52 protein-coding genes, 2 pseudogenes and 1 riboswitch (1 of these 55 running past the window's edge) are annotated in these 57,671 nt (G+C 42.8%); of the genes and pseudogenes, 44 read left to right on the top strand and 10 right to left on the bottom strand.

The window, feature by feature from the left end:
• From AC3WLU_RS03635 to tagH, 4 genes and pseudogenes are all read left to right on the top strand, one after another.
• A protein-coding gene (locus AC3WLU_RS03635; protein WP_492596831.1) for a glycosyltransferase family 2 protein crosses the window boundary here: on the top strand, positions 1-734 show its end. The gene continues 805 nt to the left of window position 1, outside the view; the window shows 734 of its 1,539 coding nt (coding positions 806-1,539); the start codon falls outside the window, past its left edge; the stop codon is at positions 732-734.
• Positions 735-857: 123 nt separating this feature from the next.
• Positions 858-2,063, top strand: a pseudogene (locus AC3WLU_RS03630) (CDP-glycerol glycerophosphotransferase family protein); the annotation flags it as partial.
• 3 nt (positions 2,064-2,066) lie between these two features.
• Complete coding sequence (locus AC3WLU_RS03625) at positions 2,067-2,864, top strand: ABC transporter permease (protein ID WP_034315708.1); 798 nt, start codon at positions 2,067-2,069, stop codon at positions 2,862-2,864.
• 17 nt (positions 2,865-2,881) lie between these two features.
• On the top strand, positions 2,882-3,679 hold the full coding sequence (gene tagH / locus AC3WLU_RS03620) for a teichoic acids export ABC transporter ATP-binding subunit TagH (protein WP_492596830.1): 798 nt from the start codon (positions 2,882-2,884) through the stop codon (positions 3,677-3,679).
• Between the two features lie 37 nt (positions 3,680-3,716).
• Here the strand turns inward: tagH and AC3WLU_RS03615 are convergent, their stop codons facing one another.
• From AC3WLU_RS03615 to AC3WLU_RS03605, 3 genes are read right to left on the bottom strand one after another with little or no spacing between them, the layout of a single operon-like run.
• A complete protein-coding gene (locus AC3WLU_RS03615) occupies positions 3,717-4,883 on the bottom strand; it encodes a glycosyltransferase family 4 protein (protein ID WP_492596829.1) in 1,167 nt (388 codons plus the stop codon).
• Positions 4,884-4,907: 24 nt separating this feature from the next.
• Positions 4,908-6,434, bottom strand: coding sequence for a murein biosynthesis integral membrane protein MurJ (gene murJ / locus AC3WLU_RS03610; protein WP_492596828.1), 1,527 nt, complete (start codon positions 6,432-6,434; stop codon positions 4,908-4,910).
• 4 nt (positions 6,435-6,438) lie between these two features.
• On the bottom strand, positions 6,439-7,869 hold the full coding sequence (locus AC3WLU_RS03605) for an O-antigen ligase family protein (protein WP_492596827.1): 1,431 nt from the start codon (positions 7,867-7,869) through the stop codon (positions 6,439-6,441).
• A gap of 111 nt (positions 7,870-7,980) precedes the next feature.
• Here AC3WLU_RS03605 and AC3WLU_RS03600 point away from each other — a divergent pair, with 111 nt between their 5' ends.
• The 3 genes from AC3WLU_RS03600 to AC3WLU_RS03590 all read left to right on the top strand — a co-directional run bounded on the left by AC3WLU_RS03600 (position 7,981) and on the right by AC3WLU_RS03590 (position 10,984).
• Positions 7,981-8,724, top strand: a complete 744-nt coding sequence (locus AC3WLU_RS03600) for a WecB/TagA/CpsF family glycosyltransferase (protein WP_187050268.1) — start codon at positions 7,981-7,983, stop codon at positions 8,722-8,724.
• A gap of 18 nt (positions 8,725-8,742) precedes the next feature.
• The gene (locus tag AC3WLU_RS03595) at positions 8,743-9,846 is read left to right on the top strand and encodes a glycosyltransferase family 4 protein (RefSeq protein WP_492596826.1); all 1,104 of its coding nucleotides are present in this window, start codon (positions 8,743-8,745) and stop codon (positions 9,844-9,846) included.
• Between the two features lie 88 nt (positions 9,847-9,934).
• Positions 9,935-10,984: a glycosyltransferase family 4 protein gene (locus AC3WLU_RS03590; RefSeq protein WP_413000837.1), complete on the top strand. Its 1,050-nt coding sequence runs from the start codon at positions 9,935-9,937 to the stop codon at positions 10,982-10,984.
• A 196-nt stretch (positions 10,985-11,180) separates the two neighbouring features.
• On the opposite strand, the gene AC3WLU_RS03585 is transcribed toward AC3WLU_RS03590, so the two are convergent.
• Positions 11,181-12,203, bottom strand: a complete 1,023-nt coding sequence (locus AC3WLU_RS03585; protein ID WP_063574687.1) for an LCP family protein — start codon at positions 12,201-12,203, stop codon at positions 11,181-11,183.
• A gap of 178 nt (positions 12,204-12,381) precedes the next feature.
• Entirely contained in the window at positions 12,382-13,017 is a 636-nt protein-coding gene (locus tag AC3WLU_RS03580) for a YigZ family protein (RefSeq protein WP_057278137.1), read from the bottom strand.
• Positions 13,018-13,627: 610 nt separating this feature from the next.
• Between AC3WLU_RS03580 and AC3WLU_RS03575 the strand changes: the two genes are divergently transcribed.
• The 14 genes from AC3WLU_RS03575 to AC3WLU_RS03510 all read left to right on the top strand — a co-directional run bounded on the left by AC3WLU_RS03575 (position 13,628) and on the right by AC3WLU_RS03510 (position 25,059).
• Entirely contained in the window at positions 13,628-14,782 is a 1,155-nt protein-coding gene (locus AC3WLU_RS03575; protein ID WP_034315684.1) for a sensor histidine kinase, read from the top strand.
• Positions 14,783-14,815: 33 nt separating this feature from the next.
• Entirely contained in the window at positions 14,816-15,499 is a 684-nt protein-coding gene (locus AC3WLU_RS03570; RefSeq protein ID WP_492596825.1) for a response regulator transcription factor, read from the top strand.
• 186 nt (positions 15,500-15,685) lie between these two features.
• Positions 15,686-16,528: a DegV family protein gene (locus tag AC3WLU_RS03565; protein ID WP_057278136.1), complete on the top strand. Its 843-nt coding sequence runs from the start codon at positions 15,686-15,688 to the stop codon at positions 16,526-16,528.
• A gap of 113 nt (positions 16,529-16,641) precedes the next feature.
• Positions 16,642-18,042 carry an ATP-dependent helicase ComFA gene (locus AC3WLU_RS03560; protein WP_492596824.1) on the top strand — a complete coding sequence of 467 codons (1,401 nt, stop codon included), beginning with the start codon at positions 16,642-16,644 and terminating at the stop codon, positions 18,040-18,042.
• Positions 18,035-18,727 carry a ComFC family protein gene (locus AC3WLU_RS03555; RefSeq protein ID WP_057278135.1) on the top strand — a complete coding sequence of 231 codons (693 nt, stop codon included), beginning with the start codon at positions 18,035-18,037 and terminating at the stop codon, positions 18,725-18,727. The genes AC3WLU_RS03560 and AC3WLU_RS03555 overlap by 8 nt, the downstream gene beginning before the upstream one ends.
• A gap of 99 nt (positions 18,728-18,826) precedes the next feature.
• Entirely contained in the window at positions 18,827-19,246 is a 420-nt protein-coding gene (locus tag AC3WLU_RS03550; protein WP_106026996.1) for a TIGR03826 family flagellar region protein, read from the top strand.
• A 224-nt stretch (positions 19,247-19,470) separates the two neighbouring features.
• Positions 19,471-19,734, top strand: coding sequence for a flagellar biosynthesis anti-sigma factor FlgM (gene flgM, locus AC3WLU_RS03545; protein ID WP_492596823.1), 264 nt, complete (start codon positions 19,471-19,473; stop codon positions 19,732-19,734).
• A gap of 80 nt (positions 19,735-19,814) precedes the next feature.
• Positions 19,815-20,303, top strand: coding sequence for a flagellar protein FlgN (locus AC3WLU_RS03540; RefSeq protein ID WP_400450050.1), 489 nt, complete (start codon positions 19,815-19,817; stop codon positions 20,301-20,303).
• Between the two features lie 31 nt (positions 20,304-20,334).
• Complete coding sequence (gene flgK / locus AC3WLU_RS03535; protein WP_492596822.1) at positions 20,335-21,894, top strand: flagellar hook-associated protein FlgK; 1,560 nt, start codon at positions 20,335-20,337, stop codon at positions 21,892-21,894.
• 15 nt (positions 21,895-21,909) lie between these two features.
• Positions 21,910-22,788: a flagellar hook-associated protein FlgL gene (gene flgL, locus AC3WLU_RS03530; protein WP_413000645.1), complete on the top strand. Its 879-nt coding sequence runs from the start codon at positions 21,910-21,912 to the stop codon at positions 22,786-22,788.
• 44 nt (positions 22,789-22,832) lie between these two features.
• Positions 22,833-23,411 (top strand): DUF6470 family protein, encoded by a 579-nt coding sequence (locus tag AC3WLU_RS03525; protein WP_413000647.1) that lies wholly within the window; start codon positions 22,833-22,835, stop codon positions 23,409-23,411.
• Positions 23,412-23,419: 8 nt separating this feature from the next.
• Positions 23,420-23,863 (top strand): flagellar assembly protein FliW, encoded by a 444-nt coding sequence (gene fliW / locus AC3WLU_RS03520; protein ID WP_411739251.1) that lies wholly within the window; start codon positions 23,420-23,422, stop codon positions 23,861-23,863.
• Positions 23,863-24,096 (top strand): carbon storage regulator CsrA, encoded by a 234-nt coding sequence (gene csrA, locus AC3WLU_RS03515; protein WP_034315661.1) that lies wholly within the window; start codon positions 23,863-23,865, stop codon positions 24,094-24,096. The genes fliW and csrA overlap by 1 nt, the downstream gene beginning before the upstream one ends.
• Before the next feature lie 138 nt (positions 24,097-24,234).
• Positions 24,235-25,059 carry a flagellin N-terminal helical domain-containing protein gene (locus tag AC3WLU_RS03510; protein WP_412996111.1) on the top strand — a complete coding sequence of 275 codons (825 nt, stop codon included), beginning with the start codon at positions 24,235-24,237 and terminating at the stop codon, positions 25,057-25,059.
• Positions 25,060-25,550: 491 nt separating this feature from the next.
• Here the strand turns inward: AC3WLU_RS03510 and AC3WLU_RS03505 are convergent, their stop codons facing one another.
• Entirely contained in the window at positions 25,551-26,393 is an 843-nt protein-coding gene (locus AC3WLU_RS03505; protein WP_106027004.1) for a DNA endonuclease, read from the bottom strand.
• Positions 26,394-26,568: 175 nt separating this feature from the next.
• Here AC3WLU_RS03505 and flaG point away from each other — a divergent pair, with 175 nt between their 5' ends.
• From flaG to sinI, 7 genes are all read left to right on the top strand, one after another.
• Positions 26,569-26,931, top strand: coding sequence for a flagellar protein FlaG (flaG, locus tag AC3WLU_RS03500; RefSeq protein ID WP_492596821.1), 363 nt, complete (start codon positions 26,569-26,571; stop codon positions 26,929-26,931).
• 14 nt (positions 26,932-26,945) lie between these two features.
• Entirely contained in the window at positions 26,946-28,457 is a 1,512-nt protein-coding gene (locus tag AC3WLU_RS03495) for a flagellar hook-associated protein 2 (RefSeq protein ID WP_413000650.1), read from the top strand.
• 24 nt (positions 28,458-28,481) lie between these two features.
• Entirely contained in the window at positions 28,482-28,883 is a 402-nt protein-coding gene (gene fliS / locus AC3WLU_RS03490) for a flagellar export chaperone FliS (protein WP_098864861.1), read from the top strand.
• Positions 28,883-29,227 (top strand): flagellar protein FliT, encoded by a 345-nt coding sequence (gene fliT, locus AC3WLU_RS03485; protein WP_411739248.1) that lies wholly within the window; start codon positions 28,883-28,885, stop codon positions 29,225-29,227. Before fliS ends, fliT begins: the two co-directional genes overlap by 1 nt.
• Before the next feature lie 252 nt (positions 29,228-29,479).
• Positions 29,480-30,037, top strand: a complete 558-nt coding sequence (hpf, locus tag AC3WLU_RS03480) for a ribosome hibernation-promoting factor, HPF/YfiA family (RefSeq protein ID WP_048684017.1) — start codon at positions 29,480-29,482, stop codon at positions 30,035-30,037.
• Between the two features lie 286 nt (positions 30,038-30,323).
• Positions 30,324-30,506, top strand: a complete 183-nt coding sequence (locus AC3WLU_RS03475; RefSeq protein WP_440439315.1) for a hypothetical protein — start codon at positions 30,324-30,326, stop codon at positions 30,504-30,506.
• Between the two features lie 158 nt (positions 30,507-30,664).
• Positions 30,665-30,750: riboswitch (cyclic di-GMP riboswitch) on the top strand.
• A gap of 30 nt (positions 30,751-30,780) precedes the next feature.
• Complete coding sequence (gene sinI, locus AC3WLU_RS03470; RefSeq protein ID WP_082854487.1) at positions 30,781-30,921, top strand: DNA-binding anti-repressor SinI; 141 nt, start codon at positions 30,781-30,783, stop codon at positions 30,919-30,921.
• A 148-nt stretch (positions 30,922-31,069) separates the two neighbouring features.
• Here the strand turns inward: sinI and AC3WLU_RS03465 are convergent, their stop codons facing one another.
• Positions 31,070-31,393, bottom strand: coding sequence for a helix-turn-helix domain-containing protein (locus AC3WLU_RS03465; RefSeq protein ID WP_048684020.1), 324 nt, complete (start codon positions 31,391-31,393; stop codon positions 31,070-31,072).
• A gap of 419 nt (positions 31,394-31,812) precedes the next feature.
• Between AC3WLU_RS03465 and secA the strand changes: the two genes are divergently transcribed.
• From secA to AC3WLU_RS03420, 9 genes and pseudogenes are all read left to right on the top strand, one after another.
• Positions 31,813-34,326, top strand: coding sequence for a preprotein translocase subunit SecA (gene secA, locus AC3WLU_RS03460; protein WP_034309885.1), 2,514 nt, complete (start codon positions 31,813-31,815; stop codon positions 34,324-34,326).
• A gap of 149 nt (positions 34,327-34,475) precedes the next feature.
• A protein-coding gene (gene prfB / locus AC3WLU_RS03455) for a peptide chain release factor 2 (protein ID WP_223255851.1) occupies positions 34,476-35,574 on the top strand; the annotation gives its coding sequence in 2 pieces (ribosomal slippage) (positions 34,476-34,538 and positions 34,540-35,574; 1,098 coding nt in all).
• A gap of 156 nt (positions 35,575-35,730) precedes the next feature.
• A pseudogene (locus AC3WLU_RS03450) lies at positions 35,731-36,590 on the top strand (YitT family protein).
• A gap of 49 nt (positions 36,591-36,639) precedes the next feature.
• A complete protein-coding gene (cccB, locus tag AC3WLU_RS03445; protein ID WP_057278129.1) occupies positions 36,640-36,984 on the top strand; it encodes a cytochrome c551 in 345 nt (114 codons plus the stop codon).
• 292 nt (positions 36,985-37,276) lie between these two features.
• The gene (gene ftsE / locus AC3WLU_RS03440; protein WP_034309898.1) at positions 37,277-37,963 is read left to right on the top strand and encodes a cell division ATP-binding protein FtsE; all 687 of its coding nucleotides are present in this window, start codon (positions 37,277-37,279) and stop codon (positions 37,961-37,963) included.
• A complete protein-coding gene (gene ftsX, locus AC3WLU_RS03435; RefSeq protein ID WP_492596820.1) occupies positions 37,953-38,846 on the top strand; it encodes a permease-like cell division protein FtsX in 894 nt (297 codons plus the stop codon). Before ftsE ends, ftsX begins: the two co-directional genes overlap by 11 nt.
• Positions 38,847-38,939: 93 nt before the next feature.
• Positions 38,940-40,331 (top strand): murein hydrolase activator EnvC family protein, encoded by a 1,392-nt coding sequence (locus AC3WLU_RS03430; protein ID WP_057278128.1) that lies wholly within the window; start codon positions 38,940-38,942, stop codon positions 40,329-40,331.
• Positions 40,332-40,472: 141 nt separating this feature from the next.
• Entirely contained in the window at positions 40,473-41,897 is a 1,425-nt protein-coding gene (locus AC3WLU_RS03425) for a S41 family peptidase (protein ID WP_063574695.1), read from the top strand.
• Between the two features lie 192 nt (positions 41,898-42,089).
• Positions 42,090-43,283, top strand: coding sequence for a PDZ domain-containing protein (locus AC3WLU_RS03420; protein ID WP_492596819.1), 1,194 nt, complete (start codon positions 42,090-42,092; stop codon positions 43,281-43,283).
• 66 nt (positions 43,284-43,349) lie between these two features.
• Here the strand turns inward: AC3WLU_RS03420 and AC3WLU_RS03415 are convergent, their stop codons facing one another.
• The gene (locus AC3WLU_RS03415) at positions 43,350-44,339 is read right to left on the bottom strand and encodes an ABC transporter substrate-binding protein (RefSeq protein WP_057278125.1); all 990 of its coding nucleotides are present in this window, start codon (positions 44,337-44,339) and stop codon (positions 43,350-43,352) included.
• Between the two features lie 190 nt (positions 44,340-44,529).
• Between AC3WLU_RS03415 and AC3WLU_RS03410 the strand changes: the two genes are divergently transcribed.
• Together AC3WLU_RS03410 and AC3WLU_RS03405 are read left to right on the top strand one after the other, a co-directional pair.
• Positions 44,530-45,534 (top strand): FecCD family ABC transporter permease, encoded by a 1,005-nt coding sequence (locus tag AC3WLU_RS03410; protein WP_057278124.1) that lies wholly within the window; start codon positions 44,530-44,532, stop codon positions 45,532-45,534.
• Positions 45,531-46,586: a FecCD family ABC transporter permease gene (locus tag AC3WLU_RS03405; RefSeq protein WP_492596818.1), complete on the top strand. Its 1,056-nt coding sequence runs from the start codon at positions 45,531-45,533 to the stop codon at positions 46,584-46,586. Before AC3WLU_RS03410 ends, AC3WLU_RS03405 begins: the two co-directional genes overlap by 4 nt.
• A gap of 56 nt (positions 46,587-46,642) precedes the next feature.
• On the opposite strand, the gene AC3WLU_RS03400 is transcribed toward AC3WLU_RS03405, so the two are convergent.
• Both AC3WLU_RS03400 and AC3WLU_RS03395 read right to left on the bottom strand, forming a co-directional pair.
• A complete protein-coding gene (locus AC3WLU_RS03400; protein WP_053536834.1) occupies positions 46,643-47,176 on the bottom strand; it encodes a YceI family protein in 534 nt (177 codons plus the stop codon).
• Between the two features lie 406 nt (positions 47,177-47,582).
• Positions 47,583-49,769 carry an MMPL family transporter gene (locus AC3WLU_RS03395; RefSeq protein ID WP_492596889.1) on the bottom strand — a complete coding sequence of 729 codons (2,187 nt, stop codon included), beginning with the start codon at positions 49,767-49,769 and terminating at the stop codon, positions 47,583-47,585.
• A 291-nt stretch (positions 49,770-50,060) separates the two neighbouring features.
• On the opposite strand from AC3WLU_RS03395, the gene AC3WLU_RS03390 reads away from it, so the two are divergent.
• The 5 genes from AC3WLU_RS03390 to AC3WLU_RS03370 all read left to right on the top strand — a co-directional run.
• Positions 50,061-51,644: a catalase gene (locus AC3WLU_RS03390; protein WP_095679256.1), complete on the top strand. Its 1,584-nt coding sequence runs from the start codon at positions 50,061-50,063 to the stop codon at positions 51,642-51,644.
• A 190-nt stretch (positions 51,645-51,834) separates the two neighbouring features.
• A complete protein-coding gene (locus AC3WLU_RS03385) occupies positions 51,835-52,065 on the top strand; it encodes a CsbA family protein (protein ID WP_034309928.1) in 231 nt (76 codons plus the stop codon).
• Positions 52,066-52,284: 219 nt separating this feature from the next.
• Entirely contained in the window at positions 52,285-54,270 is a 1,986-nt protein-coding gene (gene uvrB / locus AC3WLU_RS03380; RefSeq protein WP_063577569.1) for an excinuclease ABC subunit UvrB, read from the top strand.
• A 6-nt stretch (positions 54,271-54,276) separates the two neighbouring features.
• Entirely contained in the window at positions 54,277-57,156 is a 2,880-nt protein-coding gene (gene uvrA, locus AC3WLU_RS03375) for an excinuclease ABC subunit UvrA (RefSeq protein ID WP_492596817.1), read from the top strand.
• A gap of 330 nt (positions 57,157-57,486) precedes the next feature.
• Positions 57,487-57,671: helix-turn-helix domain-containing protein (locus tag AC3WLU_RS03370; RefSeq protein WP_202315714.1), on the top strand; the 185-nt coding region annotated here is incomplete at its 3' end.

Below are 57,671 nucleotides of genomic sequence, written 5' to 3'. Positions count from 1 at the left end.
TAAAGTATATTCAATCCAAAGACATTGCCATTGAATTGAAAAAGGTGGCCCTTAACCGGATTTATGAGTACGATATTGTAAAAACGTTCGACAGCCAAACTTTTGTAAAATCCAAGAATAAAGAAGATTTTATAGAAATATTAAGGGAAGCTGTCGAAACTGCGAAAAACTTGTCATATGATTTTAAGAATGAATTTAAGGTGCCTATTTATAAAGTGGCTCTTGAATTATTCATGGGGGATCGCATTGAGGATTTCGTAAAGTTATTTGAATGGTTAAAGCGAGATTCCAATAAAAAGTATCACATTAAAGACGGTTTACCATATTATGAACTGCCATTTCTGGAGGACGAATATCGCTTTGTCAGGATACCGATGCTTGCCCGTGCAATGGATTCCTTTATCATGGATAATGTCTACCACCAAAGTTTTGAGATTTATGGTGATGATATAGACAACATAGATTCAGTATTGATACGTGATCGAAAAAGAATGGACAATGAAATCAATTGCGGAGTTCAAATAGAAGGTAATAGAGGTCAGTTTACTGTTTCTTTAGAAGAAATTGATAAAATGGAAATGTCATTATTTACAGTGTTCATTCGCTACAATGATTATCAATTGGTGAATATTAAAAGGATCTTGAAAAATAAGATGACGTATAATAAGAAAAATGTGGAGTTTTATACAACAGTGGCAAATAATTTGGGACTGGCAATTAAGTCTTTGGAGTAGCTGTTAGAAGTACGCCAAAAATAAGCTCTCCCTTTTATTGGGTGAGCTTATTTTTAGTTTGAAATGATCATTAATCAATAAAAAGGGAGATCGGATATGTCAAATGAAAATGTACAAACCTCAAAGAGACCTTCCTTTCTATCGCTAGTTAAAAATAAGGCTAAAGCAATTATTTTAAGAGGATATAAAATGGCTTTTGCATTGGCGGGCACAGTGTTGCCAGTGGACCAGAAGCTTGTCATTTTTGAGAGCTTTTTGGGCAAGCAGTATAGCTGTAATCCCCGGGCGATTTATGAATACTTGCAGAGTAACCATCCTGAATATAAAATGTATTGGAGCGTGGATAAAAGATATGCAGCTCTTTTCGAAGAGGCAGGCATTCCATATCTCGATCGTTTTTCATTCAGTTGGCTGCTCAAAATGACAAGGTCCCGTTATTGGGTGACGAACAGCAGGCTTCCGCTTTGGATTCCGAAGCCGAAGCACACGATCTATTTGCAAACGTGGCATGGTACTCCACTAAAGAAGCTTGCGGCGGATATGAATGAAGTTCATATGCCTGGAACGACGACGGATAAATATAAAGAAAATTTCCATGCCGAATCAAGTAAATGGGATTATTTAATCTCACCGAATGCTTATTCAAGTGAAATCTTTGCCCGGGCCTTCAATGTCGATGCCTCCAAAATTCTGGAAACCGGTTATCCACGTAATGATATCCTTTACAACGGGAATAATCGTGATACAATCGACTCATTGAAACAGAAGTTGGGTATACCAATAGAGAAAAAGATCGTTTTATATGCCCCGACTTGGAGGGATGATGAGTTTTATAGCAAGGGAAAATATAAGTTCGAAATAAAACTGGATCTGGATCGAATGAAACGGGAATTGGGGGAGGAGTATGTCATTTTGCTCCGTCTTCATTATTTGGTTTCTGAGAACTTGGATTTATCGGCGTATGAAGGATTCGCCTATGATTTATCCAGTTACGAAGATATTAGTCATTTGTATCTTATTTCGGATTTATTAATAACCGATTATTCATCCGTATTCTTTGATTACGCAAATTTACAGCGTCCGATGCTTTTCTATGTATATGATATTGAAAATTACAGGGATAAGCTTCGCGGATTTTACTTTGATTTCGAAAAGAATGCACCAGGTTTGTTAGTCAAAACATCTGATGCGGTCATTGATAGTATCAAGACGATGAAATATGAAAATACCAATGATATCAATCATTTTCACGAGCGGTTTTGTGCACTCGAGGATGGCCAGGCTTCACGCCGTGTCGTAGAAAAAGTGTTTTTAGGAAGGTCTGTGTAATTTATGAGTTCAGCTTTGACCGTTTTAAAAGAACAAATCAAACATTTTTATTTGGTAAGGCGTTTATCTGTTTATGAGGTGAAAAGTGCCAACAGCAGCAACTACCTGGGAGTCCTATGGGAAATCATCAATCCGATGATACAGATTGCGATTTATTGGTTTGTATTTGGATTTATCATCTTGAATCGCGGGGATGATTTCCTTCCATGGCTGATGGCAGGGATCGTTGTCTGGTTCTTTGTGAACCCGGCCATAACCCAAACGTCCAAATCCGTCTATTCCCGAATGAATATGGTATCCAAGATGAGCTTTCCGATGAGTGTAATTCCATCGTATGTCATCTTTGCTAAGTTGTATCAGCATCTCATGCTGCTGGGAGTCATCATCATCCTATTAGGGTTTACAGGTTACCTCCCTACACTCTACATCTTGCAACTGCCGTATTATGTTGCAGCGACGGTCTTGCTGTTATTTTCATTGGGTTTAATCACTTCAACATTATCAACCATCATTCGTGACGTTCATAATATCATCGTGTCCTTAATGAAAGTCATGTTTTATTTAACACCAATCCTTTGGGTAATGGATGCTAAGGAACATCCTACCATAGTCAACATCATGAAGCTGAATCCACTATATTATATTGTGGAAGGGTATCGAGCTTCGTTGTTGGGGGAATCATGGTATCTGATAGCGCATTGGGAGTATACGCTTTATTTCTGGGCAGTCGTTATCATCTTGTTTATGATAGGTTCCTCGCTGCATGTCAGGTTCAGAGATCGCTTTGTTGACTTTAAGTAAACTGGAAGTGAGAAAATTTGGAAAAATCGGTGGTAGTCAAAGATATAACGAAAAAGTATAAATTATATAATAAAAACTCGGAAAAATTATTGGATCTCCTTTTGCCTAAAAGCTATGGGGAAGAGTACTTCGCTCTGAGGAATGTTAGTTTTGAAGCAGAAAAGGGCGATGTAATAGGATTTGTCGGGGTCAACGGATCAGGTAAATCCACATTGTCCAATATTATTGCAGGCATTGTCCCGCCTACGGACGGAAATGTCCATACTAATGGGAAAACGGCCTTGATTGCCGTTTCATCGGGCCTGAATAATCAGTTGACGGGCAGGGAAAACATCGAACTGAAAATGCTGATGCTCGGATTCGATAAAAATCGCATCAAAGAACTTGAGCCTGAGATCATTGAGTTTTCGGAGCTTGGTAAGTTCATTGACCAACCGGTGAAATCCTACTCAAGCGGCATGAAGTCCAGGCTTGGTTTTTCCATTTCCGTGCATATCGATCCAGATATCCTGATTATTGATGAGGCCTTATCTGTCGGGGATAAAAACTTTGCTGAAAAGTGTTTAGAGAAAATGAACGAATTTAAGGCAAAGGGCAAAACGATGTTCTTTGTCAGCCATTCAATCGGTCAGATGAAGAAATTTTGCCAAAAGGCATTATGGCTTGAATATGGAGAGTTAAAGGCATACGGTGACATGAAGGAAGTAATGCCGCAATATGAGGCATTCTTAAAAGAATATAACGCCATGTCTAAACAAGAACAGAAAAAATACCGTGAAGAGCAAATGAAAAGGCGTAGTTCCGCACTGGTATGAATGTGAAAAGCAGACCCGGGCTTCGGGTCTGCTTTTTTTAGTTAAGCACTTTAACATAAGCTTTCTCAAACCGCTCAGCTGCTGAAAGGTGGGAGTATTCGATTTCCATTTTATACCTTGCTTTCGAAGCTAACTTTGCTGCATATTCAGGGTCTTTAAGCAGAAGGGAGATGGCTTGTGCAAGTGCTTCTTTATTTTTTTCCTCTACTAAAAGGCCATCTTCGCCATCAATGAGAATCTCCTTTAAACCCCCGATTGCGCTTGCAATGACGGGTGAGCGGCAACTCATCGCTTCTAAAGCGGAAATGGAAGTCGCTTCTTCCACCCCATGGGAATGAACGCTAGGGATGAGTACGATGTCCGATGCTTCATAGAGGTTATGCATTTTCTCGAACGGCACAGAACCCAGGAAAAGTACGGAAGCGGATATATTGAGACTGGCTGCGGTTTCCTCTAGCCTGCTCCGCTGTTCCCCTGTACCTGCATAGACCAAAACCGTTTCAGGATGGTTTTCCAGCACCTCCGGCAGAGCAAGGAGCGGGTAGATGACACCGTTCTTTTCCGTCATTCTTCTCGGAACGAAAAGCATCTTTTTATGTAGCGGTATTTGAAAGTCCCGGCGAGTTTGCTCCCGCTTTGCCATCTCCGGTTTAAAAGCAGATACGTCAATGAAGTTCTTGATCGTATCCGCCTCTATATGTGCCAAATGATTTATATAGTCTTTGATCCTTTGATCGACCGTCACAACTTTTGCAGCGGACTGATAAGCTTTTCTTTCTAGCTCGCGAATGATCAAATCTTCTTCACTGTCCGGAAGAAGGGCGCCCCTGCTGACGGCCTCGAATGAATAATACCCATGCACGGTTTGCACCGTTGGTATCCCGGATTCGATGGAGGCAAGCGTTGCGAAAATGTCTTGCGCATTAATGACATCATAGTCCTTTTTCAAGGCGTTAATAGATGAAGCCAATAATTTTTGGCGTTGCCGATCATTGAAAAGCTGGCCGCTCCCCTGTTTTACTTTATTTAATAAAAATCCTGGAGCCTGGGCGAGCATCTTCCTCTTGAAAGCTGGTAATTGAGAGAAAGATAATATGTCCACATTATGGCCCCGTGACATTAACCCCTTTTTTAACGTTGTGATATGGCTCGATAGCCCTCCTTCATGAGGGTAGTTGAAAATCGTTGTGACTAAAATGTTCATATTGGCACTCCTTCTTCTAATGGATTACTTTGATGATCTGATCCTTTTCAGCCCTTGCAGGCTGCCTACTTTAAAAAGCATGGATAGTGCGAGATATAATCCGAATACCAGCAGCGTGATGATCACCAATTCCATGATGATGGGCAACGATAGGGCAAGCGGATGGATCCAGAGAGCGATTCCGTAAAGGATGGCTCCGATGATGGTAAGCTTGCCGATTTCCTGAAAAACATCCCTGAAAGCGGCCTTGTCCGTTCTCCCTGTCTTCAGCCACAGGTAGCCGAAAAGGTAGAGAGATTGCAGGAGCATGGAAATCCCCGATGCTAAAGCAATGCCACCGACTCCGAGGTAACGTGATAGAACCCAGCTGAGCAGCACATTAAGCAAAACGGCAATCAGGCAGGAATACATGGCCACTTTCGTTTTCTTCAAGGCGTAGAAGGCGTTCATCAAATAATCCCTCAGTGCAAAGAATGGGAGGCAAGCTGAATAAAAGAGGAATGCCCTATAAGTCATATCAGTTGCTGAAGCATCGAAAGCCCCGCGTTGGAAAGCCAGAGTGATTAGGCTGTTTCCGCTAATTAACATGACGACCATGAACGGAATCGCTAGAAATAACAGCGATTTCAACCCTTTTAAGGTCAAATTAAGGAAAGATTGATAGCTTATAAGCGCGCGCTCGACGATTGAAGGGTACAATACGGTAATCAGCGGCGTAAGGACAATGCTCAATGGCAGCCACAGCAGGCGATTCGCATAATTAAGGGCCGATACGCTCCCAGTTTCGAGCGAAGTCGCAATGATCCGATCGACGACACTATTCAACTGGATCGCCAAGGCGGCGATAATGATTGGGTAAAAGGTGAACAGTGTTTGTGCGATCTGCCTTTTATGAGGCAGGAAAGAGACGATGGGCCGGATTCCGTATTTCTTCAATGATGGGTATTGAATAAGGAACTGGCTTGCTGCACCGAACACAAACCCCCAAGCAAGTCCTTCAATCCCAAAGGGAGCAGCGAATAATACGGTGGCTGCTATAATGACCGTGTTTTGTGCAGTTGAAGTAAGTGCCGGCAGAATAAAGCGCTTATTCGCATTCAGGACCCCCGTCGCCATGTATGAAAGCGTGAAAAATAGTAAACTTGGCAGCATGATCCGGGTCAGTGATTCCGTCAGGGCAAGCTCTGAATCGGAGAAACCCGGGGCTGTCATCATGACGAGCGGCTTTATGAAAATCATGCAGGCAATGGTCAGGACTCCGGCAACCAGCATGAAGAAAGAACCTAAAACACTGATGAATTCGTCCGCCTTTTTTGGGTTATCCGCTTTCTTTTCCAAATAAATAGGAATAACGCCGGCCTGAAGACCGCTGCCGAGAGCCGTAAAAAGAATGGTTGGTATGAGGCTTGCCACGAAAAAAACATCCGCCATGGATGATGCCCCGAAATAGGCGGCTATGATCGATTCCCGCCCGAATCCGAGGACTTTTCCAATGGCTGCAATAATGGTGACGAGCCCGACCGATTTAATGACATTTGAAAGAGTAGGCATATTTTCAATCCTTTAAAATGATGTCCTTCTGTAAACAGAATCCCAAACAACTATAAAATATCAGCGTAAACGTTTTATCTTCGAGAATATTGTAGAAAAGTCCTGCTAGTAATGCGGCCAACATCAGGCAGATGTTGAACGCCGCGAATGTGCCTTTTCCCGATTTCAGGATTTGCCGGCAGGTGAAAAAGATGAATGCAAGAACTGCAAGGATGCCCAGCACACCAGTTTGGACCAGAATCTGGATATATTGATTATCGGTATACATCCTTTCACCAATTTGGTACTCCTGATAGATTGGTGAGGAGAAGGAAAGTGTGGCAGAATCTCCGAAGGTTGCTAGCCCGGTGCCGATTATCGGGTGATCTTTGAAAATTTCAATTCCCTTGATTAGGACATATAACCGGCCCCATTCCGTACTTTGGTGCAGGGTCTTATCAGAGAGCATTTCTGAAAATCGATTGGAGAGGGCATGTTCGTGTTCGGAAGAGGGGGTGCTGCCAATCTCCACGTTTTCCATGGGAATTGATGCGGATACCTCCACTTTGCTTGATGCAAATAAAACTGGGTAATAAATAAGAAGCAGGCCGAGACAAAATGCTCCTACAGCATATTTGAGAAATGGTTTATTTCTAGTCCAAATTATAAAGACAAGCGCAGCGAACCCGAATGCGATCATCGTGCCCCGCGAATAGGTAAGCAGTAACGTTCCGGAAATCAGGATGGCTGCCAGGAAGACGATCCATTTATATTTTTTCAGCGACTGAAATAGAAAGAAACCAAGGAATAACTGGATGCTTAAGAATAAGGCAAATACATTAGGATTGGCTGGTGCTCCATAAATCCTCATCCGGTTTACTGGGGAAAGATTCCACAATTCCCATGCGCGGGGAAGCAGGATGGTACGTGAAAAGATTTTCTCCACTATGCCATGCAGGCAAAGTAAGATAGTAAATATTAGGATTACCTTCAAAAAGCGAAAGATATCCTTTCTTTCTAGATTTAATTCACCGATAATGTAAAGAAGCAAGAATGTAATAAGCAATGCACGGAGTTCAAACAAGATGGGGAGGATTCCCACCCCGTTTATGAGTGCAGCACCGGCACCAATTAAACAAAACAACCAAAATGGCGCAGTGAAATGATATTTCGAAAATGGCCATTCGTTCTTTTTGAATTTTTCAATAAGCAAAGAAATGAATAAGGTGAGGATGATCAGGTCACCTGTATAAGTTAAGCCGCTATTCAGTTCCATCAATAGGGGACGGGCAGGGAAATAAATGAATAGAATTAATAACAGGTTTTTTTTATTTATACCGATAAAAACGAGCATCAACGCCGTTGCCATGTAACCGGCGATAGGGTGAGGCACTGCCGATGGGATGAGCAGGCATAGAAATAGAATGGGTAACGATTGTTTTTCTATAAACTTCAATTGATTAACCACCTTTGAATCAAAAATCATGTTCTATGATGTGTATGAAAAAATTTCTTGAATAATACCCCACCCTTTAGATGTATAGTACATATGAAAGGCTGAAGTGAAATGACAGAGAAGTTTGTTGAGATACTAACCATACCATTCATTGATAGCAATATGGATGAGTTCATGAATAGAATGATTTATCCGAGATTGATGAATCAGGAAAAAACGTTTGTCGTTACGGCAAATCCCGAAATAGTCGAGTATGCAAATGAACATAAGGACTATAAAGACATCATTATATCGGCTGATTACATCACTCCGGATGGCGTTGGTATTATTATGGCCTCTAAATGGCTAAATCAACCTTTACAAGAGCGGATTACAGGATTCGACTTGATGAATGAATTATTTCGGGTCGCTGATGAAAAAGCGTTGAAGGTATATCTGCTTGGAGCGGAGGAAAACGTGATTGATGCAGCGGCCCTGAAAGTAAAAGAATTATACCCGGGTCTCGAGTTGGTGGGATACAACCATGGTTACATTGATATCAAGGATGATGCCCTGCCGAAGTCGATAGCGGAACTTGAACCTGACATCATCTTGACTGCATTAGGGTTCCCTAGGCAGGAGAAATGGGTATCCAGACACTATGCGTTATTCAATAAAGGGTTATTCATGGGAGTAGGGGGAAGCTTTGATGTACTTGCGGGAAAGGTGAACCGCGCCCCGGTTTTCTGGCAAAAAATGCGTCTTGAATGGTTGTACCGACTGATCCAGCAACCTTCACGGTGGAAACGGATGCTTGCGCTGCCAAGATTCGTATTAAAGGTTAGGCGGTTAAGGAAAACGGTGCAGCGTTCCTGAACATAAGGAGTGGACTGGATGAGAATCTTGCACTTAAACGCTGGGAATGAAACCGGCGGCGGTATGTTTCATATTATGTCCTTACTGAACCAATTGAATAAAGAGGAGTGTTTGCTTGGTGTGTTTGAAAAGGGTGAACTATACCGGCGGGCCATGTCCTCTGGGATACAAACTGAACTTTTCAAGCAACATTCCAAATATGACCTTTCAATTTTGAAACCTTTAAGGGACTTTATCCGTCTAAATAATATAGACATCATCCATACACATGGTCCGCGGGCCAATATATATGGTGCTTTTATAAAGCGCCTCATTAAATGCCCATGGCTCCTTACTGTTCACAGTTCGCCTCATCATGATTTTTTAGGGCAGGGTGTAAAAGGGAAATTGTTTACGGGCCTTCATGTAAGGTCATTTCAATATGCTGATCATATACTCGCGGTTTCCGACCGCTTTAAGCAGGACTTGATTGACCAAGGAATCCATTCGACCAAAATAACAAAGATCCTGAACGGAATTGACTTTGAAAAGGAACTGCCTTTCCCGTTGCAAAGAGAAGATTTCGGGTTCGGGAAAGATGACTTCATCATCATCATGCCTGCAAGGCTTGAACCGGTGAAAGGTCATGAATTTGCTTTAGCGGCATTAAGTGAAGTGGTATCGGAATTCCCCCATGTGAAGCTGATACTTGCAGGGGACGGAAGCAGGAGATCCGCTCTGGAAGGGATGGTCTCGGAAAAGGGGTTATCCGATCATGTGTACTTTTTAGGGTATCGTGAAGATTTAGATCGAATCTACCCGTTGGGGGACATCACATTATTGACTTCCTTAAGCGAAAGTTTTCCACTCGTTTTACTTGAAGGAGCAAGATCCGGTCTTCCGGCAATCACTAGTGATGTCGGCGGTGTACAGGAATTGATTCCCGATCGGAGCAAGGGCTGGATAACGGATATCGGCAATGTCGAACAGCTGAAACTGGCCATTTGCAATGCTTTGGAATTAAAAAAATCCGGGGACTTGACAAAGATAGGGCTCGATTTACAAAAATTTGCAAAAAACAACTTTTCTATAGAGATTTTAGCCAATAACGTATATAATGTTTATTTGAGGATGAAAAATTAAAATAAGCATTTATATATAGGTTTTCTTATAGATCGTTACGGGTATTAGATTTTTAGTTGAATTGAGGTGGTTTTTGATGTCGTTCCTGATGTTAATAGGGGCCTTGTTGGTATCCTTTTTATTATCCATTTTTTTGACTCCTTTTGTCGGAAAGCTGGCCTTTAAATTAGGAGCTACCGATAAACCGAATGAGCGAAAAGTGCATAGTAAAGTTATGCCGCGCATGGGCGGTTTAGCTATATTTTTGAGTTTTTTCATTACTTTCTTGCTTTTCATGAATGATTTTTGGGAGCAGTTGCCCCTTCTGGTGGGAGCCCTTGTCATCATTTTGATTGGGATGGCAGATGATATTTTTGAATTAAGAGCTGCACCCAAATTCCTGGGCCAGGTTTTGGCTGCCCTCATTATCGTATTATGGGGCGGTCTTGAAGTGGAATTCATCAACTTGCCGTTCTTTACCGATACACTTGAGTTTGGTGTTTTCAGTATACCGATCACCATTTTGTGGATTGTCAGCATCATTAATGCAATCAACCTAATAGATGGACTTGATGGTCTTGCAGGCGGTGTCTCGACGATCGCATTAGTGACAATCGCAACTATGGCCCTTATTAAAGGGGATCTATTTGTTGCCATGGTAGCATTGATCGTGATTGGAAGCACCCTTGGTTTCTTGAAATATAACTTCCATCCGGCAAAGATTTTCATGGGGGATACAGGTGCCTTATTCTTAGGTTACATCATTGCCGTTCTTTCCCTTCTAGGGTTTAAAAACGTAACGATGATTTCCTTGATCGTACCGATCATCATTTTGGGTGTTCCCATTTCGGATACATTTTTCGCGATTATCCGCAGGGTCGTCAATAAACAGCCGATCTCGGCTGCTGATAAATCACATTTACATCACTGTTTGATAAACTTGGGATTCACCCATAAGCAAACTGTCTTGCTCATTTATGCTTTAGCTGCTTGCTTTGGTTTAGCGGCCATAATCTTTTCATTTGCCACGATGTGGGGGGCTTTGATCCTTGTAACGGGACTTCTGCTGATCATAGAGATTTTTGTGGAGAAAATTGGCTTGGTCAATTCAAACTACCAGCCGTTGCTCAAGATGCTCAACTTTAAAAACAAGCCATGATCTTTTAGGAATAGATTACTAGATTCGCTAGTTTTATTGGAAAGCCACCAACCTTTTGAAGTAACGGTTGGTGGCTTTTTTTGTAATGCGTGCTTGATCTTATTAGGGCCATTCTTGCGGCAGTATGTGGTTGCAAATAAGACATGGTACGGAATGCATTAAAAACCCCCCACTCATGACGAGTGGGGGGTTCGCTTTATTCTTGTATTTCTGATTGAACTGCTTCAGTTTGATTGCCTTCAGCTGGTCCCAGGTTCAAGTGGGATTGAAGCAACAGCTTAGTGTTTGCTAATGATGTATCGTTCAGCTGATAATAATAGGTTCCGTTAATAGTAGAATCCTGACCTTCAAGTTTGATGGTTTCAAGATTGATGCCTTTATCGGTAGTCACATAATTTATGAAACCTCTCATTTGAGAGAATTTAAGGTTCGTTGTCATATTGTCGCCGACAGCTTCCATTACGTCTGTATATTTCGTCAGTGATCCAGCAGAGGTTGCTTTGGCAATGATGGCTTTCAGCACTTCCTGCTGACGCTCGCCGCGTTGGATATCACTGTCTTTTTTACGTGTCCGTGCAAATGCTAATGCTTCTTCCCCATCAACGGTCTGTAATCCTTCTTCGAGGTGGATGGCATTCTTTTTGTCATGTGAATCGATTTCATTCATTTCATAAGGGACGTCGACTTCGATGCCATCCAATGAATCTACGACATCGATGAAAGCATTGAAGTTCATGCGAACATAATAATCGACAGGGACATCGAGTAACTCCTCTACGGTGTCCATGGTCGCTTTCGGACCGCCGGCTGCATGGGCCGCGTTGATTTTCGTGGTTACGCCTTTAGCTGGCACGTAAACATATGAATCACGCGGAATGCTTAATAGCTTTATAGATTTTTGATCTTTATTGAATGTGGCCAGCATTAAAGCATCCGACCGGGAGTTTCCTTTTAAGTCACGGTCCTTGCTATCATCGATTCCTATGAAAAGGATCGAGAAATTATCTTCGAGCGGGTCGATCGCTGCATCCCGCTTTGCTGAAGCTTCCACAGGGTCATAGGAATCATTGAATACATTCTGGGCTTTCATATACAGGGTTGCAGCATACGTAGAAGCCCCCAGACCAAGTACCAGAAGGGGAACAAGCAATAACCAAAGCCTCTTTCGCCTTTTTTTCTTTGTTTTTTTAATTTTATAAACACGCCTAGTAGTAGACATCTTTTTCTTCTCCTTTTAAATAACGAACATCAGACATATATCGCTATTTTTCGAATCCTGCAGTTTATATTTCGTCATATATTACACCTAATTTTACAATGATTTAATAATTTCGTAAAATAAATATTTCTTTTCAATTATATTACAGCAAAAAAAAGGGAAAATATGCAGGAGTATATCAGGAGAATTCCTCTTCCAAATAAAGCATTTCTTCCTCGGTGATATGACCCTGACCATTTGTCAGCTCTGTAATCCAAGCGATATATGTCTCTTTTTGTGTTTCCTCAACATATACAAGGATATTAACCTGATCAAGGTATTGAATTTCCTTTATTTGATAAATGGAAGAGCGCAATTCGTTTTCCAATTTTCCAAGCCAGGTATAGTCGACGGTTGTCGAAATGACCCTCATCAGTTTCCTAATGACGACACCAGTGGCATTTATCCCTTCTGAAGTCGCTTTGCTGTAAGCGCGAATGAGGCCGCCAGCACCAAGTTTGATGCCGCCAAAATACCGAGTGACCACAACAGCTGTGTCTTTCAGTTCTTTCTTCTTAAGCACTTCTAGGATAGGGACGCCTGCCGTTCCGCTCGGTTCCCCATCGTCGAGGGCTTTTTGGATTTGATTTTGTTCCCCGATCATATAAGCTGAACAATTATGTGTAGCATCTTTGTGCTTTTTCTTGATTTCCTGGATAAAAGCCTGTGCGGCATCTTCGGTTTCGACCCGGGCGATGTGGGAAATGAAACGGGATTTTTCAATGACGATTTCATGTTCGCCGCGACCAGCCACCGTTAAATATTGAGTGAGCATATTATTCCACCTTCGTGCTTCCTATTAGTTGATTTATTATAAGGCTTTGCGGAAAAAGTGGCAATCACGATTCATTTACATACTGCATGTGTAAAGAAACTTTAATATAAGATAAAGCTGTACGTGTTATAATTAATTTCATTGCCTGTTATTGTTATTAGCTGGTCATATATGCTTAAAAGAATAACATTATAGGAAAAACATGAGTTCTGTGCCATTATCCTGGCTTTACCTTAACGTGTCCTCTCATTTCAAGGATTTTGCCATTTAATAAATGCATCTGTTTCATATGATAATCAATGGAGCGGAATATCCCATTTGATTGAAAAGGATATTTTGTATTAGGATAATTGATATGGCTTTCTGCCTTTAATAGGCAGACTTAATGGCCGGATTATGAGATGTATAGTAAGTACATTTTATGGAAATCAAAAAGGGAATTAACGTATTTTTAAACTTTTTTTGGTACAATATGTTCATGAAGGTTACTTCATACAAATGTTTCCTGAAATTTAACCATTCATGAAAAAGGGAAAGAACTTTTTTCCATATACATAGTCTTTAAGACAATAAATTGTTTAAGTCTTTTGATTTAAGTGGAGGGATCTTAATGTCCATAAAAAAGGTTGATGCTAAAGCATTGGACAAGATCTTAGAAACAATGGTAAGCACTGTTAGTGAAAGTAAGGATGAAGTCTTTGATATCGGCGAACAATGCCGAAAGGACTTCGAGACATTATCAAAAGAGCTTGATGATGTGAAAATCAGGGTTGCCATTGTGATAACCGACAGCGATGCACTGGATTCAAAAGCCAGGTTTGCTCGAAAAAGGCTTTCAGAAGTCAGTATGCACTTCAACCATTTTTCTGAAGAACAAGTGCGCGATGCTTATGAAAGGGCACATAAGCTGCAAGTCGATTTACAAATTAACCGGCAATTGGAGAAAGAGCTCCGTAATCGCCGGGATGAACTTGAGTTAAGGTTAAGGGGTTTGCAGCAGACGATCGATAAAGCGGTGCATCTCGTCTCGCAAATATCGGTGGTGCAGAATTATTTGACACAAGATCTTAAATTTGTGGGGGAAGCCCTTCAAGAAGCGAAACGCAAGCAGGACTTCGGACTGAAAATAATCGAAGCCCAGGAGCAGGAACGTAAAAAGCTCTCACGTGAAATCCATGACGGTCCGGCGCAAATGCTGGCAAACGTCATGATGCGCTCAGACCTGATAGAACGAGTGCAGCGGGAGAGAGGTCCTGATGAAGCGTTAGTGGAAATCCGCAGTTTAAAGGTCATGGTAAGGAATGCTTTATATGAAGTGCGAAGAATCATCTATGACCTTCGGCCTATGGCGCTTGATGATTTAGGACTTGTTCCTACCCTCAGAAAGTACCTGCAAACGACCGAAGACTATAATAATGGCGTGAATCTGAATTTCGTGAACCTTGGGCAGGTCAAAAGGCTCCCTTCCGATATGGAGGTCGCATTATTCAGGCTGGTTCAAGAGGCTGTACAAAATTCATTGAAGCACGCGGACCCAAAACAGATTCAAGTTAAACTGTCCATTTCCAAGGAGATGGTGACCGTCGTCGTCAAAGATGATGGAAAGGGGTTTGACTCTTCGATTCAAAAAGAAGGCTCATTTGGCTTGGTTGGAATGAGAGAAAGAGTCGAGCTGCTGGAAGGTGAAATGACGATCGATTCACAACCGGGAGCAGGCACTTTGGTATTTATCCAAATTCCCTACCATTTAAATAATAGAGAATAGACATATTAAATAGAAACTAGGAGGAAGAAGCCGTTGAAGACTAGTATCGTCATAATCGATGACCATCAGCTTTTCCGTGAAGGCGTAAAGCGCATATTAGATTTTGAATCATCCTTTGATGTTGTTGCCGAGGGTGATGACGGAAGCGAAGCTATGGATCTTGTTGAAACACATAAACCTGATGTTGTTATCATGGATATCAACATGCCGAACATGAATGGGGTCGAAGCTACAAAAATGCTCGTGAGCCGTTACCCTGAAACAAAAGTCATCATCCTTTCCATTCATGATGATGAAAACTACGTGCAGCACGCATTGAAAACAGGAGCACAAGGTTATCTGTTGAAAGAGATGGACGCAGACGCGTTGATCGATGCTGTGCGTGTAGTCGCTGAAGGCGGCTCATACCTTCATCCGAAGGTCACCCATAACTTAGTTAAAGAATATCGCCGTTTAGCAGCTGAAGAGGGTGCTGATCGTGATTCCGTACATACGATAGAAATCAGGAGGCCGCTTCACCTATTGACTCGACGTGAATGTGAAGTGCTTCAGCTTTTAGCTGACGGGAAAAGCAACCGGGCCATCGGCGAAACTCTATATATCAGTGAAAAAACAGTCAAGAATCATGTGAGTAACATTCTTCAGAAGATGAATGTGAATGACCATACACAAGCGGTTGTCCTAGCTATTAAAAACGGCTGGGTAGAAGTGAAGTAATCAAAGCGTTCGATAAGTCCGGCCCTTCAGATTCCGCAATGCGTGCTGAAGGGCTGGATTTTTTTGTTTGATGTGATCATATTCAAATTTTTGGTAATTAAAAAGGCTATTTAATGCAAATAAAGGCATTTTCAGATAGAATGTTGAATATGATACGAAGTAAATTTTTATAAGGATGGTACTAATATGAAAACCGCAGTCGTAACAGATAGCACTGCATATATACCAAAGGAAATGCGTGATCGTTTACATATACATATGATGCCGCTTAATGTCATTTTTTCCAATGAAGCTTACCGGGAGGAAATTGATATTACTGCGGATGAGTTTTATGAGGAAGTAAAGAGGCAGGAGAAATTGCCGACCACTTCACAGCCTCCAATCGGAAAGTTTGTCGAGAAGTTCGAGGAACTGCAAAAAGAATATGATGATGTTATTTCCATTCATTTATCGAGCGGCATCAGCGGCACGTATCAAGGAGCGGCATCTGCAGGTGAAATGGTCGAGGGAATCAGGGTTCATGCGTTTGATTCGGAAATCAGCTGCATGGTACAGGGGTTTTACGTGATCGAGGCGGCAAAGATGGCACTTGATGGCAAAGGTGCAGAAGAAATCATGGCCAGGCTTGAAGAAATGAAACCATCGGTCAAGGCATACTTCATGGCAGATGACCTATCCCATCTCCAGCGCGGCGGCCGCTTAAGCAGTGCCCAAGCTTTGATCGGCAGTCTGCTTCAAGTGAAGCCGGTGCTCCATTTTGTTGATAAAGTCATCGTCCCATTTGAAAAAATCCGTACAAGGAAAAAAGCGATGAAACGGATTGCCGATTTACTTGGAGAAGAGGCGGCGAGCGGCGAGAAATATAAGGCCGTCATCATTCATGCAAAACGGGAAAGCGAAGCCAAAGACTGGAAAGCGGAACTTGAAGCACGGTTCCCGAATGTCGAATTCGATATCAGCTACTTCGGCCCAGTAATCGGAACGCATCTGGGCGAAGGCTCGATGGGGATGGGCTGGTATAAAATTTAAGCTTTGACGCCTTTACTAAGTGAAAGGCGTTTTTTTATGAACAAAAAGGAATCCGGGAGTTAAAAGCGAATGATAAGGGGGAGTGTAATTTATCAAGAAATGGAGGTTGCAGTTTGAAAAAAACGAGCATTTCCCCGCCTTATTCCCCTGAACTTCAGAACCATCTCACCGGAAAACATCTTTTGGCCTTCGAAATCCCCTTCTCCCAAGAAATCCTCACAGAGCACCTCAAGAATGGGTATGTCTCGGAAACTTGCGGCGTGCAATCCGGGAACGGCAGTTATCACTGTGTACGCTGCGGTAACAAAGATCAAACCTTGTTTTATACTTTCCCTTGCAAGATGTGCAATCAAGATTGCACTTACTGCCGCTCATGCATCATGATGGGACGGGTCAGTGAATGTGCAAAGCTTTATAGGTGGACCGGTCCCGGCATTCAATATACGATTCCTGACAATGTGATGAGGTGGATGGGCACTTTATCGGCAGGTCAACAGAATGCGTCCGACTGTGTCGTTGAAGCCGTAAACGGAAAAGATGAATTCCTAGTATGGGCTGTATGCGGGGCAGGGAAGACGGAGGTGTTATTTCCAGCGATTGAGGCAGCCTTGCTTGCCGGGAAACGGATTTGTTTGGCAACACCGCGTACCGATGTCGTTCTCGAACTCTCCCCAAGGTTAAAAAAAGCTTTTCCTGCCATTGAAGTCACTACTCTCCATGCCGGCAGTGAAGATCGACATGGTTTTTCGCCACTGACCGTTTCCACGACCCATCAGCTTTTCCGTTTTATTGAAGCTTTCGATGTCATCATAGTTGATGAAGTCGATGCGTTTCCCTACTCAATGGATGATTCGCTGCATTATGCGGTTAATAAGTCGAAAAAGGTATCCGCGGCAACCATCTACTTGACCGCCACACCTTCGAAGAGCATGCGGCGGCTATACCGAAGCGGCAAATTGAAAGCCTTCATAATCCCGGCCCGTTATCATCGCCAGCCAATCCCCGTTCCTGAAATGAAGTGGAGCGGCAATTGGCAAAAACTATTCCTTCAACAAAAGATTCCATCGAAAATCAACGCATGGGTAAGTGAGCGCCTTAACCAGAATATCCCCTTCCTATTGTTTTTTCCAAGCATCAGAGTGATGGAGCAAGTTCTTCCGCTGTTTCAAAGGCTGTCCCCTGAATTATCGATTGTCCACTCCCGGCACCCTGATCGAAAGGAAAAAGTAATGGCCTTAAGGAATGGACTCGTTCCGGGATTACTGACCACGACCATCCTGGAACGGGGCGTGACAATCGAGCGGTTGGAAGTAGCCGTGATCGGTGCTGAACATGAAGTGTTTTCTGAAAGTGCTCTAGTTCAGATTGCCGGAAGGGTAGGGAGAAGCTTTGCGAATCCTTCCGGGACGGTCACCTTTTTTCATTACGGTAAAAGTGAAGCGATGGCCGAGGCGGTCCGCCATATACAGATGATGAATAAAAATGCCATGAAAAGGGGGCTGCTGGATGAATAGATGTCTAGTTTGTGATGAAGGAATGCAGCAAGCTTTGACATGGGGGAGCCTGCTTAAGCAGGCCGAGGCAAGGGCAATCTGCGAAGGATGTGAGGGGAAACTTAATAGGATAACCGGAGATACATGTACAATGTGCTCAAGGGAGCTGGGAGGGGACAATATGACCGGTGACCTCTGTCCCGATTGTTCAAGATGGGAAAGGAATAGGGAATGGGGAGGCTATTTGTCGAAGAACATAGCGCTATTTCATTATAATGAATACTTAAAAGATCTGATTGCTAAATATAAGTACCGGGGTGATTATGCGTTGGCTGAGATTTTCGTCCCTTTTTTGAAAGAAAGGTTAAAGGAGGTGGAGTTTGACCTGGTAACCGCCATCCCGCTTAGCGATGAACGGCTTAAGGAGCGGGGGTTCAACCAGGGAAAGGCTTTGGCAGATCTAGTTGGACTTCATACGGTTGAGACCTTGACAAGAATCCATACCGAAAAACAATCAAAAAAATCTCGTAAAGAGAGAATGTCATTACCGCAGGTTTTTCAGGTCATGCAATCTGATATGCTGGAGCATAAATCCATTTTGATCATCGATGACATTTACACAACTGGCACAACTCTCAGGCATGCAGCAAAGGCATTGATAACGGCTGGGGCCAAAGAAGTATCATCGATCACACTGGCTAGGTGAAAAAGCTTATTTTAATAAAACTTCCTAAAGTATCGCCGGGATTATTCGATATATACAGTACTGAAGAATAATCGCCGTGATGGTGAAGGCGGGGCCTCGATGGATGTATTCAACTGTCCAAACTGTAATTCGTTATTCGTTATGACGAAATTCCGTGATGTGTGCGATGCCTGTTATAAAGAAGAAGAAGCCCAATATGATAAAGTGTATGCATATATTCGCAAGAAAACAAATAGAACGGCGTCCATGATGCAGGTGGTTATGGAAACCGGCGTTGAAGAAAGGTTAATTATTAAATTTGTGAGAACCGGAAAGCTGAGAATTTCACAGTTTCCCAATCTCGGAATTCCTTGTGAAAAGTGCGGCGCCAACATCAAGAGCGGAAGGTTATGCGGCAAATGCACCAATTCGCTCGTTACGGATTTGCAGGCATTTGAAAATGAAGAAAAGCGCCTGACTGAAATTCAAGGAAATGATAAAAAAAATACGTACTACATGAAGGATGAGCAAAAAGGGTAATTCATTCATGGAAACATAATGCCGTTTTTGTTAGAATATTCGATATTGAGAACAATATTCGACAATGGGTGTCGAAGGAAAGATTACAGCAAACAATTAAAGAAATCGGTTCCATGTCGATAAAAAAGATAGGGAGAATAACACAGTCCAGAGCCATTTTCATGTGTTAAGGAATCGAAACATAATGGGATTTATAAAATCGACCGAAGGAGAGGATCTGGAATATGAAAATCAATAACGTCGGTATGACAGGTGTTAACCCTTATAATCTTCAAGCCAATAAAACGGGGAATATCAAGGAATCCAAGGTCAAATCCTCGGATAAAGTTGAAATTTCTTCAGCGGCAAAAGAAATGCAGCAAGAATCGAAGATGATTGCTGCAAGACAAGCAAAAGTGGATGAACTGAAAATCCAGATTGGAAAAGGAAATTATAAATTGAATGCACAAGCCACGGCTAAGGGTCTCATCGATTTTTACCGGAAATGAATTTTCCATGAAAAAGAAGCTTGAATGAAGTGGACGGAGCTAGTTTCCGTCCTTCATTTATGAGCGGAGGAGGCAGCGAAATGACTGCACGGAACATCATCGGATCGCTTGAAAAATTGATCAAGCTTCATAAAAGCTTGAATCAATTGGCGATAAGAAAAACGGCCATTTTGAAAGCGAATGATACCGAGGCGATTACTGCCCTGCTGATTTCGGAACAAAAGCATATTAAAGCGATCAGCCAGACGGATAAGGAAAGAGAAAGGGCAGTCGAGGAATTTCTTGCAGCCAATGGAACGGCGGGACAGCCTGCCTCCATCCATACCGTGACGGAACTGACAGGACCAGAAGAAACGGAAGTCCTTAAAATGCTAAAAGCGGCATTGATCGATGAAGTGGCAAAGCTGAAGGAGCGGAACGGTTTAAATCAGCAATTGATCTATCAGTCCCTTCAATTCATTAATGTCTCTTTGGATATGCTGAGACCTCAGCACCAGAACCTGAATTATGGGGGTTCGGTTGGGAAAACGGCGAAAATAGGCATGGGAATGTTTGATTCCAAAGCATAAGAAGCAGAAAAAAAGATGGAGGTGCGAGCAAATGATTTCAACCTTTATGGGTCTTGAGACCGCCAAACGCGGATTATCCACCTCTCAAGGGGCCTTGTATACAACAGGAAATAACGTGGCCAATGCCAATACATTAGGATATTCAAGGCAGCGGGTCAACCTGGTCCAGACGTCGGGCTTTCCTACTGTCGGTTTGAACAGCCCGCGCGTTGCCGGCCAAATCGGGACAGGGGTGGCAGCTGAAACGGTTCAGCGGATCCGCGACAGTTTCCTGGATGCACAATACAGGACACAAAGTAATAAAATCGGTTATTACGGGGCCATGAGCGAATCCCTGACGAAAATGGAAGGCGTCATGAACGAACCGACCGACAGCGGGTTGGCCGCCACGATTGAGAAGTTCTGGAATTCGCTGCAGGGGCTGACGGCGAATACGGAAAACTCCGGGGCGCGTGAAGTCGTTGCCTCGACGGGCGTCATGGTCGCGGATACCCTAAACTACTACTATAACTCGCTAACGAACGTTCAAACGGATATCGGCAATCAGATAAACGTCAAAGCGAACGAAATCAATACGCTCATCAGCAGTATTGATCAGCTTAACCAACAGATCAGCAAAGTGGAACCGCATGGTTATATCCCCAATGACCTTTATGATAAACGTGATGTGCTCGTGGACAATCTCTCACAGCTTGTCAGCATTAAAGTGAATAACGTCATTCCGACGAATTACGGCAGAGCCAGCGATGTGGCCACAGGGCTATACAACATCGAATTGATGCAAGAAGACGGTTCGTCTTTTGTGCCGCCCATCAATCTGGTCAGTGTTAACCAAACCGGGATGGTGGGAACTTCGAAAGTTGAAGTTAGCCATGATAAAACGACAGGTATGGTGGACGGATTGAAGTTTGGTTCGAAAACATTGACCGATTACAATTTCTCGGGGGAACTGTCCGGTTTGATCAAAAGCTTCGGCTATAAGAAGGCTGATGGCACGACCGGCGGCGCTTATCCTGATATGCTGAAAAAGCTCGATAATATGACGGCTGCTTTCGTGAATGAGTTCAATGCCATCCATAAACAAGGGTATGCCTTAGGTGATGGCAACACTTCAACTTTGAACTTCTTTGAACTTGAACCTGGTAAGAGTGCCGCCCAAAGCATCAAGGTGAATGGTGAAATCGTGAAGGATCCCACAAAAATTGCCGCAGGCGGAAAAAGCGGAGGGGCATCCGGGGATAATGAAAATGCCAAACTCCTGGCTGACCTTAAAAAGAAGGCGTTCAGTGAGTACTCGACCAAAGACCAAAACTCTGACGAATTGACGGGAAGCTTCGACACCTATTATTCCGGTATCATCGGAAAGCTTGGTGTGGATTCCCAAAGCGCCCAAAAGAACCTTTCCAACTCTGTCGTGCTTGCTGCTTCGGTTAACCAAAATAGGGATTCCGTCAGTTCCGTATCCCTTGATGAAGAAATGACGGACATGATCAAATTCCAGCAGGCCTACAACGCATCTGCAAGGATGATGACGATGATGGATGAAATGCTAGACAAAATCATAAACGGAATGGGTATAGCAGGCCGATGATAGGAGGGGACGAATATGCGGGTAACACAATCGATGCTAACCAATAATATGCTGAGCAATTTAAGCAGCAGTTACGAAAAGATGTCCAAGCTGCAAGAACAGGTTTCATCTCAAAAGAAGTTCTCCAAGCCATCCGATAACCCTGTTGCGGCCATGATGGGAATGGGGTACAGGACAAACCTCAATCAAATAGGGCAGTATCAAAGTAACATTGCCGAAGCGACCAATTGGATCGACAGCACGGATGATGCCATTACTGAAAGTGTCTCCGCCATGCAGCGGATTCGTGAATTAACCGTTCAAGGCAGCAATGGCACGTATGAAGGGGAACAACTGAAAACCATTACTGAAGAAATTAAACAATTAAAAGAACATCTCATAACTCTTGGCGACACACAGATTGGCGGAAAGTACATTTTCAACGGCCAGGATACGAATGTAAGACCATCGTCTGTTAAAGATGCTAATGGAAATACCGTGTATGGCACAGGGGACATAAACCTTGAAGTGTTTTCCGGGATTTCCCTTAAAATCAATACGGACGGTTCCAAGATTTTTGGTGATGCACTAGCGGCCGGCGGAAGCATCGACCAGACAATCGAGGCACTGGAAAACGGCGGCGACGTGACTGGCACGCTGGAAGGACTTGACGCAACGATAAATACGTTTTTAGGCATGCAGGCACAGGTTGGCGCAAGGCAAAATCGGATTGAGCTGATGACGGACCGTCTCAAGCAGCAGGAGGTTTTTGCCACTGAAATCCTTTCGAAAAATGAGGATGTCGATATCGAAAAGGCGATCATGGATTTGACGACCCAGGAAAGTGTCCATAGTGCGGCATTAAGTATCGGCGCAAAAATCATGCAGCCGAGTTTATTGGATTTTCTTCGCTAAGCTATTCTTAAATGGATAGCTTTTTTCTATAAGGAGTGTTGATGATGCAGATTCCGCAAATTAGATTGCAATCCAACCCAATGAAGATTGGATTGAATATAGATCAGCCTGTGCAGCAAATCGAACAGAAGGCGGCTGTCCAATCCATTCAACAGCCGCAAGCGATCATGGAGATTCAAACGACCCAAGGCAAGCTGACGATCGATCAGTCACAAGCAAGGGAAGACATGGATTTGAAAAGCCTCTCAAGAAGAGTTGATGAATTTGCGCAGCAGGGATATCAGGATTGGCTGGCGGGTATGGCAAGACGTGCCCAGCAGGGGACGGAGCTGATGCATATTGAAAAAGGCGGTAATGCACTCGCTGAACAGGCCAGGCAAAACAGCAAGGGACCGGAGAAGAAGTTCAATCTCGGCTGGATTCCCTCGCATTTCAGCGTGAAGCTCGACTACCAGCCAGCGGAAGTGAAGATTGAAGCAACCGCCCAAAAACCGATCATTGATGCTCAAGTCAATAGGGTGAACCATACATACACACAAGGCAGTGTGAATGTCGAAATTCTACAAAAAAATGCGCTGGATATAGATTTCATCAATTTATATCCGGATGGGAAAGGAAAGTGAAAACATAGATGATCCTACAAACAAAATTTCATGGCGAACTCGAATTGGCAGAGAAAGAGATTTATGTATTTGAAAGCGGGATACCAGGATTTTTAGAAGAAAAAGAGTTTTGCTTGCTAGCTTTGGATGACACGCCCTTTTTCGTCCTGCAATCGATAGAAACAAAAGAGCTTGCCTTCATTGTGACAGATCCTTTTGAAGTGTTTCCTGATTATGAAGTGAAGCTTACGGATGAGGTGTTATCTTCTTTACAAATAGAAACGGAACTGGAAGTCATTACTTTCGTCATCTTGACGATTCAGGACCCCTTCAATGAAACGACGGCGAATCTCCAGGCCCCAATCATCATAAACGGCCCCAAAAAAGTCGGAAAGCAATTCATCATGAATGCTAGTGAATACCGTACAAAGCACAAACTTTTTGATCCTCCAGCCGAACAGGAGGGGAAATGATGCTCGTATTGACCAGAAAACCGAATGAAGCGATCATGATTGGCGATGATATCGAAATTACGATCCTGTCCATTGAAGGGGATCAGATCAAACTCGGGATCGATGCCCCGAAAAACGTCGATATCCATAGGAAGGAAATCTACCTGTCCATTCAGCAGGAAAATAGAAAAGCCTCCAAAACAGAAACCAATTTTCTGGAAGGCATAAATGAGTATTTCAAGAAAAAATCGTAAAATCCGCTAAATATGTTTCCAAGCAGGTCGATATTAAGTATACAACGATGGGCAGTGAAATAGGCGGCCGACTTATTCACTGCCCATCGTAAACAACCACATGGACGTGGGGACTTAAGACTCAAGGAGGAAACAAAAATGATCATCAATCACAATATCTCAGCTCTAAACACGCACCGTCAATTATCAAGTGCAACGAATGCACAATCAAAATCAATGGAGAAACTAGCTTCAGGCATGCGCATCAACCGTGCAGGCGATGACGCAGCTGGTCTAGCAATCTCTGAAAAAATGCGTGGACAAATCCGCGGATTGGACCAAGCAAGCCGTAACTCTCAGGATGGAATCTCAATGATCCAAACTGCTGAAGGTGCATTAAATGAGACTCATGATATTCTTCAACGTATTCGTGAATTAGCTGTTCAATCTTCATCTGATACTAATACTGCCGATGATAGAGCACAGATTCAAAAAGAAAATGCAGACCTTATTGCAGAAATTGATCGTATTGCAACTACAACTGAGTTTAATACACAAAAATTATTGGACGGTACTGGCGGTGCCAGTGGAGTATTCACATTCCAAATTGGTGCAAATGAAGATCAAACTTTAGATGTTACTTTTGCAGATATGCGATCATCAGCACTTTTTACTACTCCTCCTGCTTTAGGTACTGATGCAGCAACATCAACTGCCGCTATCAGTGACATTGATGCTGCCATAAAAAAAGTATCTGATGAACGTTCTCAAATGGGCGCTAAGCAAAATAGACTTGAACACACTATTAATAACTTGAATACATCTTCTGAAAACCTGACTGCAGCTGAATCTCGTGTACGTGACGTAGATATGGCGAAAGAAATGATGGAACAAACTAAGAATTCTATTCTTTCTCAAGCAGCACAAGCAATGTTGGCTCAAGCAAATTCAGCACCTCAAGGGATTTTACAACTCCTTAGGTAAATTTGAAGGGCGTTTTATCTAGTAATGGATAAAATTATGACTGGGTGAATTGCTGGAACTTCCTAAAGCTGCATCAACCACAACGTAACTGGAAACGGTAAGCGTGATGGTCTGAAAATGATGGAGATGACATAATGGATAATCAGCAGCCAAGCTCCTTTGAGGAAACTCTGGAGAAGGTTCAACGACTAGGATATACAGTCTAAGGCGAAAGCTATGGCAATGAAATCCGTAGGGTGGCGGTAGCCATTCGAAGTGCCCAGCCCCTAATAAGATAAGGGTGAAGATATAGTCTGTTCTATGCTCGAAAGACATAGTCGCAAAGCAAGCGAACCAACAACCACAAGGCGTTTTGCAACTTCTTCGTTAATTTTAAATTACCTGAAAGAGACTCTAGTTTTACTAGGGTCTCTTTTGTATAGAAAAATATAAAGGACTCGGTTAGATAAACATTATTATCTAGCTCCGAAATACTATCACACGAGATAGCGTTAGTTTAGTTTTTTAATTTCTTGCCATTTGTGAGTAACGGACCAATAACTTCTTTTTAACATTTTTGCAATTTCATTTGTGGTATAACCATTTTCTTTAAGTTGTCTTAGTAATTTAATTTCATCTGGAGAATAGGGTTTAGAGCGATCTGAACTGCTGGTAAGAATCTTGTAATCAGGATACTTAGATTTCCATCTGAGTATTTCTTTTTGATTTCGGAATTCCCAAGAGGTTTTATATAACATAGAAGAACAAGTTTTTGCTACAGGTTCGATTAGTTCGAGGAAACGAAAAGTTTCTTTAACAGAAGTAGTTTTTAGAATATATCCATATCCATCCTTACGAGAACTCAGCTTTAAGGATAAATGATATGTGGTAAATATATGTTCCTTTAATTTCTCTAATTCGTCTTTAGGATAACATTGAAGGTAAAGGTATATATGCGGTGTGAGGTATATAATTTTTTTATTATGATTTACCCTATATGAGATGCTTAAAGAGCCATCATCCATGTATAGAATAGTTAGGAAATGTGCTAAAGTGCAATTTTTCAGTAATGTGAAAGGGAGATGTTTAGTTCCATCATTACTGTAAAAGTGTGGGAATAAATCCGTAAATAATTCTAAAGAAGCGGAACGGACACATTGACTTGCCGGAGTGATATATAATAATCCATCAAAAAATGAAATTTTCCATTTTCGATAAGCTTCCTGAGATGTGCCGTAGTGTTCCCGATAGCTATTGTTCTTTCTCCTGCTATTTTTATAAATTTTCGTTATTTCACCGTCACTTATAATGCTGGCATATAATATATTTTTCTGGATATCAGTAAGATTAATCATGAAAACCTCCTTATATAAGAGTGTAAGCTTATCTTCTTAATCCCATTTTATAATGTTATCCCCTCCAATGGCGAATGTTTGTTCTGTATATATGATAAATCCTGTGCAATACACTGTAAAGTTCTATTTTAGAACCGATATAAAAAGTAAAGATATCCTATTGGGGGCTATTTAGATGCTGGAGAGTTTATCCACGAATATTCTTTCCTCACAACTTAGAACAGCAATCTCGGAAGGAATCAGTTCTTATTATCAGCGTGAAATGAATACACTTGCCTATTCGGAACAAAGAGTGGAATCTACTGTTGAGCCTTCACAAGAAAAGGTGCGGGAAATGGTGGATAGTTTGAACACCTTCCTGAATCCGACACATACGGCCGTTCGTTTTGAATATCATGAGAAGCTGAATGAGTATTATGTCAAGGTAGTGGATGACGTGACGGATGAGACGATCAGGGAATTTCCCCCGAAGAAGTTATTGGATTTCTATGCGGCAATGACGGAGTTTGTCGGCATAATGGTGGATGAAAAAATATAAGCGGGTGATCAATTATGGTACGAATCAGTGGTTTAGCAAGCGGGATGGACATTGATGAATTAGTTAAGAGCATGATGCAGGCAGAACGGGTGCCATTGGATAAACTGACACAGAAAAAGCAGTATTCCGAGTGGCAGCGGGATGATTACCGTTCGATGAATACAGCTTTATCAGAATTGGATACGCTCATTCGTGATGGAATTGGAAAGCAGTCTTCCTTCATTAAAAAGAAGGTAATGGTATCGAATCCAGATGCTGTATCAGTGAAAAATGTGAATTCGACCAGCGATTTTTCCGGGAATATAAAAGTGAATGGGCTTGCCAAGGCAGCAACCATGACAAGTACGGAAAAATCTGCTGTTACCGACCCCAAAAAGAAACTATCTGAATTGGGAATCGCGACCCCTCAAGATATTACGATACTGGCCATCAATAAAGATGGCGGTTTTGATACGGAAGTAAAAGATGGAGCAACAGTGGAAAAACCGTATACACTTACCCTTAATGCGGACGATACGTTAGAGAGTGTCATAAATAAAATTAATGCCAGCTCGGGGGTGACTCTATTTTTCGATGGGACGTCCCAGAAATTTTCCATCACTGCTAAAAATACCGGTGATGCAAAAAATCGGCCTGAAATTGAGTTAGGGGGTACTGGAGATTTCTTCAATGTACTAAAAATGAGCAGTGACAATGAAGGGGCTGGCGGCACAATAGGAGAAAATGCATCGATTACTTATAATGGCCTGGACATTTCCCGGCCTTCGAATACGTTTCAGATTAATGGAGCGGAAATAACGGTAAAGCAAAAAACGGCGGATACAGTCACATTCTCATCAACAGCTGATGTCGATGCCATCCTGGACACAATCACTCAGTTTGTGAATAAATACAATGAAGTCATTAAAAAGGTTCAAGATAAAATGGGTGAAGCGAAATATCGCTCCTTTACCCCGCTTACCTCTGAGCAAAAAAAGGCAATGACAGAGGATGAAGTGAAGCTGTGGGAAGAACGAGCGAAGAGCGGAACGTTAAAAAGCGATTCTACCTTAAAAAGTCTCCTGACCACAATGAGGACATCCCTATACACTTCGGTGGACGGAATCACTGGAAAAAACAATCTCAGCAGTTTGGGAATCACCACCACCAAGAATTATTTGGAAGGCGGTAAATTAACGATTGATGAGGACAAGTTCCGGGCAGCCATTAGTGAGGATCCGAATGCGATCTACGATATGTTCATGGCCAATGGGTCGGAAAAGAGCGACAAAGGGCTCGCACGCCGGTTAAGGGATGATATAGAATCATCCATGAAGGCGATCACTGAAAAAGCCGGGAAGGCCGGATATGTTAATAATAATTTTACAATCGGAAAATTGGTTGCTGGGCTGGATAAGAAGATTTCAACATTTGAAGCCAAGTTAACGAAATTGGAATCGCGCTATTACAACCAGTTCACTGCGATGGAAAAAGCAATTCAAAAGGCAAACAGCCAAAGTGCATCGTTAGCTTCTTATTTTAGTTAAGGTATGTCGGAAAGGAAGTTAAATATGGCAATGAATAACCCATATCAATCGTATCAGCAAAATTCAGTCAATACAGCATCACCGGGAGAGCTTACATTAATGCTTTATAATGGCTGTTTGAAGTTCATCATGCTTGGGAAGAAAGCCATTGAAGCAGGAAATATCGAAGTGAAGAATACGAACATCATCAAGGCGCAAACCATTATCCGTGAATTGATGGTGACGCTGAATATGGATGCGGATGTATCCAAAGATATGATGAGTCTGTATGATTTCATGAACCGCCGTTTGATCGAAGCGAATATGAAAAATGACGTTTCTGCTTTGGAAGAAGTGGAAGGACTTGTTACGGAGTTCCGGAATATGTGGAAGGAAGTAATTCAGATCAACCGGAAAAAACAATTCACCCAAAGCGGTCAGGTGTAATGGTGATTAGAGCCTTTCATGATTTGACTGCTGAATTACTTGCCGTACTGGAAGATCGTACGATCACAGAGCGTGATGTTAAAATAGAAAGGGTTACAAAGCTGATCGATCGGCGGGATGGACTCCTTTCTCAAATCAAACCGCCTTTTACTGGTGAGGAGCAGCAGATGGGACGTGCAGTCCTGTTGCTCAACCAACGGGTCAATCACTTGCTGAAGCTCCAAAAGCAGGAGATACAGCGGGATATCCAGGAAATGAATAAGAAGAAAAAGTCCTCCAATAAATACACGAATCCGTATGAAAGTCTATCAGTGGATGGCGTGTTCTATGATAAAAGAAACTGATTTCCTTCCATTTTGGAGTCCAAATGGTTTCGATGTTAAATATTTTTAAATTTTCTGTAAATAAAATAGGCTTAATTTTTTCTTTCTAGCATAGCATTTGATATAATGAAGCTAGGGCAGACATCAACCCTTTCCAAACCTTCCGACAATTGTTTCATTATTTCGACATATTTCATGATGTGTTTCTAAAAGGAACCGGAGGGGTATTGTAGAATCTAACTGTATAGTCTTAATTTAAGGAGGACTCACTTTATGAATTACAACGTACGCGGTGAAAACATTGAGGTAACTCCAGCAATTCGAGAATACGTCGAAAAGAAAATTGGCAAGTTAGAACGATATTTTAACAATACACCAGATGCAAATGTGTTAGTCAATTTAAAAGTGAACAATAATACATCAAAGGTCGAAGTGACGATTCCCATGCAGAATTTGGTTCTTCGCGCTGAAGAGGAAAATGCGGATATGTATGCTGCCATTGATTTGATCAATGATAAGCTTGAACGCCAAATTCGTAAACATAAAACGAAGGTCAATCGCAAGTTCCGAAACAATCTATCGACTACACCCGATGCATTCGCCTTCAATACGGAAGCTGACGAAGTGGTGGATGAATTCGAAGACGATAATGATATTGAAGTGGTCCGCAATAAACGCTTTGATTTAAAGCCAATGGACAGTGAAGAAGCGATTTTACAAATGAATATGCTTGGTCACAGTTTCTTCGTTTACACGAATGCGGATACTAATACAACAAACGTAGTGTACCGCCGAAAGGATGGACGCTATGGATTGATTGAACCTAGTTAATTATTATTCTAATATTAAAAGCACAGCCCAGCCTCTGGGTTGTGCTTTTTTGCATGTTGATAGAATCCGTTAGAACGTAAAAATGATTGTTTCTTTTGGTTCTCTAAAAAAAACACAAAGATCACTTAAAAGAACAAAATTTGTTCTTCATTAAGATAAATAGTCAATATTGCCTATTCAAATATCTCTATCTTTTGCACTGTATTCGAATTATCAGTTCTTTAAAAAGAACAATGGGTTATGTGTAGAAAACAATTTGATCAAGGTGCAGAGGGGGCTGGATTACTTGTATCGAAAGAATTGCCATACATGCCATAGGGCTTCTTTTAGCAGTGCGGAATATGGAAAGTGGCTTTGCCCGACCTGCGGTGAGGATTTAACTGCGCAAAAAGCACACGATGCACTTACAATCGAGAGAATCAATACACCCCAAAGAAATTTTAAGAAGAGCAAAACGAAATTGAATTAGTCTATGAAAAATCACCTGAACTTCAAATTTTCTTAATATTGTAATATTTTGTCGGATGAAAGTTTTTGCATTTATGTGGATTACCGACATAAAATAGCAATATATGGAGTGCGTATCCGTTATAATATGATTATAGGTAATGTATTTGGTAATAAATACCACGACAAAGGCAAACTCCTTGAAAAATGAGGGCGCAAAGGCACAGGTCTAAGGTCCTTTTGACTATGATGGCTGGTCTGCCTGAAATACAAGAGTATTTTAGGAGGTAGAAGAGGTGGCTAATGTGGAACTGGATCAAGAATGGGTGAAATTGATTTCTGAAGCAAGAAGCTTGGGTTTCAAAAAAGAGGAAATCATTGCTTTTTTGAAACGGGAAAGCCCTGAGGCAATTTTTGAGGAGAACGATGGAAAATAGGTTCCGAACAAATTCGAGAACATCCCTATAAACAGTGGTTCGATTCATAGCTGTTTATAGGGTTTATTCTTCCTTGGGATTCTTGTGAGTCTAGCTTATCCAAACTGTATTCTTCAGGATTATGTAGGTAAACTAGTGCACTACCACTCTACTCTTCTTTATCTTTTCTCCATTTATTAAACTCGATGAATTCCCTGAATTGTTGTTTTGAGACACCCGAATTCATGGCTTCCTCAACGATTTTCATCCAGTCATTGTCCAAGGTTTCCTTATTTGGTGCATCGTAAAGCAGGGCATCAACAGGGATGTTAAGTACGGAGGAGATTTTTTCAAGAAATTGAATAGAAGGATTCGTTTGTAAGTTCCGCTCGAGCGAACTTAAATAAGACTTTGCAACACCTGCTTTATCGGCAAGTTCAGTCATCGACATTTTCTTTTCTTCTCGCAGTTTTTTTACACGTTCACCAATCATCAATACCACCTCGAAACATGTTCTATTTATCTTCCGCTAATAAGTTTCGGCAGCCCACCTTATCATTCAAAACATGACGCCTGTAAGGTCGGATTACCTTGACATGCTATCTCTAGAGAGGACACAGCATCTAGTGATGGAAGGTTATGGATAATTCACGTTTGCATATGGAATAGTGGGGAGTTTGCAACATATTTTTTATACTTTCTCCTATTTTAACAGTTTTACTCCTCATTTATCCATTGTTTTTCGCAAGAATTGCATTCAGGTCTATACCAGCGAAGTGACATGAAGTTGTACCTCTATGATAGAAGTGGTAAAATTAAGCGTGCATTAGTAATAATAGAAGGTGTGTTTCTTCTTACTTATATGAATTTTATCATTGAACGATCATTACCATAATAGAGGAGCGTTATTGAATGCTTAATATATTAAATAAAGTTTTTGATCCGAATAAGCGAGAAATCAAACGTTTAGAAAAAATCGCCGATCAGGTCGAAGCGCTGGCTGATGAAACTGCTGCGTTATCGGATGAACAGTTGCGTGCCAAAACGGAAGAGTTTAAAGAGCGTTATCAAAATGGGGAAACCGTTGATGATTTGCTTGTCGAGGCTTTTGCGGTTGCGCGTGAAGGGGCAAAGCGTGCTCTGGGCTTATATCCTTACCGTGTTCAAATCATGGGTGGGGCATCCCTTCATGATGGAAATATCTCCGAGATGAAAACAGGGGAAGGTAAAACCTTAACATCCACGATGCCGGTTTATTTAAACGCGCTTACCGGTAAAGGTGTACATGTCGTTACCGTCAATGAATACTTGGCACACCGTGATGCCACCGAAATGGGTGTATTGTATGATTTCCTCGGTTTGACCGTCGGGTTGAATTTGAACAGTCATTCTAAAGAAGAAAAGCAGGCAGCGTATAATGCTGACATTACGTACAGTACGAATAATGAGTTAGGTTTTGATTATCTTCGTGACAATATGGTGTTATATAAAGAACAAATGGTACAGCGTCCGCTGCACTTCGCTGTCATCGATGAGGTCGATTCGATTTTGATTGATGAGGCGAGAACGCCATTGATCATTTCCGGTTCGGCACAGAAATCGGCTCAGCTTTATATCCAGGCCAATGCGTTTGTAAGAACCTTAAAGAAAGATACGGACTACACATATGATGAAAAGACAAAAGGTGTTCAGCTGACGGAAGATGGGATGAATCGAGCTGAAAAAGCGTTTAATATCGATAATTTATTCGATATTAGTCACGTTACTTTGAATCATCATATCAATCAGGCGTTAAAGGCTCATGTTTCCATGCATTTGGATGTGGATTATGTCGTCCAGGAAGGCGAGATAGTCATCGTTGACCAATTCACCGGCCGTTTGATGAAAGGCCGCCGTTACAGTGAAGGTCTCCACCAGGCAATCGAAGCGAAAGAAGGACTTGAAATTCAAAATGAAAGCATGACTCTTGCGACGATTACATTCCAGAACTATTTCAGGATGTATGAAAAACTTTCAGGTATGACCGGTACAGCCAAAACGGAAGAAGAGGAATTCCGCAATATTTATAATATGAATGTCATTGCGATCCCGACAAACAGGAATATCATCAGGGATGACAGGGCAGATCTTATATATGCGACAACTGATGGGAAATTCAAGGCTGTTGTGGAAGACATCGCCGAACGTTATACAAAGGGTCAGCCTGTGCTTGTCGGTACGGTTGCCATCGAAACATCTGAGGTCATATCTGCCTATTTATCCAAAAAAGGCATCCCTCACGATGTTTTGAATGCCAAGAACCATGAGCGTGAAGCGGAAATCATTGCGAATGCGGGTAATCAAGGCTCAGTTACGATCGCTACTAACATGGCAGGTCGCGGTACGGATATCAAGCTTGGTGAAGGTGTCAAGGAGCTTGGGGGCCTTGCTGTCATCGGCACGGAACGTCATGAAAGCAGGCGTATAGATAACCAGCTGCGGGGCCGGTCCGGCCGTCAGGGTGATCCAGGGGTCACTCAATTCTATTTATCAATGGAAGATGAATTGATGCGCCGCTTCGGTTCGGATAACATGAAAAACATGATGGCACGCCTAGGTATGGATGATTCCCAGCCAATTCAAAGTAAAATGGTGACAAGGGCCGTTGAATCCGCACAGAAACGGGTCGAAGGCAATAACTTCGATTCACGTAAGCAATTACTGCAGTATGATGATGTTCTCCGTCAACAACGGGAAATTATCTATAAACAGCGTTTTGATGTCATGGAAAGTGAAAACTTACGTGAAATCGTCGAAACGATGATCACGGCATCCATCCAGCGAAATGTTGTCGCGTTTGCTCCAATGGGCGATGAGGAAGGCTGGAATTTACAAGGCCTTGTCGACTACCTGAATGGTAACCTATTCAATGAAGGTTCAATCACTGTGGCTGATTTGGAAGGGAAAAACGAATCGGAATTGGTTGAGTTCATTTTAGCAAAAGTGAAAGAAGGCTATGACCAAAAAGAAGAAGAGCTATCTGAAGAACAAATGCGTGAATTCGAAAAGGTAATCGTTCTTCGTGCAGTCGATAGTAAGTGGATGGACCATATTGATGCAATGGAGCAGCTGCGCCAAGGGATCCACCTTCGTGCTTATGGCCAAATCGATCCGCTTCGTGAATATCAATCCGAAGGTTTTGCGATGTTTGAAGCGATGATTGCTTCAATGGAAGATGAAGTCGCGAAATACATCATGAAGGCTGAAATCCGCAACAATTTGGAACGTAAGGAAGTCATAAAAGGACAAGCGGTCAATCCGAAGGAAGAAGACGGGGGAAAAGTGAAAAAAGCCCCTGCCCGTAAAAAGGAAGACGTTGGAAGAAACGCGTTATGCCCATGCGGCAGCGGTAAAAAATATAAGAATTGCCATGGCAATTTAGGCTAAAGTTAGGTGTATAATGAAGATGAGACGGTTAAGTCCAAGGCTAGCCGCCTCTTTTCATGTTTAGTTTGCATATAATGAAGAGGTTTATTGTAATGAAGGGAATCCCTCTTCAGGGATTTTTTTTAACATACTTAATGAGGTGAAGAGAAATGGAATTAGCAGAAATAAGAAATGAACTTGAACGGACAGCGCAGCGATTAACGGACTTTAGGGGGTCTCTTTGACTTAGATGAAAAAGAGGCACGAATCGCACAGCTAGAAAATGAGATGACACATCCCGATTTTTGGAATGATCAGCAAAAAGCACAAACTGTCATCAATGAAACGAATGCTTTGAAAGAACAAGTCAATCAATTGTCCGACCTGAATGAATCATATGAAAATCTGGATTTGACATATGAATTAGTGAAAGAGGAGAATGATCAAGAACTTTTAGCTGAGCTGGAAGAAGAAATCACGGTTCTTGCACAAAAGATGAATGACTTTGAACTTCAACTTTTATTAAGTGAAGAATATGACTCGAAAAATGCCATTCTTGAACTGCATCCTGGTGCAGGCGGTACGGAGTCCCAGGATTGGGGTTCCATGCTGTTGCGCATGTATACAAGATGGGGTGAAAAAAGAGGGTTTAAAGTGGAAACCCTTGATTACCTTCCAGGTGATGAAGCTGGGATCAAGAGTGTCACTTTAATTTTCAAAGGCCATAACGCCTATGGTTATTTGAAAGCGGAAAAAGGGGTACACCGTCTTGTCCGTATTTCTCCTTTCGATTCCTCAGGACGACGCCACACTTCATTCGTTTCATGTGAAGTCATGCCGGAATTCGATGAGACGATCAATATAGAAGTACGCACGGAAGATTTGAAAATCGATACGTACCGGGCAAGTGGTGCAGGTGGTCAGCATATCAATACAACGGACTCGGCGGTCCGGATCACCCATTTACCTACGAACACCGTGGTAACGTGCCAAAACGAGAGATCTCAAATCAAAAACAAGGCCCAGGCCATGAATATGCTGAAAGCCAAATTGTATCAACGTGAAATTGAACAGCAACAAGCGGAATTGGATGAAATCCGCGGGGAGCAAAAGGAAATTGGCTGGGGAAGCCAAATTCGTTCTTATGTTTTCCATCCGTATTCCATGGTTAAAGATCACCGTACTAGTGCGGAGACCGGAAACTTGGGAGCTGTCATGGATGGGGATATCGATATGTTCATTGATGCGTACTTGCGTTCCAAATTATAAGATCAGCCAGTCGGACCGGTTTCCCCGGTCCGGCTTTTTTTATGATTTCCCTTTTTAATGAATCTTCTGGCTGACATTTACAGGATTGAAAAGGGATGCTCTACCTCGTTCGGCCAATACTAGATAATAATGATGGTTCGAGGAGACTTATGCAAAATGAAGAGAAGATACAGGGAGCAGAGGCATCCTTTCATTCAAAAGTTAACGGAGTATGGATTGGTGATTGTCGGTTCGTCCATAATTGCCATTGGTTTTAATGTGTTTTTACTGCCTAACCAGGTCGCATCCGGAGGGGTCAGCGGGATTAGCACGATTCTCAGGTCAACTCTCGGTTGGGAGCCGGCTTATGTCCTTTGGGGTTTTAATATCCCTTTGTTCATTGCAGGGCTTATTATCCTCGGAAGGCATTTCGGAGCCAAAAGCCTGATTGGAACCTTGTTCCTGCCTTTAGTGGTATTTCTGACAAAGGATTGGGAGGCATGGACGAATGATGCATTGCTTGGTTCGATTTGCGGGGGGATGATGGTCGGGCTTGGGCTGGGAATCGTCTTTCGCGGCAAGGGTTCCACTGGGGGGACCGATTTGGCGGCACAGATTTTCCATAAATATTCCCATCTGTCATTGGGGACCTGTGTGGCTGTCATTGATGGATCGTTTTAAGTGCTGCCATCGTTTTTGATATTGAAAAAGGCCTTTATGCATTGATTGGACTATATGTGACAAGCAAGACGATCGACCTTGTCCAGATTGGATTGAACCGTTCGAAGATGTCACTGATCATCACGAATAAAGAAATGGAAGTAAGGGATGCTATCTTACATGAGCTGGACCGGGGTGTAACAGGCATATCCGGGTATGGCGGCTATACGGATGATACTCGTCCAATTTTGATGTGCGTAATAGACCAGTCGGAATTCACCAAATTGAAACAATTGGTGAAACTCGTTGACCCAAAAGCGTTTGTAATTGTAATGGACGCTTCGGAGGTACTTGGGGAGGGTTTTAAACTGGATTGAAATTGGTATAATGTTCTTGTGCTGGTATAAATCAGAGGGGGTAAGTTCAATGAAAATGAAGTGGTTAGCCTTAGTTCTGGGTACTTCTTTGGCCTTGGCTGCATGCGGTGGGAACGATGATGCTGCAGATAAAGAGCCTGCAAGTGAAAATAACGAAACGACTACGGCAGGTGCCGGTGATGCCGCAAAAATTTATGAAAACAAATGTTCAAGCTGCCATGCAGTGAATCTTGAAGGCGGCGTGGGACCGAACTTGACGAAGGTAGGTTCCAAGCTATCAAAAGAAGACATTGAAAAAGTCATTGCGAATGGCCAAAGCGGCGGAATGCCAAAAGGTATAATCAAGGGCAAGGAAGCGAGCATGGTCGCTGAATGGCTTGCTGAACATAAATAATGATTAATGAAACGTTCTGCTTAGCGGGACGTTTCATTTAGCCTCCATTAAACCCTCGAAACAACTCACGATCAACCACTTATCAAGCAATCAAATCCTGGAATTATTACATAGATGTTGATATATGTCTAACTGAAATGAAACTGTAATATTTTTTATGCTTAATTTGACAAAATATGATGTTATAATGTTTCTGTGCTCAAGTAAGGGAGATTCCTGTCAGATTTCAGTGAAAATTGTCGAAAAGCTGTAGATACATAGTGATAATCCAAGCAAATTAGGTGGTTTTAGAATGATAGAAATGATAGATGTGAAAAAGACATACCCAAATGGCGTAATTGCCATTAATGGTATCAATGTGAAAATAAAGCCTGGCGAATTCGTTTATGTAGTGGGTCCGAGCGGTGCCGGAAAATCGACCTTCATCAAAATGATGTATAGGGAAGAAAAGCCTACAAGCGGTAATATTTTGGTCAATGGTGTAAGCCTGCCAAGTATCCGCAATTCGAAAGTTCCTCTATTCCGCCGTAATATCGGTATGGTATTCCAAGATTTTAAACTCCTTCAAACATTCACTGCATATGAAAATGTTGCTTTTGCCATGGAAGTTATTGAAAAGGAACCAGAAGAAATCAAAAAGAGAGTCATGGAAGTTCTTGATCTGGTTGGCATTAAACATAAAGCGAGAATGCTTCCTTCCGAGTTATCTGGTGGGGAACAGCAAAGGGTTGCAATAGCCCGTTCGATCGTCAATGATCCCAAGGTAGTCATAGCCGACGAGCCTACAGGTAACCTTGATCCCGAAACATCATGGGAAATCATGAACATATTCGAAGAAATTAATAAACGCGGAACTACACTGGTCATGGCCACACATAATAGGGACATCGTCAACAATATTAAACGACGTGTCATTGCCATTGAAAGTGGAAAAATAGTTCGCGATGAACATCGAGGTGATTACGGATATGAAATTTAGAACATTGCTCCGTCACTTCCGTGAAAGTTTTAAAAATATTGGCCGTAATGGATGGATGACGTTTGCTTCTGTCAGTGCAGTAACGGTCACTCTAACTTTGGTTGGCGTCTTTTTAGTGCTCATGATGAATTTAAATCATATCGCGGGAAATGTGGAGAAAGATGTCGAAGTTCGTGCACATATTGATAATGCGGCGAATGATGACGATATAAAAGCTATCGGTAAGCAAATTACGGAGATAAACGGTATCGAATCAGTGATTTTCTCTCCAAAAGATGAAGAGCTTACTAATTTAATAGATGATTTAGGAGATAATGGTGATGCTTTTAAACCATTTGAACAGGATAACCCATTAAGGGACGTTTATGTTATCAAAACGAAATCGCCGCAAGATGTCATCAAGGTGGCAAAGAAAATCGAAGGTATGGAATATATCCAAAGTGTTAAATATGGACAAGGCTACGTCGAGAAGCTATTCAGCTTTGTTAATATTGCTAGAAACATAGGGATCGTTCTTATTGTAGGCTTACTATTTACTGCAATGTTCCTGATTTCGAATACGATTAAAATTACCATTGTAGCCAGAAGAAAAGAAATTGAGATCATGAGATTGGTAGGAGCGACGAATACATTCATCCGTTGGCCATTCTTCTTGGAAGGACTTTGGTTGGGAATCCTCGGTTCCATCATTCCGATAGGACTGATTGCAGTACTCTACTATAATCTTTATAAATATGCAGCACCGCAGATTACGTTCAAATTCATAGATTTCCTGCCTGCAAATCCGTTTATTTATCAAGTATCGGCCATCCTCATCGTAATTGGTGCGGTTATCGGAATATGGGGCAGCTTGATGTCAGTCAGGAAGTTCTTGAAAGTTTAAATTGTATCTTTACTCGAAAGCCAAAAGTAGCCAGACATAAATAGAGAGACGTTACAAGGCAAGGATGTAACGGGTTGAAAGGGGAAATGAAACGTGAAAAAAAATATCATTGCCATGAATGCCTCCATCATGATCGGGTTGGGAAGCATTCTGGCGGCACCTTCGGTTTATGCTGAGTCTATATCGGATTTAGAGAAACAGAAAGAATCCATCCAGGAAAAACGTTCAGGTGTTGAATCGAATATTTCCGACACGGAAAAGAAAATCGATAGCCTGCAGGATAAGCAAATGACAGCAGAAGACCAAATAGCTGCCATTGAAGCGAAAATCGCAGAGTCCGCAAAAAAAATCGATGCTAAAAATGCTGAAATTACACAAACGAAAAAAGAAATCGAGGCATTGAAAGAAGAGATTAAAGTATTAAAAGAGCGGATCGCGAAACGTAATGAAGTATTGAAGGAAAGGGCACTTTCTTTCCAGGAGACTGGCGGGGACGTGAACTACCTTGAAGTATTATTCGGATCATCCAGTTTTGGGGATTTAGTTGACCGTGTCGGAGCTGTAGCGACAATCGCTGAAGCCGACCGCGATATTTTAAAGCAGCATGAGCTGGATAAAAAGGATCTCGAAGAAAAGCAAAAAGCCGTTGAAACGAAGCTTGCCAGTTTAGAAGTGGCAAAAGCTGAACTATTGGAAATTCAAAAGCAACAAAAACAGCAGAAGCAAGAAAAGGATGCATTGGTTAAAAAATTAAAGCAACAAACTGAAAAGCATGAACATGAGAAGATGGGTCTAGAGGAAGAAAAAGCGAATCTTGCTGCTCAAGAAAAAGCCATCAAATCAGCCATCAGCTTGGAACATCAACGTCTTGCCGAATTGGAAGCAGCTCGTAAAAAAGCGGCAGCCGAAGCGAAAAAACGTGCAGAGCAAGAAGCTGCACAAGCGGCTGCACAAGCAGCATCACAAGCATCACAGGCAACCGAAACAAAAAAACAATCCACTTCTTCAGGATATAGTGCAAAAAGCAACAGTTCATCATCATCTTCACCCGCTTCGTCTAATGTAAGTCAAGCGCCAGCCGTTTCATCGGGTACTTTCACTAGACCTAGTGCAGGGTATGTATCTTCAACAATGGGTGAACGCTGGAATAAACAGCATGCCGGTATCGATATAGCTGCTAGTGGAACGGTTCCGGTTGTAGCGGCAGCCGACGGGGTCGTAAGCCGTTCTTACTTCTCAAGTACATACGGTAATGTCGTCTTCGTTACCCACTCGATCAGCGGTCAGCAATGGACTACTGTGTATGCACACTTAAGTTCTAGACAAGTAGGCGAAGGTGCTGTAGTTGCAAAAGGTCAACAAGTAGGCATCATGGGTAACACAGGCCATTCCTTCGGTCAGCATTTACACTTTGAGCTACATAAAGGCCCATGGAATTATAGCAAGTCAAATGCTGTTAATCCATTAAACTATGTAAATATCTAATACCCAATATATCAATTGAAAAACAGACAAGGATAAATTCCTTGTCTGTTTTTTTATGTAGTGTCACCATTTTCTATAAGCATATTCTTTTCATTCCCCTCATATAGTGAAATACATATCAGGTCAGAAATGGGGATAAATATGGTCAAAAAATGGGTACTTCCTCTAGCAATCATCATGTCACTAGCCATTGGAGCAGTGGGGGGCATATATTGGACAAGCCTTCCGGCCAAGAATGAAGCAAAGGATGAAAGCCAAGAAATATCGAAGGATAAGGAATGGGCAAAAGTGGAACAAGCTTACGGCTTAATCGTAAGTCAGTATGTAGAGCAGGTGGATGGCTCCAACCTGGTTGAGGGTGCCATCCAAGGCATGCTGTCAGCGCTGAAAGATCCTTATTCCGTATATATGGACAAGGAGACCGCTAAGCAATTCAATGAAACCCTGGACTCCTCTTTTGAAGGGATCGGGACTGAAATCGGAATGGAAGATGGTAAGGTCATCATTGTTTCTCCTTACAAAGACTCGCCTGCAGAAAAAGCTGGATTAAAGCCGAAAGATCAAATCCTCAAGGTGAATGGTGAAAGTGTTGAAGGGCTGGATCTGTATGAAACACGCCTGAAAATCCGCGGTGAAAAAGGGTCACCCGTCAAAATTGAAATAAAGCGGGCAGGGATTGATAATCCACTTGAATTCAATATGGTGCGCGCCGAAATTCCATTGGATACCGTATTTTCATCAATTAAGGAAGTCGGCGGAGAACAAATCGGTTATATCGAGTTGACCACATTCTCGGAAAATACTGCAAGTGATTTCAAAAAGCAGATTAAGAAGCTGGAAAAGACGGGAATCAAGGGCTTGGTCATAGATGTACGCGGCAATCCAGGCGGCCTTCTTTCCAGTGTGGAAACGATTCTTGGCGAGTTCATCACAAAAGACAAGCCCTATTTGCAAATTGCCGAAAGAACGGGGGAAACACAATCGTTTTTCACAAGCCTTAAGAAAGCGAAAAGTTATCCCATTGCCGTCTTGACGGATAAAGGGAGCGCATCTGCCTCGGAAATCCTGGCTGGCGCCATGCAAGAGGCGGGAGGCTATCCATTGGTTGGCGAGAAGACTTTCGGTAAAGGCACAGTACAGCAAGCTGTACCAATGGGTGATGGCAGTAAGATTAAACTTACGTTATATAAGTGGCTGACTCCTTCAGGGAACTGGATCCATAAAAAAGGGATCGAACCGACGATCAAAGTCAAACAACCGGAGTATTTTAATGCCCATCAGCTGGCGATTGAGAAGGTGTTGGAGCGGGATATGAATGATGAACAAATCCTGTATGCCCAAAGCATTCTGAAAGGACTCGGATTTGAACCGGGTCGTGAGGATGGATATTATGATTGGAGTACAGAAATCGCAGTAAAGGCATTCCAAAAACAATTCGGCCTGGAAGTGACCGGTAAGCTGGATGCTAAAACCGCAGCGCATCTGGAATCCGCCATTCTGGAAAAGATCCAGGATGAAGATAATGATATCCAGTTACGCACGGCTTTGAATTATTTAGTGAAGTAACTTGATGGCATCGTTCCCCTTGGAGCGGTGCCTCTTTTGCATTTAATCGTTCCTTGCCTGCCAACTTGAGATAAACCTAATTTTTCTGCATCTTAATAGGCATGGAGGCTACATTTTTGATAGAATAGGAGGTAACTGACCAGAACGAAGTTTGACAAAATTTTGATTACTTTTGAGGATGGTGGATAGAAATTGACAACGGATTGGCTGATTGCATGCTTAATGGGATTAGGAAAACTTTTCCTTCACCCTTTGCTTTATGTTTCGATTGCCTATTGCTTATTCATCGGCTATCTTCGCGTTAAACGGGAACGCCATGATTTTAATACGAAGATCTACAGTTTTTCCATGGAGCTGCGTTCCATGCTGCCTCTAGGATTGATAGGGGGATTGATCCTTTCCTTCCTCACGCTGGCCACCGGACTCGCCATTCCTTTGGTGGCAATGTCCATCATGGCAGTGGTTACGGTTTTGGCGATGCTATCCATGAAAAAGAGGTTTGTTTCCCCCGTTTATACAATGGGGCTCACTTTCTTTATCCTGTTCTTTCTATATGATAGAGATATCGAGCTGACGTTATTTCAGGATTCCCTTAATCAGCTAGATCGGTCCGTATATCCGACACTTGTTATTTTAATGGGGTTATTACTGATTGCTGAAGGGTTTTTGATTGTTGCTAATGGAAGTAAAAAGGTCTCTCCTCACTTGGAGGTATCCAAAAGGGGGCAGCCGATAGGTGTGTATGTTTCACAGCGGGTCTGGCTAATTCCCATGTTCGTTATGATTCCTGGAGGACAACTTCCAGCGCCTTTCGAATGGTATCCGGTTTTTACAATCGGGGACATGTCCCTGTCGCCGATCGTACTGCCCATTTTAATCGGCTTTGAGCAAAAAGTCCATGGGACGCTCCCGGAACTGGCAATTAAGGCGCAAGGCAAAAAGGTAGGGGCATTGGGAATTGTGATTACGGTATTGGCTGCAGCTGGTTACTGGTACCCTCCATTGGCAATCATAACGGTTGTTTTGGCAATCCTTTGCCGTGAATTCCTGCATCATTCCCAAAAGGCAATGGATCAAAAGCTTCCTTTTTATTTTTCGAAAAGTAAGCTGGGTGTCCAGATCTTAGGCGTTATCCCTCAATCTCCGGCAGATAAAATGGGGTTGCAAAAAGGCGAGGTCATTTCGAAAATAAACGGGGTCGTCGTCAGGGAAGAAGAAGAGCTATACAGGGCGCTACAAATAAACCGGGCACATTGCAAGCTCGAGGTCATCGATAATAATGAACAGATTCGTTTTGTGCAAAGAGCTCTATTTGACGGGGAGCATTACGAACTGGGCCTCTTGTTCGTTGACGATCAATTGAAGGAAAGCGGACAAGTGGGTTAATGATATAAAATAAAAGGCCTTTCTCGAATTATATCGAGAAAGGCCTTTTTCAATGGAAACGTGTTATTACTTTTCAAGCATGATTTTTTCTATATCTTCCAGCATTTTATTAGCTGCAATTACTCCGCCAGCTGTATTCCATGTTGCGTCGCTGACCTCATGGGCATTTCCGTTTTTGACTGCATCAAGGTTTTTCCAAAGTGGATCATTCGTCCATTCTTTTGCTGTGCTTAGGGCTTGTTTGTCGCCTTCAGGAGCGTAGGTGAAGTAGAAGAGAATATCTCCATCCATTTTAGGGATGACTTCTTTTCCAACCTCAATGGCAAGGTTGCCTAATTTATTATCTGCAGTGAAAAGTTCCTTCTGTTGTTCTGCACGTTTAAATCCTAATTGATCGAAAATCACTCCAGAGAATGAATCTGTGTAATAAATACGAGTAGTTCCAGCCATGAAACGAACAATGGAAACTTCTTGATTTACTTTATCACCCAATTTAGCTTTAAGATCTTCAGTATTTTTATCGAATTCCGCAATTACATCGTTACCTTTTTCTTCAAGGTTCAAGGCTTTTGCATAAAGTTTGAAGTTCTCTTTCCAATCTCCTCTTAGCGTTTCCGAGAAAACGGTAGGGGCGATTGCATTTAATTTATCATAAACAGCTTCTTGGCGTATCTTGCTTCCGATAATCAAGTCAGGCTTCAGTGATGCGATTTTCTCTAAGTTAACTTCATGTTCAACACCAACAACTTCGACCCCATCCATATCATCTTTAATATGGTCGTACCAAGGGTCACCAAGCCATGATTGAACGGCACCAACAGGTTTAATTCCTAAAGCGATCAATGCTTCAGTACCTTCATTTGTTAAAACGACGACTCTTTTAGGCGTTTCTTTCAACTCGGCAGTGCCCATGGCATGCTTAATTGTGTAGCTTTTCTCCTCTTTCTTGTCTTCAGCTTTATTTCCATCGGCCTTTTCATCCGAATTCCCGCAAGCTGCTAGAAGGAAGACTGCAAATATTGTAAAAAGCGTTAATAAAGACTTAAATCTAAACATCTATGTATCCCTCCCAAATTGTCAGCAAATGATAATCATTCGCACTTAACAGCATCATCATAAAATGAATATACTTTTCTGTCAATATATAATTGAAAATGATTCTCAAATTCGTTGACATAGTCCTGTTAACGCCAGTACAATTGAATTAAATACTGATATACAAACGTGATTGGAAAGGTAACTGGATATGTTATTAAAAAATTCATGGCAGAAATGGATGGGGCTGTTCATTACCATTCTTTTGCTGCTGTTTTTACTGTGCTCAAGCATTGTATACGGTTATACGGATACAACATGGAAAATGGCCATCGATGCTTTTACCGATTTCAATGGGACGAATGAGCACATTGTCATTCAATCAGTCAGACTTCCGCGTGCCCTGATCGCTTCCGCCATCGGTGCAAGTTTAGCCATCTCCGGGGTTTTGATGCAAACGCTAACTAAAAACCCCCTCGCCTCCCCGGATATATTCGGAGTCAACGCCGGGGCGGGATTGGCGGTGGTCACTGGTGTCACCGTTTTTGGGATAAGCAATCTTCAAGTATTCACATGGCTGTCATTCCTAGGGGCCGCCATAGCCGCGATAAGCATATTTATGATTGGAAGCATGGGACGCGGCGGCTTGACACCGATGAAGCTGACATTGGCAGGTGCAGCCATGACGGCGATGGTAGCCTCACTTACACAAGGTCTTCTTGTTTCTAATGAGGCTCTTTTAGAGCAAGTCCTATTCTGGCTTGCCGGATCCGTTTCCGGTAGAAGCCTGGACAATTTAGTTGCCGTCCTGCCTTATCTTGCCGCAGGCTGGGTCCTTGCCTTGATCATGTCCGGTAAAATGAATGTGTTATCCATGGGTGAAGATGTTGCAAAGGGTCTTGGACTGAATATAGTATTCCTTAAACTGGTCCTTGGGCTGGCAATCATCCTGCTCTCTGGCGGATCAGTAGCGGTTGCGGGTCCGATTGGCTTTATAGGAATCGTCGTTCCGCATCTTACCCGTTCTATAGTTGGCATCGATCATCGCTGGTTGATTCCCTTCTCTGGACTTTTCGGGGCGGTGCTTTTGATTGCAGCCGATGTCATATCCAGGTATATCCTGATGCCTCGCGAAGTTCCGGTTGGAGTCATGACAGCCATAATCGGGACCCCATTCTTTATTTATATAGCTAGAAAGGGGTTCAGCGGTCGATGAAGTCATATAAGAGCTTTCGTTTGTTTAATGAAAAAATATCATTCTTGATGGATAAAAAAGCCATGGTCGTGATTTTCATATTATTTTTAGTCACTTCACTAGTGTTTGTGATCAGTACTGGAGTGGGTGAAATGAATATAAATCCGCTAAGCGTTCTCCAGGTCTTTATCGGAGGGGGGACGGAGAGCGACCGGCTTATTATCCAATCTTTCCGCCTGCCTAGAATAATTGTTGCCCTGTTGGTAGGGATGGGCCTTGCTGTAGCTGGGGGTATCCTTCAAGGGATGATTAGAAACCCACTTGCTTCGCCTGATATCTTGGGGATTACGGGAGGAGCGACTGTAGCGGTCGTTGGATTCTTGGCCATTTTTAGCGATAAGAACCATTCATTAACGGTGAGCATCAATTGGCTGCCGGTAGCTGCATTCATTGGGGCGACAGTCGTGGCCTTACTCGTTTATTCATTAGCCTGGAAAAATGGGGTTCCCCCGATCAGGCTTGTGTTGATCGGGATTGGGGTGATGGCTTTAATGAAGGCGCTCACCACGATGATGATGATTCTTGGTCCAGTCTATCAAGCGAGCCAGGCAAACCTTTGGATCACCGGGTCAGTGTCCACCTCCACTTGGAATAATATCGCTGTACTGGCACCATGGACGATTCTATTCCTGTTAATTGCCTTCCTGTATGCCAGGAATATTAATTTACAGGAGCTAGGCGATGACCTGGCAACGGGGCTTGGGGGGCATGTCCAAAAACAGCGGTTTACATTATTGATGATCAGTACGGCCTTGATTGGCGGTTCCACAGCTTTTGCCGGGGGAATAGGGTTTGTGGGATTAATGGCACCGCACATGGCAAGAAGGCTGGTTGGTTCTAGTTTTGGAGTGTTACTGCCGACTTCGGCTTTGCTTGGCGGCATCCTGGTTATGGTGGCGGATTTGATTGGACGGACTTTATTCTCACCTTTGGAAATACCGGCTGGTGTCTTCACAGCGAGCATCGGGGCACCATACTTCATTTATTTACTATATAAAACGAGGAATTCGTAATTCCAGTAAATGCAAAAAGAAGCAGTCATCCTAGGGATGGCTGCTTCTTTATTTCTTTAAGCTTCTTTAGCTGCTTCGATTTCGATGGTAAGCGTGATTTGATCGCCGATCAGTACGCCGCCTGTTTCTAATGCCGCGTTATAGGTTAGACCATAATCACTGCGTTTGACTTTCCCTTTTCCGCTGAAGCCTGCTTTTTCATTTCCCCATGGATCTTTCCCTTGGCCTTCGAAGGTGATGCTGAAAGTTTCTTCTTGTGTAACTCCATTAAGAGTCACATTTCCAGTTACATCGTATTCATCTTCATCCGTTTTCACGATTTTCGTTGATTTGAATGTTAATGTTGGGTTTTTTTCTACATCAAAGAAGTCAGCGGAACGTAAGTGATTGTCCCTGTCTGCATTGCGTGTGTCGATACTGGCCACATCAACGGTAAAATCAATCTCTGCAGTCGTTAGATCCGATGGGTTTGCTAGAATGCTTGCCTCGAACTTATTAAAACTTCCTTTTACTTTGGCGATCATCATATGTTTTACGGAAAATTCAATAGCACTGTGAGTCGGGTCGACTATCCATTTTGTATTTGTCATATTTATTCCTCCTGATTATTAATCTTGAATTTATATATCTTTAATTTGAGATATCTTAACTTAATGTAATTATAAGAGCTGAAAGCAATAGTGTCAACTGAAAGTTTTCCTTAATTTTGAAAACATGAAAAACCCTGTGCATTTAAGGGGCACAGGGTTTTCAGACTGTAGACAAACTCGAATGATGATTTCAACTCCAGGCACTCGCTTTCCGCGGGCGGTCCGGAAGCCTCCTCGGCGCCTTGCGCCTGCGGGGTCTCCCCTCGACGCGCTTTTCCCGCAGGAGTCTCGCACCCTCCGTTACAAACGACTTTGTTTTGAAATTTCAGGTAGTCTACAAACTCAAACCCTGTGCATTTATGGGGCACAGGGTTTTTAATGAAGAAGGGTAAAGCGGACATCTTTATTAATTGGCCTGTTCTTTCTCTTCTTGATTGGTCACTTTACCCGGCCAAAAAGCACGGCGGCCAAGGAGGGAGGTGATTGCAGGAACAAGGAACGGGCGCACAATGAATGTGTCCATTAACACACCAAGGGCGGTAATGAGCCCGAATTGGACCAATACTTGAATCGGAAGTGTGGCTAGAACGGAAAAAGTGGCTGCCAAGATTATTCCGGCGGAGGTGATGACGCCGCTAGTTTCGGCAACGCCCTTTCTGATGGCCTGCTTGATTGGCATCGTTTCTTTCTTACGCCAAATGCTTGAAACCATGAAAATATTATAATCTTCTCCAAGTGCGACCAGAAATACGAAAGAATAAAGTGGAATTGTCCCCTCTATCGCATCGACACCCAAGAAATAGTGCAGGATAATCCAACCTAACCCCATAGCTGCAAAGAATGAGAGAATGACTGTCCCCATTAAATACACCATGGCTGTCACAGATCGCAAGTAGGCTAAAAGGAGCAGGGAAATCAGGACGATGATGATCGGGATGATCAAGAATTCATCGGATTTGACGGTATCCCTTTTATCGAATTGAGTCGCAGTCTGCCCGCCAACCCAAACCTTTTCATCTACGGAAGGTATATTGGCGGCTTTCAATTCTTTCTCCGCCATTGTGCGGATTTCCGGAATGGAATCTATGGCCTCGATATCATATGGGTTGATGTTGAATGTCACCTCATAGGATTGCAGATCTTTATTCGATTTACTTGAGACTGGATCGGCAACAGTTTCCACAATATCCATCCCTTTTAATGCCGGTGCTAAATCAATATCTTCACCATCCGTATCGACAACCACTGTCGCCGGTGCCAGTTCGCCTGGTGAATACGAGTCGGAAATGACAGAATAGCCTTCACGGGAGTTCATATCTTCAGGGAAGGAAGAGAGAATATCATATGAATATTTTATTTGTGAAGAATATCCAGCTAAAACACTGAAGATGATCAGGCATGTAAGAATGACGGTCCATGGCTTGGTAGTGACGATATGGCCAATCCAGTTACCGATGCGGCCTTCTTTAAGCTTTTTGACGGCTTTTCCCTTTTTCTTGGCCCGTGCTTCTGCCATTTCAGGTGTACGCGGGACGATTGGGAAGAAGGAAGCCCTTCCGAATACAGAAAGCAATGCAGGTACAAGTGTTAAAGCTGCCAGCATCATGATTAAAATCGACAAGCTGAATGGTACAGCGAAACGGTGGTAGGCTCCGTATTTGGCTACAAGCAATGTTAGCAGGGAGATGACGATCGTTAGGCCGCTCATCGCAATGGCGCCTGATGAATCTTTAAATGCGGCGATCATGGCTTCCCGTTTGCTTTCATAATTCCTTAATTCACTTCTGTAGTGAGAAATTAAAAATAGGCAATAGTCCGTTCCGGCACCGAATAATAATACGGTCATGATTGAAATGGCCTGTGAATCGACTGTAATCCAACCATGATCTGCCATGAAGCCAAGGATCGGGCTTGTGACAATATAGGCGAAGCCTACTCCGATTAAAGGAATTATGGCTAAAAGCGGGGAGCGGTAAATGAGTAATAATACGACAAGTACAAGTATTACTGTCGCTAAAAGCAATTTGAAATCAGCACCTGAAAATAAACCCGTTGCATCGACTGATATCCCTACAGGGCCTGTCACTCGAAGGGATAATTCATCTGAATCGGTCGGGACTTTGAATGGGTCCGTTCCAATGCGCTCCGTTACTGCTTCATTAATGCTTTCAAGATTTTTTCCGAGAATTTCAGTCTCGGTCTTTTCTTTAAAGAAAAGCGGCTGCACGAAAGTCGTTCCATCTTCTGAAACCGATCCTTTAAGAGCAGGCAACGGAATTTCATGAAGCGGCGGTAAGAAAGATTGCTGTGTTAATGGATTATCTGTCAGTTCCTTGGAAAGATACTGGATTTCAGCCAAGTCGGCCTCTGTCAGTCCACCTTCGCGATGCCATGTAAGCAGGGCAGGTATTCCAGAGGAATTTGGAAACTCTTCTTTAATAAGTTCATCAGCCACGACAGAAGGCGAGTCTTCAGGCAAGTCTGAGGCATTATTTGCTGTTCGATCATTAACGGCAGGCAATGTGAAGGTTAATGCGATTGCTGCAATTATCCATGCGGCAATGACAACCCAACGACTGGTTTTTCCTGTCATCACCCTGCCAAGTCTTCCTATTATTGAATCGTCCAATGAAGGCACCCCGCTTTTTGAATTTTTTATCCTCATTTCATTATAGTGGTGTGATGTTGACTTATACAAAAATGGGTATGCTCACTCCAACTACTAAACTCTTCAAGTCGTTGATGGCATGAAAATAGGCTCATCGATATATAGGGGAAAAGTACTTATTTACCTAATTTCAATTAAATTTTGAAGATTGAAGAGTTAAATATAGGAAATGGGGGAAAGTATAGTAGTATTGTGGCCTTTATTAACAAAGGAGGGATTTTTTTGTCTGATAAATCCAAAAAAACAAATGATGAAACGAATGAAACATTAACGAACAGGCAAGGGCACCCGGTAACGAATAACCAGAGTCTAAGAACTGTAGGGAACAGAGGTCCTAGTACACTTGAGAACTATGATTTCCTGGAAAAGATCAGCCACTTCGATAGGGAGCGCATCCCTGAACGGGTTGTGCATGCCCGTGGTGCAGGTGCGCATGGTTATTTCGTTCCGACAGGTAAAGCGGGGGACGAGCCGATTTCAAAATATACGAGAGCGAAGGTTTTTCAGGAAGAAGGTAAAAAAACCCCGGTATTCGTGAGATTTTCATCTGTTATTCATGGAGGGACGTCCCCGGAAACGTTACGTGACCCAAGGGGATTTGCCGTTAAATTTTATACGGAAGATGGAAACTGGGATCTTGTAGGCAATAACCTGAAAATTTTCTTTATCCGTGATGCCATGAAATTCCCGGATTTGATTCATGCATTCAAACCGGATCCGGTCACGAATATTCAGGACGGCAGGAGGATTTTCGATTTTTGCTCGAGTTCGCCTGAAACATTCCATATGGTTACCTTTGTGTTTTCCCCTTGGGGCATCCCAGCTAACTACCGCATGATGCAAGGATCAGGGGTCAATACTTATAAATGGGTGAATGAGGAAGGGAAAGCGGTGCTCGTCAAGTATCATTGGGAACCGAAACAAGGGATCAAGAACCTGACGCAGCAAGAGGCCAATGAAATTCAAGCTACGAATTTCAATCATGCCACACAGGATCTATATGAAGCGATCGAACGCGGGGACTATCCGGAATGGGATCTCAACGTACAGATCATGAGTGATGATGATCATCCTGAATTGGATTTCGATCCGCTGGATGATACGAAAATCTGGCCGAAAGATGAGTTCCCATGGCTGCATGTCGGTACGATGGTATTGAATAAAAACCCTGAAGACTATTTCACTGAAGTCGAACAGGCTGCATTCGGTACCGGTGTCCTAGTGGATGGACTGGATTTTTCTGATGACAAGATGTTACAGGGACGTACATTCTCTTATTCCGATACACAGCGTCACCGTGTTGGCGCGAATTATTTGCAACTGCCGATCAATGCTCCAAAGAAACGAACTGCCACGAATCAGACTGGCGGACAGATGCAATATGAAGTTGGCAGAGGCAGCCAAAGCCCCCACATCAACTACGAACCATCCACTGTCGGCGGCTTGAAGGAAGCCAATCAAACGGGCAAAGAGTATACACCTATGGTGGAAGGGAAACTTGTCCGTGAGACAATCGATCGCCAAAACAATACGAAACAGGCCGGGGAAACGTACCGGGAATTCGAGGATTGGGAAAAAGACGATTTAATTTCCAATTTAGTGGCGGCATTGGCTCCTGCCGACAAGCGCATTCAGGAAAAAATGATAGCACTTGCCGAAGAGGCCGATGAAGAGTATGGCCGCAGGTTGAAAGAGGGACTGGCCGCGGCCTCAGAACATACGGAATCTTCAAAACCACTGGGTGGGACGGATAACCCTGAGGACGCCGTTAGAAAAGGACATGGAGCGGATCCATATTGATTCAACTGAAAAGAAGCAAACTTCCTTATAAAGGGGTTTGCCTCTTTTTTTTATGGGCATAATTAATGGATGTGTGGATGCTCTTCCAAGGATGCCTTTTTAAAATCAAGCAGGAAATTGATTGGCAAAAAACTTCATAATCATTTAAACTGAAACTACTCTATTTTTCTCTTATAAAGGAGATGAAAAAATGATTAAAATTCTTTCTGCCCTTTTCCTTCCTTGTCTACTTGTCATGCTATTTTCAAGAGTCACCTATAACAATGTCGTAGGCCTTGTTTTAACTGTTGCCTTGATTACAGCTTCCGCATATAAAGGTTATACGCATACAAACTTATTGATCATCGTCGATGCCTTATCCCTGACAGTGGGATTTTGGTTATCAAAAAGAATGATGAAACGTACATCCAAGAGCGCCTGACATCAAAGGTGCTTTTTTTGTACTCAAACTTGTCATTCCCCTCAACACATCATGAAGTTCATTAAAACAAGAATCGAATGGATGTTCGCTTATTGCTGGTTTGTTTTAAGGCTATTGTGGTAGAATGTGTATATATGCTTTATTAAACCGGAATAAATAGAAGGGATATAGGCATGTCCCGTTTTCATATAAAAATATTTCAATAGGAGGCCATGCTTGGTGAAAGATAAGTTTGAGTTAGTCTCAAAATACTCTCCTCAAGGAGATCAGCCGGCAGCAATTGAAATGCTGGTCGAAGGGATTAAGGAAGGCAAGGAAATGCAGACGTTATTGGGGGCAACGGGTACAGGGAAAACGTTCACCGTTTCCAATGTGATCCAAAAGATCAATAAACCGACTCTTGTCATTGCCCACAATAAAACGTTGGCAGGGCAGCTTTACAGTGAGTTCAAAGAGTTCTTCCCTAATAATGCCGTCGAATACTTCGTTAGCTATTATGATTACTACCAGCCAGAGGCTTATGTTCCATCCACGGATACATTCATCGAAAAAGATGCAAGCATCAATGATGAAATCGATAAACTGCGTCACTCGGCCACATCATCTTTGTTCGAAAGGAAAGATGTCATCATCATTGCCAGTGTTTCGTGCATATATGGACTCGGTTCTCCTGAAGAGTACCGGGAGATGGTCGTTTCCCTCCGAACTGGCATGGAAATAGACCGGAATGCCTTGCTGCACAGACTCGTGGATATTCAATATGAGAGGAATGATATTGCTTTCCAACGGGGGACCTTCCGCGTTCGCGGCGACGTCGTCGAAATTTTCCCGGCCTCCCGTGATGAACATTGTGTACGGGTCGAGTTCTTCGGGGATGAGATCGACCGTATCCGTGAAGTCGATGCCCTGACCGGTGAAATTACCGGTGAACGGGAACATATCGCCATTTTCCCGGCTTCCCACTTCGTAACCCGCGAAGAGAAAATGCGGATAGCCATTCAAAATATCGAAACGGAACTGGAAGAGAGACTGAAGGAATTAAGGGAAGATGAAAAGCTCCTTGAAGCACAGCGCTTGGAGCAGCGGACCCGCTATGATTTGGAAATGATGCGGGAAATGGGCTTTTGTTCTGGGATCGAGAACTATTCCCGTCATTTGACGCTTCGTCCCTCAGGTGCGACACCATACACTTTAATAGATTACTTTCCAGAGGATTTCCTATTGGTCGTGGATGAATCACATGTAACCCTTTCGCAAATCCGCGGAATGTTCAATGGAGATCAGGCGCGGAAGCAAGTGCTCGTCGACCATGGCTTCCGTCTGCCGTCTGCGAAAGATAACCGCCCGCTAAGATTTGAAGAATTTGAAAAAAAGGTCCATCAATCCATATTCGTTTCGGCAACTCCGGGACCATATGAACTCGAACATACACCAGAAATGGTTCAGCAAATCATCCGTCCTACCGGATTGCTGGATCCGACGGTAGAAGTGCGGCCGATTGAAGGGCAGATAGATGATCTGATCGGTGAAATACAGGAGCGCGTCAAAAAGAACGAGCGTGTGCTCATAACGACCTTGACGAAAAAGATGTCTGAAGATTTAACTGATTACTTAAAGGAAATCGGCATCAAGGTCCAATATCTTCATTCGGAAGTGAAGACCTTGGAAAGGATAGAAATCATCCGGGAACTCCGAATGGGCAAATATGATGTACTCGTTGGAATCAACCTTTTAAGGGAAGGCCTGGATATTCCGGAAGTGTCGTTAGTGACCATTTTGGATGCCGATAAGGAAGGGTTCCTTCGCTCGGAACGTTCGCTTATTCAAACGATGGGCCGTGCAGCCCGTAATGCCAACGGCCATGTCATCATGTATGCAGACCGCATCACGAATTCGATGGAAATTGCCATCAATGAAACGAGGCGGCGCCGTGAAATCCAGGAGAAGTATAATGAAGAGCATGGAATATTGCCTCAAACCATTCAAAAGGATATCCGTGACTCCATAAGGGCGACGCATGTAGCCGAAGAAGGCGAAGAGTATAAGGAAGATCTTGCACCAAGCCTTGCGAAGCTCCCTAAAAAAGAGCGTTTAAAAGTGATGGCGAGCATGGAAAAAGAAATGAAGGAAGCGGCAAAGGCACTGGACTTCGAGCGAGCTGCCGAGCTGCGTGATTTATTACTAGAGTTAAAAGCGGAAGGGTGACGAAACATGGCAATGGATAAAATTGTGATAAAAGGCGCCAGGGCCAACAATTTAAAGAATATTGATATCACGATACCGAGAGATAAACTTGTTGTGCTTACCGGATTATCCGGATCTGGAAAGTCTTCCTTGGCTTTTGATACGATTTATGCAGAAGGGCAAAGACGTTATGTGGAATCACTGTCCGCTTATGCTCGTCAATTCTTAGGCCAAGTGGATAAACCGGATGTCGATGCGATCGAAGGTTTGTCACCAGCCATTTCCATAGACCAGAAAACGACCAGTCGGAATCCTCGTTCAACTGTAGGGACTGTTACGGAGATCTATGATTATTTAAGGCTGTTATTTGCACGGGTCGGCAGGCCGACCTGTCCGATCCATAATATTGAAATAACCTCACAAACGATCGAACAAATGGTGGACCGCATTCTTGATTACCCTGAGAGAACCAAGCTTCAAGTATTGGCACCGCTCGTCTCAGGCAGAAAAGGGACACATGCGAAGGTTTTGGAGGATGTTAAGAAACAAGGTTATGTCCGCATTCGTGTGAACGGGGAAATGCATGATCTCAGTGAGGAAATCACTCTCGAAAAAAATAAGAAACATTCGATTGAAGTCATCATTGACCGGATCGTCATTAAAGAGGGGATCATGGCCAGGCTTGCAGATTCATTGGAAAGTGCTTTACAGCTTGGTGAAGGCAAAGTCATCATTGACGTAATGGGTGAGGAAGAGCTGCTTTTCAGTGAACATCATGCTTGTCCATACTGCGGATTTTCGATTGAAGAGTTAGAGCCGAGGATGTTTTCCTTCAATAGCCCGTTCGGGGCCTGTCCGGATTGTGATGGCTTGGGGGCGAGGCTTGAGGTGGACCGTGATCTCGTCGTCCCGAATAACGAATTAAGCCTCCGTCAACATGCGATTGCGCCATGGGAGCCGACGAGTTCTCAATATTATCCTCAGCTCCTTGAAGCGGTAGCCAACCATTATGGAATAGATATGGATGTGCCCGTTAAAGATTTACCGGAAGAGAAGATGGATAAGGTCTTGCTTGGTTCAGGTAAAGATAAGATATATTTCCGTTATAAAAATGATTTTGGAAGAGTGCAAGAAGGATATATTCCATTTGAAGGAGTTTTAAGAAACATCGAAAGGCGCTTCAAGGAGACGAGTTCAGACTATATTCGTGAGCAAATGCAGAAATACATGTCAGAACATCACTGTCCAACCTGTAAGGGTCACCGTTTGAAGAAAGAGAGTCTTTCCGTGCTCATTCAAGGGGTCCATATAAGTGAAACGACAGCTTTATCAGTAGAAGATGCATTAGTATTTTTCGATGAGCTTGATTTGACTGAAAAGGAAGCGGCAATTGCGAGATTGATTTTACGTGAAATTCGTGAGCGGCTCGGTTTCCTGGCTAATGTAGGTTTGGAATATTTGACGTTGAGCAGGGCAGCGGGAACATTATCCGGCGGTGAAGCGCAGCGTATAAGATTGGCGACGCAGATCGGTTCCCGTTTAACGGGAGTCCTTTATATTTTGGATGAACCTTCGATAGGGCTGCATCAGAGGGATAACGACCGTTTGATCGAAACATTGAAGAATATGCGCGAAATCGGGAACACCCTGATTGTTGTCGAGCATGATGAAGATACGATGATTGCTGCGGATTATTTGATTGATGTTGGTCCAGGAGCCGGAGCGCATGGAGGGGAAATAGTGGCCGCCGGTACTCCGGAAGAGGTCATGAATGATCCTAAATCCTTAACGGGTCAATATTTGGCAGGGAAGAAATTCATTCCATTGCCATTAGAACGCCGGAAAAATGATGGCCGTGTCATTGAGATAAAAGGTGCCAAGGAAAATAATCTGAAAAACGTTAATGTGAAATTCCCACTTGGGGTCTTTACAGCCGTTACAGGAGTATCTGGATCAGGGAAAAGTACATTAGTGAATGAAATCCTCCATAAATCTTTGGCTCAAAAGCTGAATCGGGCAAAAGCCAGACCAGGTGATTTCCGCGAGATTAAGGGAGTTGAGCATTTAGATAAAGTCATTGATATTGACCAATCACCAATTGGCAGGACCCCACGATCGAATCCAGCTACCTATACGGGTGTATTCGATGATGTTCGTGACGTATTTGCCTCGACTAATGAAGCGAAGATACGCGGTTATAAAAAAGGCAGGTTCAGTTTCAATGTGAAGGGCGGCCGCTGTGAAGCATGCCGAGGTGATGGCATTATCAAGATTGAAATGCATTTTCTCCCAGATGTATATGTCCCATGTGAAATCTGTCATGGTAAGCGTTATAACCGGGAAACACTTGAAGTGAAATATAAAGGGAAAAATATATCCGACATCCTCGATATGACAGTCGAGGAAGGCGTAAGTTTCTTTGAAAATATCCCAAAAATCAAACGGAAGCTACAGACGATTTATGACGTTGGTTTGGGTTACATCAAGCTTGGACAGCCTGCCACCACTTTATCAGGCGGTGAAGCGCAAAGGGTGAAACTCGCTTCTGAATTGCATCGCCGTTCCACTGGGCGCTCATTTTATATCTTGGATGAACCGACTACCGGACTTCATGTCCACGATATAGCAAGGCTGCTCCAGGTGCTTCAGCGGCTGGTTGACAATGGGGATACAGTTTTGGTGATCGAACATAATCTGGATGTCATCAAGACAGCGGACCATATTATTGACCTGGGACCGGAAGGCGGAGATAAGGGCGGTACGATCGTCACTTATGGAACACCTGAAAAAATATGTGAAGTTTCCGAATCGTATACGGGAAAATACTTAAAACCTGTACTTACCCGTGATCAAATTCGTATGGAAAATTGGATTGAAGAAAAAGAAACAGAGCATGAACATGCTTAAAAGAACAAGCCATCAGGCTTATTAAGGTTTTAGACAAAAAGGGTTCGGAACGGTCTAATGCCGAACCATGATTTTAAACCAAGACTAGATTTTCCTTAATGGTTTTTTACAGTAATCCTTAATAGATGGAAGAAATTTGCGACACTCCTGCCGAATTACTGGCTAGCCGAGACACCGCAGCCGCTAGGCGAGGAGACTTGGCAGACGGTCGGCGGAAAGGGAGCGGATTTCTGAAATCAACTGGAACCTTTTTAAAATAAAAAACTGCAGCCAAACTTGAACTGCCCCGTAAATGTTAGACACCAAACTAACATTTACGGGGTGTTTTTTATGGCTAATTTTTCTGCCGAACAGAAAATATTCATTACACGACTTTACCTTGAAGGAAAGCACAGCTATATGGATCTTCAAAAAATATTTGAAGTTTCGTATCAAATGATTCAAGGATGGGTTCGTTTATACCAAATTCAAGGAGCCGATGGATTTAAGAAATCCTATACAAGTTATTCTACGGA

It is taken from the genome of Peribacillus sp. FW305-BF15 (genome assembly GCF_058783805.1).
Note: the sequence above shows the minus strand (reverse complement) of the source record. Positions and strands in the feature narration are given on the sequence as shown.

Bases quoted from the DNA above. Each gene is read 5' to 3' on its own strand.
- AC3WLU_RS03625 (WP_034315708.1), top strand. From the start codon at position 2,067: ATGAGTTCAGCTTTGACCGTTTTAAAAGAACAAATCAAACATTTTTAT.
- AC3WLU_RS03615 (WP_492596829.1), bottom strand. From the start codon at position 4,883: ATGAACATTTTAGTCACAACGATTTTCAACTACCCTCATGAAGGAGGG.
- murJ (WP_492596828.1), bottom strand. From the start codon at position 6,434: ATGCCTACTCTTTCAAATGTCATTAAATCGGTCGGGCTCGTCACCATT.
- AC3WLU_RS03600 (WP_187050268.1), top strand. From the start codon at position 7,981: ATGACAGAGAAGTTTGTTGAGATACTAACCATACCATTCATTGATAGC.
- AC3WLU_RS03595 (WP_492596826.1), top strand. From the start codon at position 8,743: ATGAGAATCTTGCACTTAAACGCTGGGAATGAAACCGGCGGCGGTATG.
- AC3WLU_RS03590 (WP_413000837.1), top strand. From the start codon at position 9,935: ATGTTAATAGGGGCCTTGTTGGTATCCTTTTTATTATCCATTTTTTTG.
- AC3WLU_RS03585 (WP_063574687.1), bottom strand. From the start codon at position 12,203: ATGTCTACTACTAGGCGTGTTTATAAAATTAAAAAAACAAAGAAAAAA.
- AC3WLU_RS03580 (WP_057278137.1), bottom strand. From the start codon at position 13,017: ATGCTCACTCAATATTTAACGGTGGCTGGTCGCGGCGAACATGAAATC.
- AC3WLU_RS03575 (WP_034315684.1), top strand. From the start codon at position 13,628: ATGTCCATAAAAAAGGTTGATGCTAAAGCATTGGACAAGATCTTAGAA.
- AC3WLU_RS03565 (WP_057278136.1), top strand. From the start codon at position 15,686: ATGAAAACCGCAGTCGTAACAGATAGCACTGCATATATACCAAAGGAA.
- AC3WLU_RS03555 (WP_057278135.1), top strand. From the start codon at position 18,035: ATGAATAGATGTCTAGTTTGTGATGAAGGAATGCAGCAAGCTTTGACA.
- AC3WLU_RS03550 (WP_106026996.1), top strand. From the start codon at position 18,827: ATGGATGTATTCAACTGTCCAAACTGTAATTCGTTATTCGTTATGACG.
- flgM (WP_492596823.1), top strand. From the start codon at position 19,471: ATGAAAATCAATAACGTCGGTATGACAGGTGTTAACCCTTATAATCTT.
- AC3WLU_RS03540 (WP_400450050.1), top strand. From the start codon at position 19,815: ATGACTGCACGGAACATCATCGGATCGCTTGAAAAATTGATCAAGCTT.
- flgK (WP_492596822.1), top strand. From the start codon at position 20,335: ATGATTTCAACCTTTATGGGTCTTGAGACCGCCAAACGCGGATTATCC.
- flgL (WP_413000645.1), top strand. From the start codon at position 21,910: ATGCGGGTAACACAATCGATGCTAACCAATAATATGCTGAGCAATTTA.
- AC3WLU_RS03525 (WP_413000647.1), top strand. From the start codon at position 22,833: ATGCAGATTCCGCAAATTAGATTGCAATCCAACCCAATGAAGATTGGA.
- fliW (WP_411739251.1), top strand. From the start codon at position 23,420: ATGATCCTACAAACAAAATTTCATGGCGAACTCGAATTGGCAGAGAAA.
- csrA (WP_034315661.1), top strand. From the start codon at position 23,863: ATGCTCGTATTGACCAGAAAACCGAATGAAGCGATCATGATTGGCGAT.
- AC3WLU_RS03510 (WP_412996111.1), top strand. From the start codon at position 24,235: ATGATCATCAATCACAATATCTCAGCTCTAAACACGCACCGTCAATTA.
- AC3WLU_RS03505 (WP_106027004.1), bottom strand. From the start codon at position 26,393: ATGATTAATCTTACTGATATCCAGAAAAATATATTATATGCCAGCATT.
- flaG (WP_492596821.1), top strand. From the start codon at position 26,569: ATGCTGGAGAGTTTATCCACGAATATTCTTTCCTCACAACTTAGAACA.
- AC3WLU_RS03495 (WP_413000650.1), top strand. From the start codon at position 26,946: ATGGTACGAATCAGTGGTTTAGCAAGCGGGATGGACATTGATGAATTA.
- fliS (WP_098864861.1), top strand. From the start codon at position 28,482: ATGGCAATGAATAACCCATATCAATCGTATCAGCAAAATTCAGTCAAT.
- fliT (WP_411739248.1), top strand. From the start codon at position 28,883: ATGGTGATTAGAGCCTTTCATGATTTGACTGCTGAATTACTTGCCGTA.
- hpf (WP_048684017.1), top strand. From the start codon at position 29,480: ATGAATTACAACGTACGCGGTGAAAACATTGAGGTAACTCCAGCAATT.
- AC3WLU_RS03465 (WP_048684020.1), bottom strand. From the start codon at position 31,393: ATGATTGGTGAACGTGTAAAAAAACTGCGAGAAGAAAAGAAAATGTCG.
- secA (WP_034309885.1), top strand. From the start codon at position 31,813: ATGCTTAATATATTAAATAAAGTTTTTGATCCGAATAAGCGAGAAATC.
- cccB (WP_057278129.1), top strand. From the start codon at position 36,640: ATGAAAATGAAGTGGTTAGCCTTAGTTCTGGGTACTTCTTTGGCCTTG.
- ftsE (WP_034309898.1), top strand. From the start codon at position 37,277: ATGATAGAAATGATAGATGTGAAAAAGACATACCCAAATGGCGTAATT.
- ftsX (WP_492596820.1), top strand. From the start codon at position 37,953: ATGAAATTTAGAACATTGCTCCGTCACTTCCGTGAAAGTTTTAAAAAT.
- AC3WLU_RS03425 (WP_063574695.1), top strand. From the start codon at position 40,473: ATGGTCAAAAAATGGGTACTTCCTCTAGCAATCATCATGTCACTAGCC.
- AC3WLU_RS03415 (WP_057278125.1), bottom strand. From the start codon at position 44,339: ATGTTTAGATTTAAGTCTTTATTAACGCTTTTTACAATATTTGCAGTC.
- AC3WLU_RS03410 (WP_057278124.1), top strand. From the start codon at position 44,530: ATGTTATTAAAAAATTCATGGCAGAAATGGATGGGGCTGTTCATTACC.
- AC3WLU_RS03405 (WP_492596818.1), top strand. From the start codon at position 45,531: ATGAAGTCATATAAGAGCTTTCGTTTGTTTAATGAAAAAATATCATTC.
- AC3WLU_RS03400 (WP_053536834.1), bottom strand. From the start codon at position 47,176: ATGACAAATACAAAATGGATAGTCGACCCGACTCACAGTGCTATTGAA.
- AC3WLU_RS03395 (WP_492596889.1), bottom strand. From the start codon at position 49,769: ATGACAGGAAAAACCAGTCGTTGGGTTGTCATTGCCGCATGGATAATT.
- AC3WLU_RS03385 (WP_034309928.1), top strand. From the start codon at position 51,835: ATGATTAAAATTCTTTCTGCCCTTTTCCTTCCTTGTCTACTTGTCATG.
- uvrA (WP_492596817.1), top strand. From the start codon at position 54,277: ATGGCAATGGATAAAATTGTGATAAAAGGCGCCAGGGCCAACAATTTA.